Source organism: Leclercia sp. CFBP8987, assembly GCF_034044995.2.
Lineage (GTDB): Bacteria > Pseudomonadota > Gammaproteobacteria > Enterobacterales > Enterobacteriaceae > Enterobacter > Enterobacter tamurae.
On record NZ_CM188255.1, the window covers coordinates 3,670,974 to 3,725,560 of the forward strand.

A 54,587-nucleotide genomic window follows, 5' to 3' on the forward strand; every position below is an offset into this window, starting at 1 on the left:
TAACGGCAGCGACCGGCGGCACCGCATCGTTGTCGGCAGGCGTTACTATCAGGCGCGTCACGTTATAGTTGGCCGCCAGCTGATCGAGATCGCCGCTCATGGCATACGCCACCATGACCGCCTGCGCGGCTTCATTGACACGCTGCAGTAACAAAATCTCGCGGTAGGTGTTTTCCTGCAGCAGTTTGGTGACGGGTTCAGATTCCAGCTCAAGCGTGCGCCGCACCGCGTCCTGTTCATCTGCCGGATACAGGGCCACAAACGCGGCCTTACGTTCAGCCAGAAGCGATTCAAAGTCCGGCACCTCAACGATCTGCGGCGCAGGGAGCCGGGAAAGGTCAATTGCTGCCATTGTCTGCTCCTGTTGATACCGAAAGGGACACCGGCGCGCCGTTAGTGCGCTTCCCGGTTAGCTCAACCACCATTGAGCCGTCAAAGCTGCTGCTGATAGTGATGGAATCCAGCGTAATCCGTGGTTCCCATCGACTCAGGGCTACATAGACCGCAGACATGATCTGCAGGCGCAGCGCCGGGTTCTGCGGCTGGTCTATCAGGGCAGACAGCAGGGAGCCGTATTCGCGGCGGGCAATACGGCTCCCCTGCGGCGTCAGCAGAATATCCCGCACCGACTGGCGCAGATGGTCCGTGTCCGTTATTGCCCTGCCGCTACTCTGGTTCATGCCGATATAAAGCGTCATACCGGCCCCCCTGATTTATCGCCGCCGGACTTAACGCCGGTGTGACCGTGTTTATCCACCACGATCCCGTTAGAACTCATCGCGCCACCGCCCTGGGTGACGCTGCCGTTCATCACGACCTCGCTGTTAATACGGGTGCTGTCAGCCTCCACAACAAACTCACCGGTTTTCAGGGTGATATTGTCAGCCGCCTCGATCACCATGGATTTGATACCTTTGACGTGCCAGCGCCCGGTGGCGGGCTCGTACTCAAACCATCCCCCGTCCGGGTATTCCGTCACGCAACCGTCCACGGAATCCGACGGCGGCGCAAACTTATTGGAGTAAATGGCGGGCAGTGCAAAGGCGGTTTCAAGATTCCCGCCCATGCTCAGCACCACTACCTGCTCTTCCGGCGATGGGCACCACCAGGTGCGGCCTCCTCCGGCCCGCAGCGTAAGCCAGTTAATCCAGTTGGTTTCAAGCTCACCAATCTTTACCCGGCACAGCCAGTTTTCCCGGTCCACTTCGGTCACGGTGCCGGTGCGGATCAGGTTGGTGATAAGGCGCATGATTTCGGTCAGTTGTGCGTTCATAAAATGAGAATGAACTTGATTGCTAACCGAAGAAACCGCTATAAATTGTTTTAGCAACCGTACAATGACGGGTAATCAAACAAAGGTGTTTAAGTGGAAGAATCATGCATCGAAATTAAAAATATGGTCGAAGCACTGCCTATCAATGCTTTAAAAAAAGCCTTACATTTAAAGCTTAGTGAGGCTAGATTGGCAGCATCCAACTTTCAGGAGTCATCGCATCTTGCACCATTTTTACAGTCTTCAAAGGAAAAACAATTTTATGACCAATTGTGCTTTTTCATTGAACGCACCAAAAACATCAAAGCAAGCATCATTGACTGTAATAACACTATTAAAAAGACACGAGCAGAAATTTCACTCTTAAAACGTAAACAAGAGCTTGAGCACCATTTCTTCCATTCATTACAATGCGACTTTGCTAATAACTTAGAAATTATTACCAACTGTTTGACTGATGGAAATACTTTCTCAAACATATCAAATGAAGTAGCATATAAAATTCAGCAAAAAATAAAACAAGCTGAAAAAATTACAGAAAATGAAATAACAGATTTATTAAACAGTCTCGACTACTTACCAATAAGCCTCAAACATTTCATTCCCGGCATTTATATTAAAGAAGGTGAATATGAAAAATTCAGCCTCGCTAAGAACAAACTAATCACCTTAAACAAAACAGCTAAAAGCAAAAAAACCCAAAGCAGATTAAGCGAGCACGCCAACCTATTTAAAAAAATCAATGAAATGGAAAGAGCACCCGAAAAAATTGCTGAAACCATTTTCTTATGGCGTAAAGAACTCATGTATTGCTTCAGGATCAATTACAAAAAGGAAGATATTTCGCATACTCCCTCACTCTTGATTAAGGAGTCATATTAAAATTTAGAACGAATAAATAGTTAAAAAATACACTTACAGTAAATTTATTCATTAAGTTACTACCGTGTAAAAAAAAACTTATAGATCAAAGTTCCGATTTCGCGGTTATACCCTAGAAGTCGCCTTTCAGCATATCTTATTTGTATGCCATGACGGTTAACGCGATCACGTAAGCCATAATGATGCACCCGCGCAATGCGCTGCACCTCCTCCGTAAACTGCACGCTGGCTGAATCCGTGCTGGCTGCAGTTTTCAGGTACTTTGCTGTTCGCAGCTTTGCAAACATCTGACGCTTGATACGCCCCTTTTTAGTCCGGGCCGTGACCTTTCGCGGCTCGTACCCACTGCCGTCAGGGTTACGCTGTAGCCTGATGTTCTGCTGTTGATTCCGGCGCAACTCCTGCGCCAGCTGACGCATCATGCGGCTGCGCGCGGCAGGCTCCAGATTCGCCAGCAACGCCGCCAGCCAGTCATCTACCCTCTGCAGATCACCCATGCTTCACCGTCCACATTTCTTCCGGTACGTCCGGTTCTGGCACCGCCTCAACGCTCGACACGCCCCCATCGGCGCTGACCAGCACGCGCTCGGTCAGCTGCAGGTTCAGGCTGATATCGCACACATCATTGCGCAGAATATCCACCTCAAAAGTGAACAGCTTTTCGCGCAATTCAGGGTTGTTGATTGCATCCGGCTGATTGTCCGTGAGCCAAAGCAAAACGGGCGCCATCAGCAGATTCTGGTCCCCGCTGAAATCCTCGATCACCACGTTCAGGGTGTATCGGTACTCCCATGACATGGAGCTGGCCCCGGTTGCCACCAGTGAGCCGTTATCCACAAACAGGTGCAGTTTGTCCGGGTTACTGCGGACATACGGCACCGCCTTATTCAGGGCGCTGCGTAAAGACTGCGGCTTGTTCACTGTCTCGCTCCTGACACGCAATTATCGTGTCCACTTTGTCAGCACACGCCGCCCAGGCGGCCTCCGTTTCATCCAGCACCGCATTCAGATCGCCGTTACTGCGCGGCGCTGACCTTTCCAGGCGGCACTGCGTCACTCTGGGACAGCCACTCACGGTAAGCTGCACCTCCGGCGAGGGCCGGACGCTCCCGCAGCCGGATAATGTCAGCAGGCAAAGGAGTGTCAGCCCAGCGGCGCAAATACTCGTTTTCACGTTTCAGTTCCTCTATCCGGTGCTGGCGGTTGCGCAGAAGCGCGGTGGTCTGCTCCGCCGCCGCATAAAGCCGCGTCTGCTCCCGGCTGTTGGTTTCAGTCAGAATGGACAGGCCGATCAGCTGGCTGTTTTTCTTCGCCAGTTCCTGCGCTTTACTTTTCAGCGCCACGCCCTGCGTCTCGATGGTGTGGTTGGCATTGTTAAGTCGCCAGGACTGCCAGTCCAGCGCCGCAACAGTCAGCGCCAGCACTACAACTAATGCACGTGTCATACGCCAGCGCCTTTAAGGCACCAGGCCAGCTCCCGCGCGCGGCGGTTCTCCAGCCCTTTGTTTTTCTGACCATTAACGTAAATCCAGCGCGGCAGCTGATTGCACGCCTGCCACCACTGCTGGCGGTTGATGTAGGACACCATGGTGGATCGGCATATTGCGCCGGTACCCACGTTGAAACCGATGCTTACCAGCGCATCGTAAACATGCTGCGGGGGCCTGACCTTCAGGCAGGCATCCAGCCTTTTTTCCGTCAGCAACACGTTGCTGATTAACCCCTGCGCCGCCTGCCGTTCCGTAATAGTTTTGCCCGGCACCACGCCGGACGTATTGCCGATCCCGTCAGTCCAGACACCCGCGCTGCACTGATAAGGCTGCAGGCGGCACCCCTCGAAATCGGCTAACAGCTTCAGTCCCTCGACTGAGGTATTCAGCGACTGGAAACCGGGCAGCGTGGCGGCGATAGCCAGCACCACCCCGACAAGGCAGCGTTTAACGGTTGAAGGATTCATATTCCCCCCGCGTGATTTGCCCGTCGCGCAGCAGCTGGTAGGTTTTGTGCTTGTAATACCAGTTGATAGCCAGCATCAGCACACCAATCAGCACGCCGCCAACCGTTGAAGCATCCTTAAGCGACAGATCGCCCAGCCATGCCAGCAAAACAGCGATGCAGTACGTGATAAAGGCGCTGATTCGTTCAAGCGTCATAATTCAGTCCCATAGCTGGACGGTCTGCGCCGTGGTTGTCGCCGGAATGTCCGGCAACTCCACCTGCAGCCCGTGCGGTAAAAAAGGGCCATACTCAGCCAGCCCCGGATTTGCCTGCAGAACCTGCTCGGTGACACCCTGCGTGCGCCCGTAATGACGCCAGCAAAGCGCGTCCACCGTGTCATACTGGTGCGCACGCACTTTCATCAGATAAGCTCCACCGTGCAGTGCGGTGCATCCTGCACCCGGCTGATAGCCCAGCGGGCATCACGCCACAGATCGCCGCTGGCCTCCGCCAGTTCCTCCCCTCGCTTTACCCCGGACGCCGTGGCGTCATAATCCTGGTAACGCTCATTGAGCACGGCGCGCGCCCAGCAATACACGGCGTTAAGGTAGTGCTGAATGCGCTCGCTTTTGCCGTCCAGCATTTCCGCCGGTACGCCAGCCAGATCCCGGTAGCCCAGCATCTGCTGGCGGTTGCGGAAGTCGTACAGCTCAGCGTTAACTTCGGAAATGGCTGTCAGCGCAACCTGCCTCAGACGGGGCTGCGTCACCGTGCCGTCAGTGCGCATCACACTGCGAAATTCCGACAGGTCCACATCAGGCCAGAACGGCGTATTTTTAATAACGTCCGCCTGTTCCGGTGCCTGTTCTGGCGCAATAAACTGCATGCGGCTTTCTCCTGAAATAGTGGGCGGTGGACGGGGTTTTGATGTGGCAGTGCCTTTCGCAACCCCGTGCCGCCCGTGCGCGGGGCACGTTCGTTAGCGGCTGTCACTGCGCAATCTGCGCTCCAGCTGCTGCTTTTCTTTTTTCACGCCGCAGCGGGGATCGAGCTGCAGCGCATGGGTAAGGTGATTCAGGGCTGAAGCCGGGTTGCTTTCGGTGAGTACCGCGCCGATGGCTTTGTGCAGGCGCGCCCGGGACTGGTCCGGCATATCCTGATCGGTTGTCAGGTCCAGCGTCTGCAGGAGCAGATCGGCATCAAAACCGGTGGCGGCCAGCAGGGCGCTTTGTGCGGCGTCCGCCATTTCTTCCGCCAGAACGGTCTGCACGTTGCGGTTGCCCAGCGGCATCACCCAGCCATGGCGCAGTGCATGACGCCCGATCTCCAGCGCACCGGCATAATCACCGGCGTCGATACGCCACAGCATCACGTACATCAGCACGTCATCCTGCTGCGCACCTCCGGCAGCCAGTACGCCCTCCGCCCAGGCGGCATATTTCGGCAATAGTTCGACCTTGATTGCCGCCTTTTTCACGGTGGACTGAATACCCTTGAGGCGGCGGCGGTCTTCTGCCAGCTGGAGCAGCATCAGGTCATAGCCGGACGCATGGCGAACACTGCCGCCCTCCCGGGCGGCCTGTTCGGCCTGAATGCGCAGGCGGTGCTGCCGTGCGGGACTCAGGCTCATGCGTTACTCCCCACCTTCCGGCGCAGCTGGCGCGGTGAAATCACCGATTTCGATGTTTTCGACCAGGGCCGCGCAGCGATAATCTTCAATCACATACGCTTCGTTGACGGATTCGAAGTTTTCAATCCGGTCACGTTTCGGGTTGTCGATAACAGAACGGCGGCGGGTGTCCTCCTGCCAGTAAATGGACAGGTTATCCAGACGGGTGATCAGCAGGGCATTCGCCGGGAAGAACGGCGCGCGTACCGCCTGCAGACCGCCCATGCGTTTCTGACTGATAATCAGATCGGCGGCGATTTTCTCGCTGTTTTCCTGCTCTTTGTTGACCAGCGGGAAATACTTGTCAGACAGCAGTTCACGACCGCAGATAACAACCAGTTCGTCATCGTCCTGGTAAACTACGTCGATCAGTTCATTGACCGCATCCATCACCACGGCGTCCAGGTTGGCATAGTCGCCGCCCTTGCCCACCTTCACCGCGCCTGCAGTGGTGGAGCCGTCCTGGGTGGTGCTGCCCAGTACGTGGTCCGGTGCGTCTTCGCGGATTTTCTGCAGCCAGCCCTTATTCACGTCCTGCAGCAGTGGGTTTTCAGCGCGGTTAGAGGTTTTGGCGCGCTTCACACCGTTAAAGCCGATCATGATGCGGTCCAGCGCCTGGCGCTTGATGATTGCGTTACGGATACGCACCTGGAAGTCCTGGAATTTCGCCCACAGGTCCAGCTTTGCGTAGGTCAGCACCGTGTCAAAGTTGGTCTGTTCGCATTTATATTCCACGTCTTCCATCAGCATAGGATCGGTAGGTTCGCGATCTTTGGTCGTGGTGTCGGTGGTTCCGGCAATGGTGGAGCCAACACCCAGTCCAAGCAGCTGACCGGACTGCTCCGCAACCGGCGTGATGTTAATCAGCGTCAGAAAAGCGGCGGACTGCTGGATCTGGTCTTCCAGCGTCTGCTGCACGGACGGGTCCACGGTGAACTTGCTGGAAAGCTCTTCCACTTCCACGTTGTTCAGGCGCGCCAGCTGCTGCAGATAGGCGTTAAAGGCAAAGCGGGTATTCTTTTTCATCGGGTTTTATGCTCCATCAGCAATTGGTCAGGGTGCCTGCCGGTGCGTCACCGCCCGGCGCGCGCTGGCGGTAATCTTTACGGCTGTCTTCACGGCTCAGCTGCTGCTGAAGCTCGGCAAAGGCGGACTGCTGCTCCTGCAGCGAGGATTCAAGTTCAGAAATGCGCGCGTCCTGATCGGCCAGGGATTTATCGGTGCGCTCGCTCAGGTTCTGCTGCTCGGTGGCGACCAGCTCAACGGCTTTGTGCACGTCGGAAAAACGCGCATCATCGGTCTGCTCTTTTTTGGTGAACAGCGCGGTGACACGGGCAAAAAGGGACGGTTTTTCGTCCTGGGTTTCTTCCAGTTCGATCAGCGTTTCTTCAGCGGCGGTAAAGAGGTTTTCCGGATTCTGTTTGCGGTTAGCCAGCGGGTTTTGCGCGGCGCTGGCGCTGAAGGTCAGCATTTCGGTGCCCAGACTCGCCGGATCGTCAGTGGCGGCCAGGCCGACAAGGTAGGCTTTGCCGGTGTCGGCAAACTTCGGGCTGACTTCCATGGAGGTGAAAAGCTTCTGGCCTTTTTTGACCAGTTCAACCAGAGAGCTGGTCGGCTCCACGTCAGCATATAGAGCTATTTTGCCCTTCAGCGGGCCGTCCTGGATTTCTTCAGCAACCAGCCCCGTCACCCTGCCGTAGCGGTTAAAGGTGCTGTCCGGCAGATATGACTTGATATGCTCAAGGTTAATCAGCGCGGTGTAGACCGCCGGGTTGTAGCTGCCCGCCATCTGCTCCAGCCATTCGCGCTGGATTTCGCGCCCGTCGGTGGTGGCACCTTCCACCCCGATACGGAAACGCTTTGTCTTCACTGTCATGAGCCGTGCTCCGTTAGAAAAAACTTACTGGAGCCTTATGGTTGCGGTGATGGGGGGAGTGAAACAACGCGCGGCGCTTGTGCGGTCGGCCATACAAACCGCAGCCGGGGAAAGCCAACAGTCAAGGCCGTAGGCTTGTGCCATGAACACGACACTGACCCCCGCAGACCTCGATCCCCGTCGGCAGGCTATGCTGCTGTACTTTCAGGGATACCGCGTAGCCCGCATTGCTGAAATGTTGGGCGAGAAAGTTGCAACCGTTCACAGCTGGAAGAAGCGCGACAAGTGGGGCGACTATGGGCCGCTGGATCAGATGCAGCTCACTACCGCCGCGCGTTACTGCCAGCTCATCATGAAGGAGCAGAAAGAAGGGAAGGACTTCAAGGAAATTGACCTGCTGGCACGTCAGTCAGAGCGCCACGCACGTATCGGTAAATTCAACGATGGCGGGAACGAGGCTGACTTAAACCCGAAGGTAGCCAATCGCAACAAAGGTCCGCGCCGTCAGCCTGAAAAGAACGTTTTCACCGACGAACAGATCGAGAAGCTGCAGGAGGTTTTCCACGGCTCGATGTTCGCCTACCAGCGCCACTGGTACGAGGCAGGCAACCGCCACCGTATCCGCAACCTGCTTAAATCGCGCCAGATTGGGGCAACCTTCTTTTTTGCCCGGGAGGCACTGATTGACGCCATTACTACCGGCCGTAACCAGATTTTCCTCTCAGCCAGCAAGGCGCAGGCCCACGTTTTCAAGCAGTACATCATCGACTTTGCAAAAGAGGTTGATGTGGAGCTGAAAGGCGACCCGATGACGCTCAGCAACGGCGCGTGCCTGTACTTCCTCGGCACCAACGCCCGCACGGCGCAGAGCTACCACGGCAACCTGTACCTGGATGAATATTTCTGGATACCGAAATTCCAGGAGCTGCGCAAAGTGGCGTCCGGTATGGCCATCCACAAAAAATGGCGGCAGACCTACTTTTCCACACCGTCCAGTCTGACCCACAGCGCATATCCGTTCTGGTCCGGCGCACTGTTCAACCGGGGCCGCAACAAAGCGGACAAGGTGGATATTGACCTGACCCACAGCAATCTGGCCCCGGGCCTGCTCTGCCCGGACGGCCAGTACCGTCAAATCGTCACCGTGGAGGATGCGGTGCGCGGCGGCTGCAACCTGTTCGACCTCGACCAGCTGCGCATGGAGTACAGCCCGGACGAATACCAGAACCTTCTGATGTGCGAATTCATTGACGATCTGGCGTCAGTATTCCCACTGAGCGAGCTGCAGGCGTGCATGGTGGACAGCTGGGAAGTGTGGTCCGATTTTCAGGCGCTGGCGCTGCGCCCGTTTGGCTGGCGCGAAGTCTGGATCGGCTATGATCCGGCGAAAGGTACGCAGAACGGCGACAGCGCCGGGTGCGTGGTCATGGCACCGCCCACGGTGCCGGGCGGCAAGTTCCGCATTCTTGAGCGGCACCAGTGGCGTGGGATGGACTTCCGCGCCCAGGCTGATGCCATTAAAAAGCTGACGCAGCAGTACAACGTGACCTATATCGGCATTGACTCGACCGGCGTCGGCCACGGCGTCTATGAGAACGTGAAGGCGTTCTTCCCGGCGGTCCGGGAGTTTGTCTACAACCCCAACGTCAAAAACGCCCTGGTGCTCAAGGCATACGACATTATCAGCCACCGCCGCCTGGAGTTTGACGCCGGGCACACCGACATTGCGCAGTCATTCATGGCTATCCGCCGGGCCACCACCGCCAGCGGGAACCGCCCCACCTACGAAGCCAGCCGCAGCGAAGAAGCCAGCCATGCAGACCTGGCCTGGGCAACGATGCACGCACTGTTTAACGAACCGCTGCAGGGCGAAGCCGCTAACACCAGTAACATTGTGGAGATTTTTTGATGGGCAAGAGGAATAAAAACCGCGCTGCAGCTGAACAGAGAGTTCAACAGAGCAGCGGTGTATCTGCAGAAGCATTCAGCTTTGGCGACCCGATCCCGGTACTGGACCGCCGGGAATTGCTGGATTATGTGGAGTGCGTGCAGATGGACCGCTGGTATGAACCGCCGGTGAGTTTTGACGGGCTGGCGCGCACCTACCGCGCCGCCGTGCATCACAGCTCACCGATTGCAGTGAAACGCAACATTCTGACCAGCACCTTTATCCCGCACCCGCTGTTGAGCCAGCAGGCATTCAGCCGCTTTGTGCAGGACTATCTGGTATTTGGTAACGCCTACCTAGAGAAGCGCACCAACCGCCTTGGCGGTATTCTGTCGCTGGAGCCATCACTGGCAAAATATACCCGCCGCGGCGTGGATCTGGATACCTACTGGTTTGTGCAGTACGGCATGACTACGCAGCCGTATGAGTTCACCAGAGGCAGTATCTTTCACCTGATGGAACCGGACTTAAACCAGGAGATTTACGGCATACCGGAATACCTGTCCGCCATCCCCTCCGCACTGCTGAATGAGTCCGCTACGCTGTTCCGCCGCAAGTATTACATCAACGGCAGCCATGCGGGGTTCATCATGTACATGACCGACGCCGCGCAAAACCAGGAGGACGTGAACAACATCCGCCAGGCCATGAAAAACGCCAAAGGGCCGGGCAACTTCCGCAACCTATTCATGTACTCGCCCAACGGTAAAAAGGACGGGATTCAGATCATCCCGCTGTCAGAGGTAGCGGCAAAAGATGAGTTTCTGAATATCAAGAACGTGAGCCGGGATGACATGATGGCCGCGCACCGTGTTCCACCGCAGATGATGGGGATTATGCCGAGTAATGTTGGAGGATTTGGAGATGTGGAGAAGGCAAGCCTGGTTTTTGTCCGTAACGAACTACTCTATTTACAAGAGCGGCTAAAGGAAATCAATACATGGCTTAACGAGGAAGTTATTTCGTTTATAGATTACTCGCTGAAAAGCCTTTAACATGCAAGCCTTAAATACTGTTAATTTCAGTATTTAAGGCACCCTATCCCAGATAATTAGAAATGTAATTATCCATCTTAGCCTGCTTGAATATTCCACTATTTTTTATATATTCCACAACATCCCAATCAAAATAATTACAAATAATAACAATGATTGTCAGAAGCTTCTCATCAGTTAGATTAATTAATAACTCATACTGTTCCTCTTTTTTATCGTCTCCTATTTTATCATCAACGAGTTTCACTAAAAGATAAAATCTTCTAACCAACGAGAAAAAATGATCATCAACATCCAAACTCTCTAACCACGAAGCAATCCTTTCATTGTCGATTCCTCCTCTAACCAAAACACATAAATTGTCATCAACGTAAGTTACTGCGTTATTAGCTTTATACTCAACTAAGGTTGTGCCCTTTGGTTTAACGTCTGTGTTTTCATCATCATTATCCGCACCATTATCGATCACAATACGTAATTTACTATAGTTAGACTCTTGAGACTCTATAAGACAAAAAAATCTCATCTCAAACTTTTTATAATCTTCGAGTAACTCTTGCCGTTTAATCTCTTGAGTCAATGTAACATTAGACTGAACTTGTAAAGTCACAGATCGAATCAGTAGACAAATTGAGATAAAACTAAGAATGGGGTTAAGCACCCCACCCATAAAGTCGCCAAACTGTCCCCATACATCAGCACCTTGAGTGCTCAAAAATTCAATACCGAACTGAAGAGAATAAGCCCCCCAAACAATAACTATTAATGTTAGACAAATTAGCTTTAACATCTTACTGTACCGTATGCACTAAATATTTAATAGTCTCACCACTATTGATTCGTACCCTACTTACAGTCAAGTCAAGGTAAGTATAGCCAGCTGCGGGTGGTGGATTATTTACATGTAGATTAGCTGAAATCATTCTTTTTTGTGCTGGAATAATCACACGTAAAGGACTATAAAAACCGAAAGCAACAGTGTCATTCTCACCTTCAAGAACAAGCCTGCCATTACCAGTCCGCGCATTGAAGCGAGTAATGTAAGCTTTTATTACCTCTGTTTTTCTTGAAACTCGCGATTTAAATAAATGAGTTGCTGTAGACGTATCTAGTTCAACTACCTTTTTCTTGTCATGTCCTCGCTGCTTGAAATTCAGCTCTATATTGTAATTTTTTTTGAGATTAATTTCGTGCATTCTTTTTAATGGAGCACGAATACGGTCGATTAACTCATCTTCAATCTCCGATAAACCTTTGACCACTTCTTCAGCTTCATCCGAAAGCTCACGGCTCTCCAAGTACAATGATTGTGAGATAAAAAAGCTCATCACTTCATTGAAAACTGGTTTTGATATATTACGAAGCTCTGATATCAATTCAGGCTCGTTAATTACTAAGTCAAAGTTTTGTCCATAAGAACCAGTAAAACTTTTCTTGAGTACCGCCCTTGCAGGATTAACATGACTACGTCTTTTGATAATTACTTTTCTAAGTATAGCTTCCGCCAATAAACAAGTAACCTCTGCGGTTCCGGCAAGAGTGTCGAGGCCATATTCCATATCTACTTCATCATCGCCGCTTTTGATGATTACATCGTAATTGACACGCATTTTCTTTCCTTGAGAACAATGATTGCTTTAATTTTAGGATTAATCTCAAGTTACCATAGTTACCAGGGTTTTTGAACTACCGCTTTCAGTACTGATAGCGCGCGCTCGTATCCCCGCCACGCCTGCCCGCTTTGTGTAGTGGTTTTCATGCAGGTGCATGACATAAGCAAAAGCCCGCCAGAACTGGCGGGCCTGCATCAAAACGATCCTCAAACGATCATGCGTTCTCATGCAGCATAGTCATGCACGGATGAGAGAAATGAATGCGCGTATCCAAATGCCCGTTAGAAAAACGCAGATGAACTAAAAAAGCTTAAGGTCTACTATGAGCGAGAAACGGACATTTAATTTTCGAGTAGTGGAAATCGAAGCCAGTACCTGCCGGAGCCATAGTATCGAAACCACGAACAATAAAAAGCCTGGAAATATCCAGGCTGCGCAAGACTCATTTATAGAATGCTGCGGTAAGGATTACTCAACGGTCACAACTATTTTGCCGACCTGTCCATTGGACTCCATATAGCGCTGGGCGTCTGCAATCTCTTCGAACGGGAACGTCTTATCGATGACCGGCTTCAGTTTGCCGACTCGCAAGCCTTCTGTGATAAAGGATTTAGCGCGCGCCATTTTTTCAGAGTCCGTCGTGATTTCAAACAGCTCATATCCACGCAGGGTGAGATGCTTACCGAGAATATCAAATACAGGCACAAGCATGTCACGGCTATCGAGCGCGCCGTACTGGAAAAACATACCCTGTGGTGCCATCACCTGCGTCAGTTTTGCCACGTCCGGCCCACCGACGGGATCAAAAACAATATGGGCACCTGCGCCATCTGTTGCACGACTGATTTCAGCAACCATATCCTGCTCCGCAGTAGCAATGACGGCGGCTGCGCCAGCTTTAAGGAGCATTTCGCTTTTTTCAGAGGTCCGTGTGAGTGCAATTGGGTTTGCACCCAGCATGTTAGCAATCTGTATGGCAGCCAGACCCACGCTGCTTGATGCTGCGCGGATCACGACATTCTGACCAGCCTGAAGGTTGCCATACTCAACCAGCGCACCATAAGCGGTGACATACATCATCCAGCTTGCGGCGGCTTCCTCGAATGAAAGGTTTTCAGGATGCTTTACGACAGCATGAACCGGTGCGTTGACCACTTCACCATACATGCCGTATTCATTAAACATAAATGAAGGGATCACGCTTACCCGATCTCCAGTGGTAAACTCATCTACATTCTCACCTACTGCCTGTACAACGCCGGCCGCTTCATAACCAAGACGTGCCGGAAATTCCGGCTCAATAACATATTGGCCGTTGCGGTACATGATTTCTGCACGGTTGATACCTATCGCATGTACGCGGATCTGCACTTCACCCGCTGTCGGTGCAGGCACCTGCACATCAACAACTTCCAGCACTTCCGGGCCACCGGTGCGGTTAAAGGTAATAACTTTAGACATATTCAACTCTCTTCAGTTAAAGGCACACCTTCAGAATAATGCCGAAGGGATGCCCGAATCATTTGTGAACAATCTACGTTGTTACGAACACACCAGAAATAGCTGAGAGGGAACTTCAGTATTAATTATCCATTAACAATCCGCCTGCTTCAGCGGATCTGCGTGGCCAGAATATCACTGAACCAGTCGATAAAGACGCGCACTTTTGGAGAAAGGTAGCGCCTGTCGGGATACATCACTGACACGGGCTTTGACACCGATGGGTATTGCGGCAGAATCTCTTCAAGAGCGCCGGAAGCAATATGGGGAGCAACGGCATCATAGGTAGCCTGGATAATGCCCAGACCAGCCAGAGCACAAGAAAGCAGAATATCGGAATTATCAACCAGCAGGCTGCCCGCAGGACGTAGCGAAACAATGCTCCCGTCTTCGATAAACTTCCATTCCATGACGTCACGACTGTGGTCGCTAAAAAAGTTAATTGCCCGATGTTTATCCAGATCCGCAAGTGTTTCTGGCCGCTCATGCTGCTGCAGGTAAGACGGGGCTGCACAGGTAACCATCCGGATGTCACCAAGACGTCTGGATATAAAACTAGAATCTTGAAGCGCCCCCAGGCGGACAAGGCAATCTACGCCTTCCGTAATCAAATCAGTTTTTTTATCGGAAGAAACCAGCACAACTTCAATACCTGGATACAGTGCCTGAAAATGCCTGAGATTAGGGATCAATATGGAATGCGCCAGCGCCAGGGGCACATCAAGTCTCAGGCGTCCTCGCGGTGGAAGTGTCGGTGAAAAACTGGCCATCATGTCATTAACTTCGGCCAGAACATGCCTAGCATGATGATAGAACTCATCCCCTTCAGCAGTAACGCTCAGCTTTCGGGTTGTGCGATAAATGAGTTTTACACCCAGATCATGCTCTATCTGCTGTATCGCTTTGCTCACAGTGGGGCGATGAATCTGAAGTACATCAGCAGCTTTCGTGAAGCTACCCTGCTCAACAACCTGTATGAAAATATTTAGGTATTCAATCATGTTGGCATGCACGTGCTCACCTGTTTTGTAGGCTGTTCAAAACCGACATTGTAAAGTAAACCATCCCAACGACATTATTTCTTTTCGTTCAGATAAGGGCTTTCTGACTGTCACAATGTCCACTCTGGCACAAAGCGGACGACCATTTTCAAATGGCCGTCGCATCTAACACCTCGTTTCACTCATTGTTCAACCTTACCCCCATCAGAAGGAATTCTTTCGGGGGCAACGTTTCAGTGTAACCAGCTGTCGTCTTCCCAGACCTGCTGCAGAATTTCCATTACACGTTCCTTATCTTCAGCCTGTCTTACCCCGCTAAGTTCAATACCATTGGCGCTGCCCTTGCGGATTCGGATAGCTGTTTTTGGGTAGAGGGGGCGCAAATTTCGGTAAAGCTCGGATTCAAGTGCTTCTAAAAGCACCTGGCTAATTTTCTGCTCTTTATCGATCATTATTTCAATGCGCATAGATTTTCCCCTAACAGGTAACGTCCATTGTTCGGCTGTATTCATGGTTGCGGATTTTCGCCATCAGCTCGTCAGTCAGCTCGGAAACCCACTGGATGGCCAGCCGCTTTTCTTCGTCGCTGCACTCGCTCGCCGCTACCAGTTTTATGAAAAAATCGATGCGCTGAAGTTTCAATGATTCCAAAAGATAATCCTGCATTTTCCCTCCTATTACGGCCACTTACACAAGATAACTGTATGTATATACACTGTTTATATATACAGTATAGTACCGATTTCTAAATGTAAAACGCTTTTTTGGACTTCAATAAGAAAGCCCTGATATGAGTCAAAGACAGGAAATATTTTCGGTGTGTCAGTAATACTGCCGCCACTTGTCATCCTCACGCAGCCGCCCGTTCTGGTAAAAGATGCGCAGCCCTCCCCCTGACGGAAGGCTGCCGCCGCGTAAAAGTAAATTCACTTCATACTCACTGCCATCGAACCCTCTGGACCGCAACTCATACTCCAGCTGCAGGCGCTGCTGCTCAGAAATATTCTGCTTGTATGCCTTTTTCCGTTTCGGTTTTACCAGCCTGAGCCGGGCAACCAGCTCCCGCCGTTCCTTTTTGCCCATGCCGTGCAGATAGTCCTGCAGCGCCTTTTCATCCATGGACGTAATATCCGGTACTTCACCCCCTGTCTGGTTCAAATTTTCAACAGGGGGACAGTTATTGCCACGAGTCCAAGGGGCGCAAGCGCCCTGGTCGGCTGTCGCCTCCTGAAGGTCAACGGCTTTACGAACCATTTTCCACTTCACTGCATGAGTGCAGATCCGGCCCTCAATGATCGGGGACCAGACGCCATAAATACGGATACCATGATCGCCGTAGGTGCTCGGCTCGTCGTTCAGCTCATAAGCTGTTCTGACCAGGTGATGTTTACGGGGAACCAGGACGCCGCCCTGCGCCATGATGTAAGTGGCAAAGCAACCGGCATCAGCTGCGGCCAGCACAGCATCAAGACCCGGATTGCCGATAACAGGCCGCGCATTTGCAAGGGCCGCCAGAATCTCAGGCGTCAGTTCAGGCTTACCCGGAATGGGCTTCAATGGGAGAAGGTCGCGCTTAGCCTGACCGGCCAGCAGACGCAGCTCACGGTACGCCTGGCGGCCAGGAATACCAAAGAAGCGGAATTGCTGGACACGGTGCAGCGAAGCCCAGGCGTTTACGTTCTCAGCGTTATCGCGCAGTGATCTGCCCGTTTCTTTACTGATTTCCTGCGCCAGCCCGCGCCCGTCGATGTTTTTGCTGATGTATTTGGCGATATAACTGGTCGGCGTACCCTTGCGGGGGTTGATAAGCTCGGACTTGAAGCGCGGCCCGGTATTGGTGCCCAGCTCCTCCCGGTCCTCACGAATGGCGAATTTACGCAGCAGCGCCGTGATGGATTTGCGGTCTTTTTTGCGCATGAAGCACAGCAGGTGCCAGTGCACGGTGCCGTCATGGTGTGGTTCAGCAACGCGGACGCCATACCAGCGCAGCCCGGCTTTGTGCATCGCCTTACGGAAGGCGGCGAACATATTTACCAGGTAATCGCTGCTCTGGCGGACCGTGGCACTGGTCCATTTCGGGTTTGGCCTGCCGTTATTAAGCGTCGCGTGAAAGCGTGACGGGCAGGTGATGGTATAGAACACGGCGCATTCACCACGCATTTCTGCGATCAGCTCCAGCCCCTTAACGCAGGCCATCATTTCGTTGCGCCGGTGCGCCGGGTTGCTGCTGCTGGCGTTTACCACTTCTTCCATATCCAGCGTGTCACCTTCGGCGTTAACCAGCTCATGCGAGCGGAAAAACTCCAGTGATTTGCGGCGCTGTTCGCGTTTGTGGATCACGGCTTCATAGCTGACATACGGGGACGCTTTTTTGTTAACCAGGCAGACAGCGCGCAGCTGTTCTTCCCGCCATTCACACCGCATCTGCCACAGCTTGCGATACCACCAGTCCGCACAAAGCATACGGGCAAGCGAGCCCGGAATAAGCTCGTATGGGACTGGCTTACGGCGATGCTTTTTACGGCGCAGCTGCTCGAAAGCAGGCGGGATAACATCAAGGCGCATGGCCTCAGCGGCCACCCTTTCCCATGACCGGCGGATCTCTTCCGGCGTAACGTCTTCATCCGTAAACAGCTCACCGCAGGCAGCATCCAGACACATGCTCATGTGTGCCGCCACCAGGGTAGATAACCGCTTGACCTGCTCCTGGTTCATTTCAGGGAGGACCAGCAAGCCCTCCAGCCCATCGTGGCTCGCCATAAAACGGAATGACGCAGAAACCTGGCTGGTACGCACGCGCTCCAGGCGTTCAAGGCACGGCCTGATGGTTTCACGCAGATAGCGGGAATATGCCTTCGGCTTGCCCAGGCCCTCGAAATATTTAATCCGTTCAAGCAGCGGCTTACTGATATGCGCCGGTTGGGCGCCCACGTCAGCAACGATGACCAGATCGGGGTTGAATCGCTGCTGCTCGCGGGCCATTTTGGCGCGGCTTATCAGCTGATCCTGCTCCATTTCTCGCTGAACAGGATCACGGGATTCATTGTAGAAATAGCGTTCCCAGACCTCATTACTCAGGGCCTCGCGGCGCAGCTGCTCCTGCTCGTTATCCGCAGCATAGAGAGTAATCAGGTTTGAAAGCGCAGAAACCGGCGCTACTTCCGCCGGGTCCATGTAGGGGTTAATCGCCTTTTTAGGTACATTCCAGGCAAAAGCAGCGGCGGAATCTTCTGCGCCGCCGTGCTTTTCAACTTCGTGATGACTCACGCGCGCACCTCATGCATGACCGAGTAATCAGGGCCGCCGGCTGGATCAAAGCCAGCCCAAACTTTCGGTTTGAGTACAGCAATCAGTTCGTCTGCGGTTTTCCCTTCGCCTGCAGCAATACCAATGCTGCGTTTTACGTTAATGCGGTTATGAGTGAAATTGCGATACAGGGAACGAGTCAGGAAAGTGTCGCTGTTCGAAACGATGACCGGATGGCCTTCTGATGCACGGCGCTCAAGAATAGAGGCCAGCTGATACTGATCGTCCTCAGTAAAACCGGCAGTGTGATAGGCACTGAAAGTACCGTCATAAGGCGGATCGCAATAAATAACATCCCCAGGCACCAATAACGCCAATGTTTCGTCATAGCTGGCACAAATGAACGTTGCACGCTGGGCCTTTTCCGCAAAAGTGCGAATTTCTGCTTCGGGAAAATAGGGAGCTTTATAGTTGCCGTAAGGTACGTTGAAATGCCCTGCCCGGTTATAACGGCACAACCCACGGTAACAATGGCGATTTAGAAAAAGGAAATAAGCAGCCTTCCAGATTAAGTCTAAGGAATGCAAATGATTAAACTCTTCACGAATAACATAATACTGTTCAGAAAAGTTGTTGCAGGCAAAGAGAGCCTTTGAGATAGCAATGAAGTGTTCTACTTCATCTTTAATTACCTGATACATATTAATCAGGTCAGCATTAATATCCGCGACAAGATAATGGGGATAGTCTGTCGCCATCATCACAGCACAGGAACCCGCGAAAGGTTCAACCAGTCGTGGGCCACTAGGAAGGTGCTTAATCAGTTCCGGCATAATAGCGGTTTTATTTCCCGCCCATTTCAGGATGGTGCTCATACAGCGCCTCCGTTGTAGTGTTTACCTTTAAGCTCTGCGATTTCCTGACAGGTAACGCAGAGATCACAGCCCGGCATGGCGGCCCGGCGTTCTTCGGGAATGACTATTCCGCAGCTTTCACACTCCAGTGAAGAAGCCCCAACCTTTCGGATACGGGCATTGTGGATGTGGCGCTGCAGCTGTTCTTCCACCCGCTGCTGTACGAGATCCATAGAGTCAGCCATTAGTGCAGCTCCTGGGATTCGTTTTCGTAGCGGGTAGCTTCACGGCGCAGCAGTTCAGCCGCTTCAATACCGTTTAACCCTTTGTTGGCGATATGGGTTGCCAGCGCCTCAAGACGGATTGAAACTGCAAGCGCGCGTCCTTTGCGCTCCTCACGTTTGGCAATATCGATCACCGCCATAAGCTGGTCGGTTTCTGGTGCAAACATTTTTGGTAATTCGTTCTGCATTGTTCTTTCTCCTGAATTTGGGCAAAAGAATGCCCGGCGGGTTTACGCCATTAATTTCTGTTGTGGGTTAATTCGGCATGGTTAGCCGTTTGGGAAATAAGCTCACCACTGCACGAAAATGATTCATTGCTTTAACCAGTTCCCGCTTTTCGTCAGTAGTCAGATCACTAATATTGACGCCGTGACGTTCTGCCGGAATTTTTGCCATAAAGAATATGGCTGCCAGTGCCCGCTCATTTTGTTTATGGTTTATATCGCGGCGGTCGCGCATATCTTTAATAAACCTTTCAAGCTCTGGCTCAATATTCAGACCAAACACATTCGCCCTTAATTCCGCTATTCGGTTCAGCCCTTCCATACGTTGACCCGGGCTTAATGGAACAGTCGCCGCAGCGCCTTCAATAGCCATGGTTTCCCCCGTTTGGTAGTGGTCAGCCCTGCCAGCAGTTCATCCTGAGAGCGGGACGGGTGCCAGCGCTTGCCATCTTTCCCGATAATCCAGCCATGGCCGCAGTGCATAGCTGGACTTTGTTTTTTCAATAATGATGCAAAACTTGGTTCTTCCATAACCCCTCCAATATGTGCCGGGATGTTTAACCACGCCCGGCCCGTGGTATTCTGGTGTTTCCACACAGCCAGAAAGGAAAAGACATGAAAAATAACGAACAACAGAACGAAGCTCTTAAACAGTTAACTAACGTCCTTACTGAGGCAGGTAATCAAACCAGAGTCGATGTCCTCGCCCACTCAATCCTGCTGCAAGCTATTTTTTCTGTTCTTTCCGAAGAACAAAAAAATCAAATTATTAAAATCCTTCAGACCGCTACCGTTAATCAACATGCTGCGACCGCAGGCGTTGAAGCAGAAGTAAAAATGTCTCTCGCTCAGCTTTTAAGCGGTTTTTTAACGCCTCAGAAGCTGAATTAAGGACCTGATCACACTTTTCACATGCACATAGGCAGCAGGAGTTATTAGCGTGTTTGCTGCCTTTATTTTTCTCTTCCATGTTCACCTCAGATAATGCCGAACGAAGCGCCAAGGCCCGTTACGGTGTCCACCGCACTTGCCATTGCGGGGTTGGCCTGCAGGCGGGCCTGCATGGAAACGGCAGCCAGTGCCATCAGACGAGTTGCTGAATTGATACTGCTGATCACGTCACGGCGCCCGGCAGTGGTTTTCACATCGCCAGTAACGGCACCAGCGGCAACTCGCCCGATTTCAGCGGTGGCGCTCATGACGTAGTGCGGCAATTTCTCTTTTGCCACTTCGTTCATCGGCACACATGGCAGGCAGTGAATTTGTGCCAAGAAGCCGTCAACCAGGGTGGAGTCCTCAGTGAGATCGGTAAGCAGCCAGATTTCAGGCGGTGTGAGCTGATGTGGCTGGTCCGGGTTCAGCTTGTTGCGCAGCGTCTGGACATTCATTCCCGCGCGTTGTGCCAGCTTCGCCATGTTGTGACGCAGTGCGAAAGCCCGGCAGGCCTCTTCAAAGTGTGGATGTTTGGAAATCTTATAATCAAACATGCGAGCCCCTTAGAAAGTTCCCATAATTGAACTTACTGACCAACAACAACGCGGAAGTTGGAATGACCAAGGGACTCACGAACCTGATCGGTTTTGTACATCAAGTAACGTAGGCTTACACGACCCTTATTTTTTTCTTTCTTAACCATGTACTTAGCAAGCTGACCATGATGGATTTTTTGATAAACAGAGCCGCGAGAAATGCCTTCCCATTCCGCGAACTCTGCAGGCGTAGCCATCTCTTTTGGTACACGAATTGAAATATCAGTGCTCATAGTGCAGTATCTCTCAGTTAAGGTTTGGTTTATGTCGTTTTATCTTGTTTTATGTGATTCAACATTTGAACAACCGAGATACTACGATCCAATATTTGATACGTCAATAGGATTAAATAATGATACAGGTGAAGGCTGGCGAGAATACAGGGGGTAGAGAGGCTATCCATAGGTTGATGGCAGCCTATGATTTCAAGTCCAGACAGCAGCTATGCGATCACTTAGGTGCATCAAAAAGCACTATGGCAAACAGATACTTAAGGGACAGCTTCCCTGCAGAATGGGTGATCCAATGCGCTCTTGAAACAGGAGTTTCTTTACTCTGGCTAACCACAGGACAAGGCGAACCAGGAACAAAAATTGATAATAAAAAAAGTATCAATTTCGTGAACTCCAGCAAGGTAAAACCTCTTTCTGAGCTTGTATCGCCAGAGATCGACAAAGCTAGCCTTATAGGAGGTTCGTTGGTTGAGGCTGGGAAGGCCATCATTGATAGCAGCCTGCTTCCCCCTGACTCAAGCGAGCTGCTTCTCGTAAATACCAATGGCGATTCATATTTAGTTGACCGTAACCAGACACCACCAGTGAATGGGATGTGGTTGGTCGATATCGACGGGATAAAAAGCATTGTTAAGCTGACTCGCCTTCCGGGAAACAGATTAGTTGTGCATCAAGATGATTCTTCGTTTGAGTGCAGCCTGGATGATATCGAGGTTGTTGGCCGCGCATTGAAAATCATCAAGAGCCTTTGATATGACCATCAGAAAACAGCCGAACGGAAAATGGTTGTGCGAGTGTTACCCGAACGGGCGTGACGGCAAGCGTGTGCGCAAGCAATTTGCGACAAAGGGCGAGGCTGTAGCATTCGAAAACTTCACCATGGATGAAGTGAACAAAAAGCCGTGGCTGGGTGAAAAGGAAGATCGGCGGCGTTTGTCAGAATTGATTGAGCAGTGGCACTCCCTTTACGGCCAGACGCTCGCAGACCCGAAGCGCCTAATGGCGAAACTGAATATTATCTGCAATGGCCTGGGCGATCCCGTCGCCTCTGAGTTAACCGCCGGTGACTTTACAAAATATCGCGAAGCACGGTTAAAAGGTGAAGTACGCAACGAAGACGGCGCGCTGATGTCGCCAGTAAAACCCCGCACGGTAAACCTGGAACAGCGTAACTTATCATCCGTTTTTGGCACCCTGAAAAAGCTGGGCCACTGGTCAGCGCCTAACCCGCTCGCCGGGCTACCAACATTCAAAATCGCAGAGGGGGAACTGGCGTTCCTTGCCCAAGACGAAATTAAACGCCTGCTTGATGCCTGCGCTGATTCTCAAAGCCCCAGCCTGTTAATGATCGCAAAGGTATGCCTCGCCACCGGCGCGCGGTGGAGTGAAGCCGAAAACCTGCAGGGCCATCAGTTATCTAAATACCGGATCACCTATACCAAAACCAAAGGTAAGAAAAACCGAACCGTACCGATATCTCAGGATCTGTATGACGAGCTGCCCAAAAACAGAGGTAAGCTATTCACACCCTGCAGAAAAGCTTTTGAGCGCGCAGTAAAAAGAGCGGGTATCGACTTACCTGAAGGCCAGTGCACGCATGTGCTGCGCCATACATTCGCCAGCCACTTTATGATGAACGGCGGAAACATACTGGTACTGCGCGATATTCTGGGCCATGCCGATATTAAAATGACGATGGTTTACGCACACTTTGCGCCCGATCACCTGGAAGATGCCGTTACCAAAAACCCTCTTCACAATCTCAACTGGAACCGCTAATTTATGGCGGCACTTTGGCGGCAGAGCGTTAAAAAGGCATAAAACGGACAAACACCAAATAATACTAACACTCTGTTTTTAAACGTAAATAACTGTTTTTGTTACAGTAAAAATGGTATGTAGAAATTTCGGACGCGGGTTCAACTCCCGCCAGCTCCACCACATTATGATCCGGATACGTCCGGTGAAATCCTGAAAGCCCGCACGGCACAAGCCCTGCGGGCTTTTTTGTGTCTGTCGTCGTCCGAGAGCATCCGGCTAAATCCGGTGATTATTGGTATACGTTTAGGTATACGGTAAGATGTATACCTAAAAGCATATACCAATTCATGAAGGAACGGCCACAGTGGCACGGACAACACGGCCCTTAACTAACACCGAAGTTCTGCGCGCTAAAGCGTCAGAGAAAGACCTGACGTTGCATGATGGCAATGGGCTTTTCCTGATAGTGAAGACCAACGGGAAAAAGCTCTGGCGTTTCCGTTATCAACGTCCAGCGACAAAACAGCGGACAATGATGGGGCTGGGTGCTTTCCCCGCCCTTTCACTTGCCGACGCCCGAGGGTTAAGAGCGGATTACCTTGCCTTGTTAGCCAACGGAATTGACCCACAAATTCAGGCCGAAGTTGCAGAGGAACAGCAGCAAATCGCTCTGGACAGTATTTTTTCAACGGTCGCCGCTAACTGGTTCCAGCTCAAAAGCAAAAGCGTTACCCCTGATTACGCAAAAGACATTTGGCGTTCACTGGAGAAAGATGTATTCCCTGCCATCGGTGAGGTCCCCGTTCAGCAAATCAAAGCCCGAACTTTGGTTGAAGCCCTTGAGCCAATAAAAGCACGTGGGGCGCTTGAGACTGTACGCCGACTGGTGCAGCGCATTAACGAAATCATGATTTATGCCGTAAACACTGGTTTGATTGATGCCAATCCAGCATCCGGTGTAGGGATGGCCTTTGAGAAGCCCAAAAAGCAAAACATGCCGACGTTGCGGCCAGAAGAATTGCCGAAGCTGATGCGTTCTTTAGTCATGTCAAATCTGTCTGTTCCGACTCGCTGTCTTATTGAGTGGCAGCTCCTGACACTTGTGCGCCCTTCTGAGGCTTCTGGCGCTCGATGGGCTGAAATTGATCTCGGCACTAAACTTTGGACAATCCCAGCCAAACGCATGAAAGCAAAAAGAGAGCATTTTGTTCCATTATCTCCACAAGCGTTAGATATTTTGGATAGAATGAAAGCCATAAGTAATCACCGTGAACATGTCTTTCCAAGTAGAAACAATCCAATGGTGCCTATGAACAGCCAAACTGCAAATGCAGCTCTTAAGCGTATTGGTTATGGAGGGAAACTTGTTGCTCATGGGCTTCGTTCACTGGCAAGTACTATTTTAAACGAAGCCGAATTTAACCCAGACGTGATTGAAGCAGCTCTTGCACATAGTGATAGAAACGAAATTCGAAAAGCGTACAACCGAGCACAGTATCTCACTCAGCGAAGTGAACTACTAAATTGGTGGGGCAAAAAAGTAGAGACCAGTTGTTTTAACGAATTTTATAACAAGGAAGAAAAATGAAAAGAAACAATGAGTTAATAAGAGCCGCTATCGCTAAAAAGCGTTGGCAAAATGAGGTGTTGCGTAAGGACATAGAATATTGTCCTTATCGCCCTAAGAAAAAGAACAAGTCAAAAAAAGCAGTAGAATATATTAGATTCCCTGCTAATTTCAGTATTTATTCTGCTGATAAAAACAAACATTATAAAGACACCATGAATATCATATATGCTATTTCTCGTATAGCAGATATGAAAACTAAAAAGGTTCATCTTGATTTTTCCCAAACGGAATATATTAAAGCTGCCTCTATGTTAATTCTTTACGCTACTATTGAACAAGCTATAAAATCGGGAGTGAATTTTAAAATTATTGCGTTCCCGAAAGATTTTAAAGCCACTAGAATAATAAAGCGTTCAGGCTTAGAAGTATTATGCAAAGAAAACACACACCAACCTAATTTTGATGGGGATTTCATACCGGTTATAAGTGGAAGCGGTGGTGATTTTCGCGATGAAATCGTAGACTTTATTCAACATAAAATTTACAAAAACAAGATGACACCTGATACTGAAAGTAAATATGGCGGTGCAGTGCAGGAGGCTATTAACAATGTTGCATATCATGCATACCCAGAAATTCCTGAATCGGACCTGAAAAAATGGTGGGTGAAATGCGATCTTGCAGGCGATCAATTGTTTTTAGCAATATATGATAAAGGTGTAGGCATACCTAAAACCGTAATGAACAGAACATGGTTTGAAGAAATTCTTCAAAGCACCTACCCAGCTTTAGTATCCCAAATTAAGCGCGAATTAGAAAAAGAAGGGATTGCAAAAAAAGATTTACTTAGTTACAAATTTGGCATTATCAGCGATGCGATGAAAATAGCCATTTCTATGGTTGGCGATGTTACAGGTACTGAAGAGAGCAAGCATGGACAAGGAAGTAAAAGCATCAAAGCTTTAGTTACAGAAAATGACCAAGGAACTCTGTGGATTTACAGTAACAATGGATTATATAAGCTAAACTCTGGTATAGTTGAAACATATGATTTGCAAAAGCCAATGCCAGGCACCTTGCTACAGTGGAACATTAAGGTTGATCTAGATGAACTTGAAAAAAATTAGTATCGTCAATGACTTCAGCAAGAGCCCCTACGGCCGATATCCTTCTGATGGCAAGTGGAACGGTCAGGTTTTTCGTCAAGAAATCTTGGTACCAGCACTGAATAGCTATGATAAGGTCATAGTAGACTTGACGGGTTATAATAGATACGGTCGCTCATTTATCGATGAAGCCTTTGGCGGACTTATTCGTGAAGAAAACTTTACTAAATCTGATTTAGACAAAAAACTTGAGTATCACCACAATGATCTCAAGAGTTTTGAGTTATTAATTACGGAACGTATCGAGAAAGCCGCAAATGATACCAGAAAATACTAGCCACGCTTTAGATCCAAAATATATCGCCGTGATTATTTCTTCTATAATCGCGGTATTTGGATGGCTTATTTCATCTTATATCAACACTCGAACCTTTAAGCGAAACGAAACATCTAAGCTCAAAGATAAAATTTCCTCCATGGTTGAAAACTTCTTTGACTCCCTTGAGGAAAAAATAAAATCAAGGGGAGTCAAAGAAACTGAACTTGATGATTTGATTGCAGGTAAACTTACTTTAATTGAACTACATCTGAATCATTTAGACAGAAAGATAAACATCAAGCTGATTTCTGATGAGCATATAAACAAAATCAGAAGCGAACCATATGATTACTTAACATCATCTAGCGGTGATTATAGAAAAAAACTAAATGAGTTGAAGTTCAACACACTGGAACTTATAGAAGAAAACTATACGGAATGGTATTTCAGAAACTCAACTAAATACCATTGGATAAAACTCAAATCGTTAATCCTTCAAAAATAAAAGCTTATATCACCTCGTATTATTTTGCGAGGTGATTCTTTCATCAAACTTGCTAATACCTCAGTCGTATTTAAATTATAAAATTTCAGCCCACTCTTATCCTTTTAATCAAACTTCTTTACTACAAAGCCAATAACTGAGCGATAATCAGAACATGTCCGAAAGTTGATGTAATTAACTTTCTGCGCGCAGTACTCTCCCCGCCCCGCCTGCCCGCTTAACGGGTCGCTTTTAATGCAGGTGCATGACCGGCCCCGGGGCGCGCCAGTACCGGCACCTGAGGGGAAAGCATGGACATGAAAACGCATGCAAAACCATGCACCTTACTGATGCATGGCTTAATTCGTGAAAATAGCGGAATCTGCGGGGATTTTTTGACGGACTAGTGCACGTCCAGCTCTGTGCGTTTTCTTACGTAATTCTGGTTTTGTGCTGGGGTGAATGTCTCACGATTATCATCCCGCGAAGCCGCGTCGGGCCTGAATCCGATGGCCGTTAAAATGTCATTATCCTGTACTGAATAATTTATTTTTTCACCGATAGCCAGCCAGACCGACAATGCCTCACGCAGATACTCGACCGAATGCTGCATGACAAGGTGTCTGACGGCGGGATGCTGACTGTTATAGCCCATAAGCTCTGGCGCAAGCGCAGAGGCCAGCTCCGCGCCATGTTCCTGCATAAAATCATTCAGGCGGTTACGTATGCTGATACGCTGGACATCCTCATGCGACCGGATATAGCGCCCGGCGGCCTGATTAATCTCCCATTTTTTTACGTCGATAATATCGCGCAGCATATTCAGTGTACGGGTGCGGCCGTTGTCGCCGGTGATAAGCAGTTCACGGTATTCCTGTTCGACCTCTGCCAGTTCCTGCCTGCGGGTCATCCAGGTGGTTTTATTATTCTTGCAGGTTTCAAAGGCCTGCTGCAGCGTCACAGTGGTCATGATGTCCCTCCTGCTTAATGACGGAACGGCGAGCTGTAGCAGCCCTGGACTTTACGCGGTGGCGGCGTTACCGGCGTCGGGTCGGGCTGCTCTTTTTCCGCCGGCGGCCGGATAACCTCATCAATCGATTCGATGGTGCGGAAGGTCGCTGAACATTCGATATTGGTGCACTGATGATAGCGCTGCTTAACGTTTTCAGACAGATAACGGCTGGTGCGCGTATGCGCAGATTTTTTACAGAACGGACAGTGCATCATGCCAGTACCCCCCGTGCCTTAAGGTCAGCTTCACGCTCACGTAAATTTTCAAACCATACCTTCTTTTGGGCGCCTGTAGCGGCCACGCCGTAATTCATATGCGGTAGCGTCTCCGCTGACAGCCCGGCTTTATAAAGCACAGGCTCATCAGCCAGACGGATGTGGCAGTCTTTCACTGCACGCTCAAGCCATGCCCTGACCTCCTGTATAACCGCTTTATCCGGTTCGGTGTATCCCTGAGTCCCGATGTTATTCGCGAGCGGATTACCCTGCGCCAGTATTTTCAGTTTCATCGCCCGCACAAGTGCGCCGCAGGTGTCACGCAGCGCGTTATCCAGCTCCTTACCGGCGTACAGACTGAGCACGTTATGATGCGCCTGACGGTATGCTCTGGCCGTACTGTCGCAGTTACCTTTCAGCCGGTCACATTCAAAAGCCAGCACCTCAGCGAGCCGGTCACACTCCTGTGCCAGTTCACGGGAAGCCACACGCGCCAGATGCTGTTGTTTCAGCTCATCCGTCAGCACCGCTCCACCGGCACAAAATGCCGCGCGCCATTCACTCGCTTCACTCCCGTTCTCCTGCTCAATCTCGGTTTTTTGCTGTGCGGTACGGGCAATCGCGGTGGTGATGTCATCCATCAGGCGGGCGTTTTCAAGATGAGTGGCTCTGGCTGCGTCCAGTTGCCGGAATGCCGGGGCCAGATAGTCAGGAATGGTTATGGTGGTCATGTTATTACTCCTCAGTGATGTCAAGCTGAGAAGATTCTGCATCGCCCCGCACAACAACTCGACCTATTGCAGTTGTGGCAGTAATGGCACAAACGAGGGCTAAAAATGCGACTGGCCAGAGAAAGGTCGCAGGATAACCCTCTCATTGTTTGTTTTTTTATATATAACTATTCACTACTGTTCACTGTAAATAAAAATATAGTTAATACAGTAAGTTAATAGGTGAACAGTTGAGAGGGAAGTGTTCACCGGGTGTTCACTACTGTTCACTTTCAAGAGTTTTTGAATTTTCATTGTTTATGTTATTTCCTATTAATCCCCTCATTTTTATAGATATCAGTAATCAAGCAAATATTTAATTTCTCACTCAAACCCATTTAAAGCCATTTAAAGCCATTTGAAACTTTACTGCTTGATATTTAGGCAGCCCGTGTAATGCCTTATGCAAACTCCACTTGTTGCAACAGGTGAAAATATTCACAAAATAGAGAGCTACCCGACTCCGGACGGATACGTTCGGAGCACTGTGGATATTAATGAGGTAGCGTTATGCACACGGCTTTATCAGTACCAGTTTCCCGCTCTGGCGTACATTTAACGTCAGTTTCAGACCCGACTCAGGAGCGTTTTTTACGACTTCCTGAAGTTATGCATCAGTGCGGCCTATCCCGATCGACGCTCTACGATTTAATCGCCCGTAACGCCTTTCCGGCTCAGGTCTCCCTCGGGGGTAAAAACGTCGCATGGCTCCAGTCAGAAGTGACCGCGTGGATGGCGGAACGCATTGCTCACCGCAACAGGAAGTATGACGCATGAATCAGAGTCACTTTCAAAAAGCCCCTTTTTCTGGCTTGCATCTGTTGTGTGTTTCCTGGTACAGTTTTCCTGCTGTCGCAAAATCGGCAGCCGGGATTTGCAGCCCGTGTAATTCACAGGCGACACAACACGCGCCTTGCGTGTTTTTTTACGTCGTAGCTCAGGCACACCTATATTTCGGGCTGTGGTGTTTACACCGTGGTTCCAGTCAAATAATGGTGGCTCGAGTGGGGCAGTCCTCGGACTGGCCGGTATTCTGTGAAGCCGGTACTGCAAACCCTGTTCGGGTCACCACCAATGAGATTTGCAGCTCCGGTGGTGGCGTTAACCGCTATTCACAGGAGGTTGCTCTAATGGCTACGACCCTCACCCCGTCACATCCCCAATTTATCTTTGTGTTTGCCGCTGTTCGCCGTGCAGACCGCAAGCCCCGTATCTGTATGCTCCGCGCCGTAGCTGGTGACGAACAGACTGCCCGTCTCTCTCTCGTTAGTGACTACGTGCTTTTCTTTGCTGCCCGTCTGCCGGTTGCGGAGGTGCGCCATGCATAACAACGATCAGACCGTCTCAGCGTGTCATGATGACCTCAATAGCGTCCGTGAGCACCTGAGCCTTGAATCGTTTCATAAACTCAATCGCGCCTGTGAAACCCTGCATTACTTTGGCAGTGATTTACGGCGTCATGAAATAAACGGACTCAGCCAGCTTTATACCCCTCAAATCCTGAGTTACGTGCACGAAGACATCAATTATGTGCTGGAAGAACTCAAGGCCAAAGGTCTGTGTCGGGATTTCATTGCACCGGCCACTGTAAGCGGAGGTGAGCACCATGTTTGATTTCCCTCAGCCGGGTGAATCATACCGCTGTTCAGGCTTTCCTGACGTGGTGGTGTCGGGCATTCTGGCCGGCGGCATTCCGTGGGATATGCCGTACCGCTGTCCAGGGCAAGTCTGGAATCCCTACCGACGCACCTACACCATCCTCATTCGTATAATCGGTACTGGGGATATGGCAGAAATTCCGCTCGGTCGTTTTTTGCGGGACTTTACCTGCAAGCTTCCCGATGTATTTAAGCGTAATCCTGAAAACCGTCACGCCGTTCTACGCGAAATCGCTGCCGACCCGGTATTGCAGCAATGGCGGGATAAAAATCTCGATAATTACCCGGCTGACAGGCCCCGCGTTAAGTGGCCCGCAGCGGTACCGCGGGCGTGGCGGAATATTTCCCGGACGGAGCCGGAAATAAAACCGGATAACGATTACCACCAGTATCTGTAATTAAAAATCGACAACAAAAATCAAATGTGCGTATTCGCGCAGGGATACGCACGCTTTCAGGAGACAGATTATGCCTGTTCAGTTAACCCCTGCTTTACGTGTTGCGCTATATCGCCGTGCGATCGCCTGCGCCTGGCTGACCGTATGTGAACATCAGAACCGCTATCCGCTGCTTACCCTCGACACGCTGGAAAGTGCCATGACCGACGAGCTGGAGGGGTTTTATTTACGCCAGCACGGCGAGGAAAAGGGCCGCCAGATTGCCTGTGCGCTGCTGGAAGATTTAATGGAAGCCGGACCGCTTAAAGCCGCCCCGTCGCTGTCCTTTCTCGGGCTGGTCGTGATGGATGAACTGTGCGCCCGCCACATCACCGCGCCGGTACAGCACTGAGGAAAGAAACAACGATGAAAATGAACGTAACAGAAACCGTAAAACTGGCGTGCGGCCACTGGCCGCGCATTTTCCCGGCGCTGGGGGTGGCGGTGATTAAAAACCGGCATCAGGCCTGTCCGGTATGCGGCGGGTCTGACCGCTTTCGCTTTGACGATAAAGAAGGGCGCGGGACGTGGTTCTGTAACCAGTGTGGCGCGGGTGACGGCCTGAAACTGGTAGAGAAAGTGTTTGGTGTGTCTGCATCTGAGGCCGCCGGAAAGGTGAACGCCGTGACCGGAAACCTGCCGCCGGTGGCCCCGGAAGTGATTGCGGCCGCAGAAGCCGGAACGGAGGCTGACCGGAAAGCGGCGGCCGCGCTGGCCGTCAGGCTCATGGAAAAAAACCGACCGGCCACCGGCAACGCATACCTCACCCGCAAGGGATTCCCCGCTCTGGAATGTCTGACGCTCACTGCCATGCATAAAACCGGCGGCGTGACGTTCCGCGCCGGTGATGTGGTTGTCCCGCTGTATGACGATACCGGCGCACTGGTTAACCTTCAGCTTATCAATTCTGACGGTCTCAAACGCACCCTGAAAGGCGGTCAGGTCAAAGGGGCATGTCATATCATCGAAGGGCAGAAACAGGCCGGAAAACGCCTGTGGATTGCGGAGGGTTATGCGACCGCACTCACCGTGCATCACCTGACCGGGGAAACCGTCATGGTGGCGCTGTCGTCCGTGAACCTCCTTTCTCTGGCAAGCCTTGCCCGTCAGAAATACCCGGCCTGTCAGATTGCCCTCGCCGCCGACCGCGACCTTAACGGCAACGGCCAGACCAAAGCCGCAGCGGCCGCAGAAGCCTGCGAGGGTATTGTTGCCCTGCCGCCGGTGTTTGGTGACTGGAATGATGCATTTATGCACAAAGGTGAGGAGGCGACGCGGAAAGCGATTTTTGACGCCATCCGGCCACCGGCTTACAGTCCTTTCTCTACCATGAGTGAGGCGGAATTTACCGCCATGAGCACCAGTGAAAAGGCAATGCGGGTGCATGAGCACTATGGCGAAGCGCTGGCCGTGGACGCGAACGGCCAGCTCCTGTCTCGCTATGAGGCCGGGATATGGAAAATCATTCCGCCTTCGGACTTTGCCCGCGACGTGGCTGGGTTGTTCCAGCGTCTGCGCGCACCGTTCTCGTCGGGGAAAATTGCCTCAGTGGTGGAAACCCTGAAACTGATTATTCCGCAGCAGGACACCCCCGCACGACGTCTGATTGGCTTTCGCAACGGCGTACTCGATACCGCCACCGGCACATTCAGCCCGCACCATAAATCACACTGGCTGCGCACACTCTGTGATGTCGATTTTACCCCGCCGGTGGAGGGTGAAACGCTGGAAACCCATGCACCGGATTTCTGGCGCTGGCTCGACCGTGCCGCCGGTAGCCGACCGGAAAAGCGTGACGTGATTCTGGCCGCGCTGTTTATGGTGCTGGCGAACCGGTACGACTGGCAGCTCTTTCTCGAAGTGACCGGCCCCGGTGGCAGCGGGAAAAGTATTCTGGCCGAAATTGCAACCATGCTCGCCGGAGAAGATAACGCCACATCGGCCACCATCGAAACGCTGGAATCACCACGTGAACGTGCTGCGCTGATAGGCTTCTCGCTGATTCGTCTGCCAGACCAGGAAAAATGGAGCGGTGACGGGGCAGGACTCAAGGCCATCACCGGCGGGGATGCGGTCTCGGTAGACCCGAAATACAAGGATGCGTACTCCACTCATATTCCGGCGGTGATTCTGGCCGTGAACAATAACCCGATGCGATTTACCGACCGCAGCGGCGGTGTTTCCCGTCGCCGGGTGATACTGCATTTCCCGGAACAGATTGCCCCGGAGGAACGCGACCCGCAGCTCAAGAAAAAAATCGCCCATGAGCTGGCCGTGATTGTGCGCCAGCTAATGCAGAGGTTCAGCGATCCGATGACCGCGCGCGCACTGCTCCAGTCACAGCAGAACTCCGACGAGGCGCTCAGTATTAAACGCGATGCAGACCCGACCTTTGATTTTTGCGGTTATCTGGAAGCACTGCCGGAGCCTGAGGGCATGTATATTGGCAATGCCAACATCATTCCGCGTCAGCCGCGCCTGTATTTGTATCATGCCTATCTGGCGTATATGGAAGCCCACGGCTACAGGAATACTCTCAGCCTCACCATGTTCGGTAAGGGGCTGCCAGCCATGCTGAAAGAGTACGGGCTAAGTTATGAGAAGCGCCGAAAAAATCAGGGCATACAAACCAATCTCGCGTTAAGAGAGGAAAGCAACGCCGACTGGCTGCCGAAATGTGATGACCCTGTAGCGAAATAACCTATCTAAGACCGGCATCCGCCGGTCTTAGCTCATCACTAACACAGAGAAGCTTTACTAAATTGCCGGAAAAGCACATTATTGATGACTAATATTTTATAATGTTTACAGGCTAATAGGATTATATAATGGATGTTCTGCAAACTGGTGGATTTGTTGTAAATACACTTACCATGCTAGTAGCTATTGGCTCATCTGCAATCAGTTACCTTGTGTATAAAGATAGTACTTCGCCAGATGTTATTGTATATCTCGAACAGAACGAAAACTCAAAAACAATTTTAAACATAGTCATAAAAAACATTGGAAAGAGTGCTGCGGCGGATGTAAAGTTTAGTTTTGACAGGGCGTTGCCACGCCAGGCATTTGACGGTGATGCATCTAGTAATATGACAGATGGCGCGTTTATTCAGGCAATACCATTTTTCGCACCAGGAACCAGTCGCGTATTCATGTTTGGCAATTATGCTGGAATAAAAGATTTTATTGGCAATGAAAAAATAAAGGTTACAAGTACTTTTCGTAAAGCAAACAGTAGAAATCCATTCTCACGAGAAATGTCTAATGAGAGTTATATAGAGATACAATCAATGGCTTATGTTGACGCTTCAGATAATAGTAACTCTCGTAAAATAGCTGAAAGTTTATCCAAAATAGAAAAGGCATTGGTTAAACTTAAGCAGTAGCATCTGTATCTGTTTTATAGAGCTAATATTCCTCTTTACGTTTAGTCAACTATATAAGAAAAATGGCTTTAATACTAACAACGAAAACGATTCAGGCTAAACTTCTCCAGACCGGCAATGGCCGGTCTTTTTTTTACCTGCAAAACGGCAAAAGTGAACAGTGAAGTGTTCACTGCTCACCAACCATTCACCGCGTAATATATTGATTTTTATAAAAATAAATACACAGTGAACAGTGTGAACAGTTTTTCCAAAAAAAAGTTTTTTTCTTGATGTGATCTATTCAAAAACAGGTTCATTTAACCACAGGAAGCGCTGCAACAAATCGCCATTGGTATACTCTTAGGTATACCAATGAAAGTTGAATTGGCTAAAATTGCTTTACAACAGATGGTTACGTGAAGTATTCAGACTCCGCCAGCTCCACCAAAATTCTTTGTTAACGGTCACCAGAGCCTGATACGAAGTCCTGAAAGCCCGCACGGCGCAAGCCTGCGGGCTTTTTTGTACCCTTAACTCATCCAGCCAAATTCATTACCACCTGTCAAAACCCTTCCAGCACAATCTTCCCGACCGCACGCCCTGTTTCCAGTTGAGCGTGGGCTTTCTGCACATTCTCTGCCGTGATCGTCCCGTAGTGCTCGCCCAGCGTGGTAGTAATCACCTGGTCGTCAATCAGCCCTGCCACGCGGGTCAGAAGCTGATGCTGGGCGATCATATCCCGGGTTTCAAACATTGAGCGGGTGAACATAAACTCCCAGTGCAGGGAGATGCTCTTTGCCTTCAGCGGGCGGGCATCCAGCGTCTCGGGATCGTCAATCAGCGCCAGTTTGCCCTGCGGCGCCAGAGCCTTAATGATTTCAGCGTAATGCGCCTCGGTGTGGTTCAGGCTGGCGACGTGGGTCACCTCGTTGATGCCCTGTGCGGCCAGCGCTTCCGACAGCGGCTTGCTGTGGTCGATAACATAATGCGCCCCCGCCTCCCGCACCCACTGTTGGCTTTCCGGGCGCGAGGCCGTGCCGATAACGGTCATTTTCGTCAGCTTGCGCGCCAGCTGAACCAGGATTGACCCCACCCCGCCCGCGGCACCGACGATCAGCAGCGTATCGCCTTCGTTGCCCTGCTCCTGAACGCCCAGCCGATCGAACAGCATTTCCCAAGCGGTGATGGCCGTTAACGGCATCGCGGCAGCGGCGGCGTTATCCAGGGATTTTGGCTTCAGGGCCACAATGCGCTCGTCCACCAGCTGATACTCGCTGTTGCTGCCCGCCCGGCCCAGGGCTCCGGCATACCAGACTTCATCTCCCGGCGCGAAAAGGGTCACCGCCTCGCCCACTGCGGTAACAACGCCCACGGCATCCCAGCCGAGGACCCGCGGCGTATCTCCGCTAAACCCGGCGCGCACCTTGGTGTCTACCGGGTTAACGGAGATGGCTTTCACTTCAATCAGCAGATCGTGCCCTGTCGCCGTTGGCTTCGGCAGCTTAATCTCGTGCAGGGCGTCGATGTTGTGGGGTGCAGAACGGGTAATAGCAATGGCTTTCATAATCTCTCCGGCGTTTTATTAGCGGTGTCGCAATAATTTGATGGTAAAGCGAAGCTGTGACGGGAAAAATAGCCTCGCGGAGACAAGACTTATACTCGGGAGATGAAAATGGTGCGGCTTGAGGATCTGGTACTGTTCGTTCGCGTCGCTGCCCTGAGCAGCTTCAGCGATGCGGCACGAGAGGCGGGCGTCCAGCCGGCGCAGGTCAGCGCCGCCATCAAACGGCTGGAGTCGTCGCTGGCCATCCGGCTGTTTGCACGCTCCACCCGCAGCCTGCGCTTAACGCCGGAAGGCGAAGCCTGGCTCCCCTACGCGCGCCAGATGCTGGATGCGATGTATGCCGGAATGCAAAAAATCCAGACCCCGGAAGAGGAGATCTCCGGTACCCTGCAGATTGCCGTCCCGTCGGATTTAGGCCGCAATTTGCTCCTGCCGGTGTTTCAGGCCTTCGATGAGCGCTACCCGGCATTGCGGCTGCGCATCTTTTTCTCCGACCAGGTAGCCGATGTCTTTAAGGATCCGGTGGATATCGCCTTTCGCTACGGCCTGCCGGAAGATGCGTCCTATATCTCCCTTCCCGTCGCCCCCGACAATCGCCGCGTGCTGGTGGCCTCGCCCGAGTGGGTCGCCCGCCACGGTGACCTGCACCATCCCGATGAATTAAGCCAGGTCAACGCCCTGACCTTTGTCCTGCGCGGGCGTCTTCACGATCGCTGGACCTTCTTCCGCGACGGGGAGATGCACAGCGTGAACGTCAGCGGCTCCATGATGAGTGATGATGCCGAGGTAATCCGCCGTCTGGCAGTCTCCGGAGCGGGCGTGGCATACAAATCCTGGCTCGACGTGGCGGAAGATGTCCGTGCCGGTCGACTCCAGGTATTAATGAAAAGCTATCAGGGCGAGAGCGTGCCGCTGAACATGATCTGCCCGCACCGCAAGCAGCTCTCCGCGGGTGTCAGGTTACTGTTTGAGGCGGTCAAAGCCTGTTGTGAAGGCCAGGCAACACGTTAATCCTCTGGAAGACGATATTTGCCTGCTTTTTTGGTACGAAAAGCGGCAAAAATGCGCTATAAAAGCCGCATGAAAATCCCAAACAGACTCCAGCCCCTGGTCGATGACGGCCTGATAGATAACGTGCTTCAACGCCTGAAAAGCGGCAAAGAGGCAGACGTTTACACCGTGCTATGCGGGGACCAGATTCAGTGTGCCAAAGTGTACAAGGAAGCGTCACAGCGCAGCTTTAAGCAGGCCGTGCAGTATCAGGAAGGCCGCAAGGTGCGCAACTCGCGTGACGCCCGCGCCATGCAGAAAGGCTCTAAATTTGGCCGTAAGCAACAGGAAGAGGTCTGGCACACGGCAGAGGTCGATGCGTTATTCCGCCTGGCGAACGCCGGTGTACGCGTGCCTCAGCCCTATATGTGTCTGGACGGCGTGCTGCTGATGGAACTGGTCACCGACGGTGATGGTGCCGTTGCGCCACGCCTGAGCGATGTCTCTTTAACGGAAGAAGAGGCTGTAAAAGACTTCGACACCATGATCCGCAATATCGTGCGCATGCTGTGTGCCGGTATTGTTCACGGCGACCTGTCAGAGTTTAACGTGCTGCTTGATGACAAGGGCCCGGTGATTATCGATCTGCCCCAGGCGGTGGATGCCGCCGCGAACAACCATGCGCAGTCCATGTTTGAGCGCGATGTGAATAACATCACCGAGTATTACGGACAGTTCGCCCCGCAGCTGCTGAAAACGCGCTATGCGAAAGAGATCTGGATGCTCTATGAAGACGGAAAACTGACCCCGGAATCGCCGCTGACCGGGCTGTTCGTCGAAGAGGTCCATGATGTGGATATGGATTCCCTGCTGGATGAGATCATTTCGGCGGAAGATGAGTATTACGAACGTCAGCGTGCCGTTAAAGAACGCGAAGAGGACTAACGCCATGAAAGCCCGCATATGCGGGCTTTGTTTTTAGGTCTTAAGACAGCAGGCTGTGATGCACCTTAATCACCGCTTTTTTGATCGTGCCCGACCGGGTAAGAGTGCAGCCGGGTTTATGTGGCTCCCCGGGCATAAAGACGGCAAACATCCCCGGAGTTAACGTCAGAGACTGTTCATTCTCAATGCGCTGGCAGAGCTGATAATCCTCCTCCTCATGCCACGCATCGCACTCCCCCGCACTCCCCGCCAGGCCGTAATAAATCCGCTCTTCACCTTCCAGCAGGATCTGAATATCGATGTAGCGGCGGTGCAGTTCGGCGCGTTTCTCTTCCGCACCTTGCGTCGCAAACGCCATCACATTGACAAATACCGTCTCCCCCTGCAGCGGATAGCTTCCCGGTGCAAGGTCCGCGATCCCGGCGCTAAGCGCCTGGTCGATAGCCTGACAGAACGTCGCCGGCAGCCCGGCCGCCTGAAGCTGCTTGATATCACCCACAATCATTGCAAATGTCCTTGTGCCCATAATGCCGCGCCCAGCAGTCCTGCGTTGCTCTGATGGCGGGCGGAACAGAGTTCAGTCTGGTACGCAGAGGGTTCCTGCGCCAGGTAGTGTTGTACCTGCGGGAGATAACCGTCGGCCAGCCCGATGCTGCCGCCCATCACCACCCGCTGGCAGTCGGTCAGGGATTTCAGATCCGCAATCAACCGCGCCAGGGTTCTGGCGGAACGCGCAATCAGCGCCACCGCCTGGGCATTACCCCGGGCGGCGTGAGCGAATATAGCTTTCGCATCCAGCCCGGCCAGCTCCCCTTGTGCGGCCGCGGCGATCCCCCGCCCCGAGGCGATGGCCTCTACGCAGCCGGTTCGTCCGCAGCCGCAGCGCGGCCCGTTCGGGTCGGCAAGGGTGTGCCCGCAGTGGCCAGCCAGCCCGCCGGAGCCAGTCACCAGCCTGCCGTTCTGGATCACCCCTCCCCCGACCCCGGTCGAGACGGTGATGAATACCATGTCGCGGATGGCGGGCGGCATCTGCTGATACTCGGCCAGCGCCGCGGCCTGGGCATCGTTCAGGGCCACGCCCGGGAGCCCGGTCAGGGCGGATAAACAGTCCACCAGCGGGAAGTGTGAAAGCCCCCCGAGGTTGGACGGATTGATCGAGGTTAATACCCCGTTCTGAATAATCCCGGTCGAGGCGATAGCAAAGTGCTGCGCCCGCAAAGAGAGCGGCATCACCAGCTCGCGCAGCGCGGCCTCCAGCGCATCCGGGGTCTGGCTGGCGGGTGTTGGGATCTCCCGGCGGGCGATAATTTGCAGGGCGCTGTCCACCAGCGCCGCGGCGAGCTTGGTCCCGCCGATATCAATGGCGAGCGCGATCATCTTGACGCTCTCTGTAATGCATCTGACGCGATCAGGGCCCCGCTAAAGGGTTTGCCGTCGATGGCGTCGTGGGTACGCAGGGCTTCAGGATGCAGCCAGCGCTGCACGCGGGACGGCATATCAAAACCAATCAGCAGGATGACGACAAAGGTCAGGCCGAACGAGAGCGAACAGAGCGCGGTGCCAAGATCCAGCCGCTGGGCGATAAAGGCCCCCAGCACCGGGGCTAACGCGCCACCCAGCGCACCGACGTTATAGGTAAAGCCAAGCCCGGCCGCGCGCTGCTCGGTATCAAAATAGCCGCCAATCAGTTTGGGCAGGATGCCGGAGATCCCCTGTCCGAACAGCTGCTGGAAGAAGAGCAGCAGGCCCAGCACCCAGACGCTGCTCCCGCCGATGGCGAACACCGGAATGATCAGCAACTGCGAGGCCAGCAGGCTCCAGACATAGGCTTTCCGCGTGCCTAACCAGTCCCCGAGGAAGCCCCCGGCGCAGCAGCCCGCGGCGGAGCCAAAGCCGCTAAAGAACAGCACCTGCGCAACGGTGGCGGGATCGTACGCCAGATCGGTTTTCAGATAGGTAGGCAACAGGGCCTGAATGGGCCAGGAGTAGAGGAAGGCAAACAGCACTACCACCATCAGGGTGACGCCGGTCGGCCAGCGTTTACCGTTGCTCTGCACCATAAAGCTGACAAAGATCCCCGCGCACAGCAGGCCGAGCACGGCGACAATCGCAGCGCTCTCCAGCTGGCCTGCGAAGCAGAACCACAGGGAGACCGCCGCCACCAGCGTCATGGCGATATTGATGACCCGATGTTCACCGCGATAGAGAATGTCCACCATGGTTTTAACCGGGGTTTTGCTCTGCTGCTTCTCCTTCCAGTCTTCAGCTTCAGGAATATTTTTACGCAGCCACAGGGCAAAGATAATCGGCAGAATGCCGATGAAGAACAGCGCCCGCCAGCCCCACTCCGGCACCACCAGGCTGTAGACCTGAGCCGCCACCACCGCGCCGACAGAGAAGCCGGAGATCAGGAAACCGCTGGCTTTATTACGCAGGTGTTTCGGCCAGCTTTCGATCACATAGGTCGCGCTGGAGCCGTACTCCCCCGCCATCCCCATGCCGATCACCAGACGGGCGATAAACATGGTGGTGTACCCCTGGGCCAGGCCGCACGCCAGGGTGCCGACGGAGAAGAGCACAATACTGCTGACCATCGCCAGGCGGCGACCGTAGCGATCGCCCATCGCGCCCAGCATCAGGCCGCCAAACCAGCGGGAGATAAAGGCGGCGGAGATCAGGCTCGCGGCGTGCAGGGTGGTCAGGCCGAATTCGGTTTTTATATCGGTGAGCACGAGGGCGATCAGAACAAAATCAAAACCATCAAGAACGTAACCGACCCAGGCGGCAGAAAACGCACGCCACTGTTGACGGCTGAGGCAACGATACCACGGGACATTTTGTGTCATTGTATTCATGTCAGTCTCCGCAATGGGTAAACCCATACGCTGTTTTTGTAGGGTACAGCTTGAGTGATGCCGGACAGGCCCGGCATCAGACGTTGTCTTAACCTTGTTCTTTTTCGTGCTGGAGCTGTTGCGCTAAGGCCCGCAGCTCAGGCAAGTATTTTTCATCGACCGGCGCAAACGGCTTGCGGCACAGCGGCACCTCAATCACGTCCATGTAGTGCAGCACCGTTTTCAGGCCGCGGAACACGCCGACCTTGATCAGCAGGTCGATAACCTCATTACATTTTGTCTGCAGCGCCTGGGCGGTGGCGATATCCCCTTCTTTCAGGGCTTTAACGATCCCCTGATAACGCCAGCCCATGATGTTGTACGTGCTACCGATCCCGCCATCCGCCCCAGCCAGCAGGCCGGAGGCGAAGATCTCGTCGTAGCCGTTGTAGAGCACCAGATCCGGGTGCGCCCGGCGGATCTGCTCCATCTGGAAGAGATCGCCGGAGGTCTGTTTCAGGGCGCCCACGCCCGGCAGGGTCACCAGGGTGTTGATCTGATCCAGAGAGAGTTTCACTCCGCTGAGGGCCGGAATGTTGTACACCACCATCGGCAACCCTTGTGCAGAATCAATGATCCCCCGGTAGTGATCGCAGTGTTCCTCAAAGCTGAACGGGTAGTAGAACGGCGTCACGGCTGAGACGGCGTCATAGCCAAAACGGCTGGCGGCCCGGGCGAGCTGCTGGCTCTCGTGGGTGCTGACGGTGCCGACATGAGCAATCAGGGTAATTTTTCCTTTCGCCTCTTCGGCAACGATCTCAAGCACTTCCTGGCGCTCAGCGCTGCTTTGCACAAAGGCTTCGCCGGTAGAACCCCCGACGTACAGGCCGTCCATGCCCTGAGCAATGTTGAACCGCACCAGCTGGCGCAGGCTTTGGGTATCCAGCTGCTGCTGGTGATCAAACGGTGTAAGCAGAGCGGGCATAACCCCTTTCAGCGTAACTGACATAGTAACCTCGATAGGTGATGATGATGTTATGACTGTAGACCTTTATACCTGTTATACCAGCATGGCCGAAACAAACATCAACGAAATGCGCAGAACGCGATCCAGTTCACTAAACGATCGTGGGGCTACTTGCGGCGCTTTTTGCTCTGATCGAAGGCGTGCCAGGTGGCGAAAACGCTGGTGAGGTGCGCCTGTAAAGCCTGTTCAGCCGCATCGGGATCCTGACTGCGGATCGCCTTAAAGATGGCGATATGCTGTTGATAACTGGTGTTATTATGCTCACGCAGCGCCTGCTCAGGTACCGCAGGACGGGCGGCGATCAGCCAGTCGATCAGGGCCACGTGGATGGCCATAAAGATAGGGTTATCCGGGATCTCCGCCAGCACGCGATGAAACTCGACGTCAGAGCGGATAAAGAGCGCATTGTCATCCAGCGACTGGCTGTTCAGCTCCAGCGCTTTTTCCAGCAGGGCAATTTGCGCCTCGCTGGCATGCTGGGCGGCATGGCGTACCAGGCTGGATTCGAAAAACAGGCGCAGCTGTTCGAAGTGGGCAATCCCACCCGGATGGGCCAGGAAATCCTTCGCCATGCCGGAGAGCTCGCTGATGATGGTATCCGCAGACGGACGCGAAATGCGGGCGCGCTCGCCGTTCTGGATCTGTACCAGCCCTTTGCGTTTTAACGCCGCCAGCGCTTCACGCACCGAAGGCCGCCCGACGTTAAAAAAGGCCATCAGCTCTCGTTCAGAGGGCAGTTGCTCCCCTTCGGCAAACTCACGACGACGGATCATCTGCTCCAGCTCTTCTTCCACCATCTCTGACAATTTTTTGCGCGCCAGCGGACGACGGCGTAATGCACGCCCAATGGTTTCCGGGGAAGTTTCTGCCTGTTTTTCGCGGGACAAAGTCATAGACGTTACATCGTAAGAAGTTGAGTTAAAGAGTTCTTTATCATACCACAGGCATTACCGCCAGGTGAGAGGCGAACGGACCCACTACACGCTGAATAATTATCAATTACAAAAACGATTACATATTCTCTGATATTCACTGGCCATTATTAATTTTGACCAACCGTTCAACTATTCCTTCGCAGGGTAATATAATTGTTACCCCCGCAGGAATTTAAAAAATAAATTCGCCTGCTAAATAATTCTCACATTCAACAAAAACAGCCAGAAAAATAATTTCGAAAATATAGACAGCGCCCTTCAAATTGTACAACTCTGCAAAAATGGCGTAGAAAAAATAATAACCGCGCCTCTGAGTGCTCATAAGAAAGTATTATTGTGGGAAGATAAAGACACTCCATAGTTATCACAATAGCGAGACAGTAACATGTGATAACAATTTTAAACATTCGTTAAGCCCCGCTAAAACCTTGTCATGCCTGTGGCCCTGGCCCTTTGAATGCCTGTGCGCATTTAAAGCGTCGAGTCCGTCAGTGATTTTATTTATCGCTCCACAGGAGGGATAAATAAACTTACCCAAAATTCACCCCCGCAACCCCGGTAATAACGGGGAAAGGGCACTGTCATTAACGACTTAACACGGAGCGCATTAATGCAATCACCGACCCTGGATTAATCCCGTACGACCCGGCACCTCCTTTTCGCACAATTTTTAAACAGCGAAAAAGAATGATGATAGCGATTCAAGATTGAGGTAATTAATTATGGCCGAACAATATGATTTTACTGTCACGCTGCATGACCTCGAATTTATTCTCAAGCAGATCAAGATCTCGGAATCCGCCACGAATGCCGATGGCACCGTCAACGGCGACGCGCTGCGCGACGCGGTAGGTGACCCGCTGCTGCCGTACGGCATTCGTACCGTAGACGGCTCCTGGAACAACCTGTTACCGGGTCAGGAGATGTACGGTGCTGCCGATCAGACCATGCCCCGTCTGGTGCCGCTGGATCTGCAAGCCATTCAAAACAATCCAGAACTGGCAAAATATCTGAGTACCTCCGGCCCTAACGGCGTGGTGACCGATTCCGACCCGCGTACCATCAGTAATATTATTTCCGACCAGAGCAGCAATAACCCGGCGGCAGTGGATGCGGCGGAGGGACTAAAAGACGCCCCCGGCGGCGGCACCAGCGAGAATGGCAGCCTCTCCATCCCTAACCTCTCCCCGGATGTCGGCCTGTCGCCCGCCTTCAACGGCTGGATGACCTTCTTCGGCCAGTTCTTCGACCATGGTCTGGATCTGATCCCCAAAGAGGGTAACGGGATCGTCTTTATCCCGCTGATGCCTGACGATCCGCTGTACAAAGAGGGCTCCCCGACCAACTTCATGATCCTCACCCGGGCCAAAGTGGATGCCACCCACAATACGGTGAACACCACCACCCCGTGGATCGATCAGAACCAGACCTACACCTCTCATCCGTCGCATCAGATCTTCCTGCGCGAATACACCTTCATCGATGGCAAACCCGAGCCAACCGGCAATCTGCTGGATGGCGCGCACGGGATCGCCACCTGGGGTGAGGTCAAAGCCCATGCCCTGCAATTCCTCGGCATTCAGCTGACCGATGCGGATGTTTTCAACGTGCCGCTACTGGCGACCGACCGCTACGGCAACCTGATGTTAAGCGCGAACGGAAAAGTGCAGATTGTCACCCTTCACGGGCTGGTGGAGGCCAACGGCGGCTTGCTGCCGTCCGACACCCTGCGCACCGGCCATGCTTTCCTTGATGACATCGCCCACACGGCGGTACCGAAAGTTGACGCCAACGGCGTCCTGCTTGCCGATGCCAACGATGTGATTGGCGGGGCACCGGAAGCCGGCACCTACGATAACGAACTGCTCGATCGCCACTTCATCACCGGTGATGGCCGCGGCAACGAGAACGTCGGCTTAACCGCGGTGCACTCGGTGTTCCACGACGAACATAACCGTCTGGTAGAGCAGTACAAAGCCACCATTCTGGGGTCGGGTGATGTCAGCCTGATCAACCAGTGGCTGATGCCGAACCACCAGATCACCGAGATCCCGGCAGACACCAGCACCCTGGTGTGGAACGGCGAATACCTGTTCCAGGCCGGGCGTTTTACCACCGAGATGGAATACCAGCACCTGGTATTTGAAGAGTTCGCCCGCGCCGTGCAACCGGCGGTCGACCCGTTTGTCTTCTCGAATACCGCCGACATCAACCCGGCGATCTTCGCGGAGTTCGCCCACGTGGTCTACCGCTTCGGCCACTCGATGCTCACTGAGAGCGTCGATCGTATCGGCATGGATATGGCCAGTGACGACCTCGGACTCATTCAGGCCTTCCTTAACCCACTGGCCTTCGATAACGACGGCTCCATGGAAAGCCATGCCGCCATCGGCGCGATTGTGCGCGGGATGACCCGTCAGGTGGGGAACGAAATCGATGAGTTCCTGACCGGGGCACTGCGTAATAACCTGGTCGGTCTGCCGCTGGATTTAGGTGCGCTCAACATCGCCCGCGGTCGCGACACCTTTATGCCCACCCTCAATCAGGCCCGGGCGCAGTTCTTCGAACTGACGGGCAACAGCGAGTTGAAGCCCTATGAGAGCTGGGCTGACTTTGCGGTTTACCTGAAAAATACCGCCTCGATCCTCAACTTTATGGCCGCCTACGGGCAGCATCAGTTGATCCTTGACGCCACCACCATCGAAGGTAAACGCGCCGCGGTAGATTTCCTGCTGTTTGGTGATGCCAACGACGCGCGGCGTGCCGACGCGTTTGACTTCTTCAACAGCACGGGCGCATGGGCTAACAAAGAAACCGGCCTGAACATGGTCGACTTCTGGATTGGCGGCCTGGCAGAGCGGAAAAATGAGTTCGGCGGCATGCTCGGCTCCACCTTCAACTTCGTCTTTGAGACCCAGATGGAGATGCTGCAGGACGGGGACCGCTTCTACTACCTGAGCCGTACCCAGGGCCTGAACATGCTTACCCAACTGGAGGCCAACTCGTTTGCCGCCCTGGTCATGCGTAACAGCGACCTCGGCAATGAAGGCTCCTCTCACGTGCATGCGAAACTGTTCATGACCCCGGATCATATTCTGGAAGTGAACACCGGGGTACAGATTGGCGCTGACCCTAAATGGGGTAATGCGCTCAAAGACCTGCTCACCCCGCTGGTGGTCCGCAAAGCAGCCGGGGCGGACGTCGACGGCGATGGCAAGGCGGATGGCGCTTACCTGAAATACATCGGCGACGGGCACGTGGTGCTGGGCGGCTCTGCCGGTAACGATACCTTAATTGGCGGCAAAGGTATCGACAGCTTGTGGGGCGACGGCGGCGACGACCGTCTCGACGGTGGTGATGAAGCGGATACCGTGCACGGTGGCGACGGGGACGACATCATCACCGACACCGGGACCCCGGTAGGCGACGCCGACTTCCTGCACGGCGATGCCGGGAACGACGTCATCTTCTCCGGCAACGGTAACGACCTCAGCTTCGGCGGCAGCGGCCAGGACTTTATTGTCGTCGGCGAAGATGCCCAGGAGGTGTTTGGCGGCCTGGGCAATGACTTCATCATGGGCGGTTCCGGGGCCGACGCGCTACTGGGCAACGAAGGCGACGACTGGCTTGAGGGCGGCGACGGCTTTGACTCCCTGACGGGCGAGAACTCCGAACTGTTCTTCAACAGTACCATTGTCGGTCACGACGTGCTGAACGGTCAGGGGAACGACACTGACTACGACGGCGAAGCGGGCGACGACATCATGGTGCAGGGCGCGGGCATCCAGCGTAACAACGGGATGGCGGGCTTCGACTGGGCGATCCACAAGGGCGACGTTGTCGGTGCCAACTCTGACCTCGGGATCCCGATCTTCGTTAACCAGCAGGAGTTCATCCTGCGGGATCGCTTCGACCTGGTGGAGGGGCTGTCGGGCTGGAAATTTAATGATGTACTCACCGGGACCGATCAGCCGCTTGGCACCGCCCCGGTTCAGGGAACGCCACTCTCCAACAACCTCACCCTTGAAGGAGTAGCGCGCATCAACGGCCTCGATAAGGTGGTCGGCAGCAATCTCATCAATGGCGCCGTGGATGGTGTGGTGCTGAACCCGGACAACGGCGCGGACATTATTCTCGGCGGCGGCGGCAGCGACCGCATCATGGGTAAAGCGGGGAATGACATCATCGATGGCGATGCCTGGCTGAACGTGCGTATCGAAGTGCGCGACGCACAGGGTGGCGTCATCAAAAGTGTCGACAGCATGAAAGAACTCAATGCCGACATGCTGAACCGCGTGATCAACCCGGGCCAGCTGCACATCGTGCGTGAGATCCTTAATGACGGTAACAATGGCGAAACCGACATTGCGCTCTACCGCGACGTCAACGGTAACTACAACTTTACCCGCAACGCCGACGGCAGCCTGACGGTCAACCACGCCACCGTCTCCGCCAACCTGCCCGACGGTGACGGCACCGACCGCCTGCTGAATATCGAAAAACTGGAGTTTGGCGACAACACCCAGCTGTGGGTGACATCGCAAAAAGCCACCGGCAGCGTCGACATCAGCAACAAAGCCCCTGGCGTGGGCGATCTGCTCCGGGTCAGCACTGCTAACCTGGCGGATGGCAACGGCCTGGCGGACAACCTGCCGATCACCTACACCTGGCAGGCGCTGATTGGCGGCCAGTGGCGCGACCAGGCCACCGGCACCGAGTTCAGGGTAGGCAACAACCTCTTTGGCGCGCAGCTGCGGGTCACCGCCAGCTTCAACGACCGAATGGGCGATGCGGAATCCCTGGTGTCGGCGATCACCGGCACGGTAGGACCACGGGATCAACCGACTCGCGGCGCGCCGGTGGTCAGTGACCTGACGCCAACCCGCACCCTGGCCCTGACGGCTGACGTCTCGGGTATTACCGATGGCGATGGCCTGACCAACGGTAACAACTTCCGCTACCAGTGGCAGATGAGTTCGGGTCTGGGCTTCATCAACATTGCCGGGGCCACGGCGGCCACCTTTACCCCAACCCAGACGACGGTAGAGCGGCAGCTGCGGGTGGTGGTGACGGTGACCGACGATGAGGGCAACCCATCGGTCACCCTGACCTCAGCCCCGACCCAGCTGGTCGGTAATCTGCTGACCGGTAACAACGGGGCGAACACCCTGTTCGGCACATCCGGCAGCGACTACATCGACGGCGGCGCGGGGAACGATACCCTGCTCGGTCTGGCAGGTGACGACGTGCTGATCGGCGGGACGGGCAATGACGACCTGGACGGCGGTGTAGGTGCTGACCAGATGGCGGGCGGCGTCGGCAATGACACCTATCACGTGGATAACCTGGGCGATGTGATCACGGAAGGCGCCAACGCCGGGACCGATCTCGTTGAGGTCACCGCCGCCAGCTACGTGATGGCCGACAACCTTGAAAACCTGACCTATAGCGGAACCGGCAACTTCAACGGCACCGGTAACGCGCTGGCCAACACCATGACCGGCGGCAGAGGTAACGACACCCTCAACGGGATGGACGGCGACGATACCCTGTTCGGTCTGGCCGGGAACGACACCCTGCTTGGCGGAAACGGTAACGACGGTCTCGACGGCGGTCAGGGTGCCGACGCCATGAGCGGCGGTCTCGGGAATGACATCTATACCGTGGATAACGCGGGGGATACGGTGGTGGAAGGCGTCAACGGCGGGACCGATACCGTCCGGGTGAGCCTCAACACGTATACGTTGACCCAGGATGTCGAGGTCCTGACCTTTACCGGCAACGGCGGCTTCACCGGGACCGGTAACGCCCTGGGGAACACCCTCACCGGCGGCTCCGGTATTGACCGGCTGAACGGCTGCGGCGGGAATGACACCCTCACCGGCGCGGGCGGCAACGATGTCTTCATCTTCGGTGCCTCTTTCGGGCAGGACGTCATTACCGATTTCGACAGCAATGCGGCCGGGGGTCAGGACGTTATTAACCTGGCGGGAAGAGGTCTGACGGCGGGCAACTACCTCAGCACCATCTCGGTCACGGCCAATGGTTCGTCGACCGTCCTGAACTTCGCCAGTGGTGAACGAATCACCTTAACCAATACGGCGGTGAGCGCAATAACGGCAACTGATTTCCAGTTCAGTTAACTCACGACGTCAATAAATAGTACCCAGACCTCATTGATGTAATAAGGAGCACCCTATGCCGCGCCAGTATAAGTCAACAGAACTGAAAAAAGCCCTCAAGGGGACCAGGCCTGCCTTTATTACCCTGCTGTTTTTTGGCAGCGTGATAAATATGCTTATGCTGGCGCCGGCAATTTATATGCTACAGGTGTACGACCGGGTTCTGGCCAGCCAGAACACCACCACCCTGCTGATGCTAACGCTGCTGATCGTTGGGTTATATATCGTTATCGGGATGATTGAGTTCGCACGCTCCAGCGTGATGATCCGGCTGGGCAACCGCCTGGACGTGAAGTTAAATCAGCTGGTCTTTAATGCCGCCTTTAAGCGCAAAATTGCGACGGGGGATAATAACCCGGCGCAGGCGCTGAACGAGCTGGCGCAGATCCGCCAGATCCTCTCCGGCAACAGTCTGTTTGCGCTGCTCGATATTCCCTGGACGCCCTTCTATTTATTAGTGGCGTTCCTCGTCCATCCCCTGCTGGGTTATCTGTCGCTCGGCGGGATCATGATTTTACTCTGCCTGACGCTGCTCACGGAGCTCTCCACCAAAACGCCGATTCAGCAGGCGCAGATGCTGAGCGTCAGCAACTCGATCATTCTCAACAAGCAGCTGCAGAACTCCGACACCATCGAAGCCATGGGGATGCTTACCACCCTGAAAAAGCACTGGCTGGAAGGCCATACCAAAGTGATGGTGCTCCAGACCCACATTGCCGATAAATCGGCGGTCTACAGCAGTCTGAGCCGGTTTGTCCGCGTCCTGCTGCAGTCCGTGTCGCTGGGGGCCGGTGCCCTGCTGGTGATCGCCGGTGAAATCACCCCCGGGCTGATGATTGCCGCCTCGATTATCCTCGGCCGCGTGCTGAGCCCGGTGGAGCAGATCATCAGCAGCTGGAAGCAGTTCGTGCAGTTCCGCAGCGGCTGGAAACAGCTCACCCACCTGCTGGAGGAGTACCCGGCCTCTAAAGCGATCCTCACCCTGCCGACCCCGAAAGGCGTCATCAGCGTCGAAGGGGTGTTTGCCGCTCCTCCGGGGCAGAAAGCTGCCACCCTGCGCAACATTTCGTTCCAGCTCGAACAGGGCGAAGTGCTGGGGATCATCGGCCCTTCCGCCTCTGGAAAAAGCTCGCTGGCGAAGCTGCTGGTGGGCGTATGGCAGCCGTTGGCCGGAAAAGTGCGGCTGGATGGGGCTGACATCTGCCAGTGGGATAAAACCCTGCTCGGCCCGTCGATGGGCTATCTGCCCCAGGACGTGGAGCTGTTTGACGGCAGCATCGCCCAGAACATCGCCCGCTTTGGCGAGGCCAACAGCGAGCTGATTGTGGCCGCAGCGCAGCTGGCCGGGGTTCACGAGATGATTTTACGCCTGCCGCAGGGCTACGACACCCGGCTTGGCGCCAGTGGCCATCAGCTCTCCGGCGGCCAGCGCCAGCGCATCGGCCTGGCCCGGGCGGTTTACAACAACCCGGCCTTTATCGTCCTCGATGAACCCAACGCCAACCTCGACGACGCCGGGGAGATGGCGTTGCTCAAGGCCATCAACGCCCTGCGCGCCCAGGGGCAAACGGTGGTGCTGATCTCCCATCGTCCGACCCTGCTGGGGGTAGTGAATAAAGTGCTGCTGATTAACGAAGGTGCGGTTCAGGCCTTCGGCCCGCGCGAGCAGGTGTTTGCCAACCTGCGCCAGGCCAACATGCTGAAATCGGTTCCCGTCGCACCCGCCGCCGTTAGCGAGCCGCCTGTTGAAACCCATCAAACCCCACGTGAGGCATTATCATGAACAACAACAATAAAGGTCCCGAGATGCCAGACGCCGACCTTGTCGATACCAATATCTGGCCGCCGTTGATTCGTGGCCTGGCGGTGATCCTGATCGCGGTCGGCGGGTTTTTACTCTGGGCGGTGAAAGCGCCGCTGGATGCCGGCGTGGTGGCCGACGGGACGGTGACGGTCTCCAGCAACCGCAAAACCATCCAGCACTTAAGCGGTGGCCGGGTGACCGACATCTTTATGAAGGAAGGGGAAGCGGTGAAGAAGAACCAGGTGTTAATGCGCCTGGATACCCTGCAGCTGGATATGCGCTACAGCGCGTTAAGCGCCCAGTATATCTCCGCCAAAACCAGCGAAGACCGGCTGCTGGCGGAACGCAACGGCGCGGCGAGCATCACCTTCAGCGAAACCCTGCTCAAAAACTTCGCCAACAATAAACGCCTGGCGGAGAGCCAGCAGCTGCAGGCCAAACTGTTCGAGACCCGCCGCAAAAATATTCAGGATGAGCTGTCGATGATCGGCGAGTCTCTTGACGGACTGGTGGGGCAGATCGAGAACCTGAATAAGATTAAAGGCTACCGGGAGCATCAGTTCACGCTGATCAACCGGGAGCTGGGGGCTATCCGGGCGCTGAGCGAGAAGAACTACTACCCCAAAGCCCAGCTGATGGTGCTGGAGCGCGAGGCGGCGGAGATCTCCAGTACCGTCTCGGAGGATATTCTCAATATCGCCAAACTGAAGTCGCAGCAAAACGAACTGCGGATCAAAGCCTACCAGGTGCAGCACCAGTACCAGCGGGAGGTGGAGTCTGAATTAACGGATAAGCAAAAAGAGGTGGCGATGCTGGAGGACGAACTGCAGTCGACCCGCCACGAGCTGGATAACACCGTGATCCGCTCGCCTATCGACGGCATCGTGCTGGATGTCAAAGTCAGCACCGTGGGTGGGGTGATCCAGCCCGGCGAACACCTGATGGATATTGTCGCCGCCGGACAGCCGCTGCAAATCGACGCCAAAATCCCGGTGCAGGCGATCGATAAAATGGCCCCGGGGCTGACCGTCGACGTGATGTTCCCGGCCCTCAACCACGCCCTGCTGCCGACGGTGCCGGCCCGGGTGCTGACCGTCTCGGCCGACCGCCTGACCGACAAAGTGACCCAGCAGCCCTACTACCTGGCCGAAGTGCAGGTCTCCCCGGAGGGGGTGCGCCTGCTGCGCGATCACAAGATAAAAGCCGGGATGCCCGCCAGTGTGACGATTAAAACCGGGGAGCGCACCTTCCTGAGCTACCTGTTTAAACCGCTGATGGCCCGCCTGGAGCTGGCGTTTAAGGAGATTTGATGGGGTCATATGCGGTGTTGTCACTTCGGTGCGGCCTTTCTGCCCGGCGGCGCTTCGCTTGCCGGGCCTACTGTTCGTAGGCCGGGTAAGGCGTAGCCGCCACCCGGCGTTGCACTGCGGCACAAATCACATCACCTCAACCACCACAAACTCCTCGGCCACCAGCTCCATATCATCCGCATACACACCTTCCCGGGTGAAAAAGGCCTTATGCTCCTCGCGCCAGTAGTCCAGGCTCAAGTCCCCTTCCCCCTCTTTGCGGGCAAAGGCCTCTGTCACCTCTGAGAAACGCACCAGACGCAGAGACACGATTCTGATGACGCATACCGGCGCGCCCTGCCCATTAAGAATAATATGGTAACTCCCGGGCCCCGGGGTGGCGTCATCGGCATTAAAGGAGGCCAGCGAGCAGCAGGAGGCGGTCTTTACTCCTTTGACGACCAGGGCTGCCAGTGCGTTTGCCATCTCAGGACTATCCCCGAAGGCCCATGCCTGAGCGCCCGGATATTTCTTGTTTAAGCCATCGATCAAATCCATCGTATACCCTTGTCAGCTCACATTTTAATGCCTCACTGTAGCACGCCTCCTTGCCGATGCGTTTTCGCCTTTCTACGCTTATCTCACTCTATGAAAGGAAGATCATATGCTGCGCCTTGTTCTCCTGCTGCTGATCACGCTCATTTGCCCGTCGTTACAGGCGGCGGCGATCGCCCATACCATCGACACGGAGCGGACCACCATCAAGCTGTCGTGGCGCGCCTTTGGCGGCATTCCGTCGTGGGCACATCTGAAGGGGGTGACGGGTCAGGTCACGCTGAACCCGGACAATGAATTTGACGACCGCATCAATGTCACCATCCCGGTCGCCACGCTGCAGGCCTCCAACAACCTGCTTACCTGGCAGCTGAAAAGCGACATGTTTTTTGATGCCGCCCGCTACCCGACCATCACCTTTTCCAGCACCCGGGTGGTGGCGCTCGGCCCGGATCGCTACCGCGCTTTTGGCACCCTTACCGTCCGGGATCTCAGCCGTCCGGTGATCCTCGATGCCCGGCTCGATCGCCAGTCGGGAGAGACGATCGCGCTCCATGCCACCACCGCCATCTCCCGGTCAGCCTATAAAATGGATCGCTTTGCGCTGGTGGTGGACGATCGGATCGCCATTGCCATCGATATCCAGACGAAACCCTCCTCCGCCGGATAATACGCCCTGCAAAAAATAGTACTTATGTCGTAGCGCTATTTACGGATCATCAATTTACACAGCTAAAAAATCATACCTTTGTATTATTCTCATTAAAAAAATTCAGGCTAATAAACCCCACAACAAAAAATACAATCCCGAAAATAATAAATATCCGGATTTCATAACATCCAGTTAATAAACATCACCCGGCAGCACATTTATCGCGATAAATTGTGACAGACCTCAATTTCCATAACCTTTACCCAGCCATAACAAACAGGCCCAGCAGGTCGCCATCCCGCATAGCATAAGGCCCTGACTCAAACCCCCTCCTGCCAGGCACTTTTAATCAGACTACAAGCGCGTTATTTCTCGCTTATAATTCATTTCACCGCTTCGTCATTTGCGCTTATAGTGCTTTCTGGCTATATCATTTTTAAGCATTAATGAGACGATCGTAATATTAATAACAGGGATGGCAAACATCACGCCTGGCATGAGCCGCTTTAAAAACATTTCAGCAGGTCACTATTTCTGACAAATAGTGCCTCTTTCGGGGCGCTTAAAATCTGCTGATAACAAATGAATTTAAACACACAGCATTTCTTTCACTCTGTTGGGAGTAATACACATGAGTAAATTCACTGTCATCTCCAGACTGACGCATAAGGAAACGGTAGCCGAAGGAAACCAGATCATATTGGGTGAAGATTCCGTCGTGAAGCTTCAGGCCGGCCGGGGTGATATCGCCAGCTATTCCCGCAGCAGCGACGATCTGCTGGTCAGGATGACCAACGGCGAAACCGTGACGCTGAAACACTACTTCGTCAACGACCACCAGCTGGTGCTGGATGAAAACGGCGCCCTGTGGTGGATCGACGAACCGCTCGCGGTGGAACGTTATCAGTCGATCCCCTCCACCGATGCCCTGATTGCGGGCAACGTCAGTCATTCATCCGGGGATACCCCAATCTGGCCGTGGGTGCTGGGTGGCGTGGCGGCGGCAGGCGGCATTGCCCTGGCGGCGGGCGGTGGCGGCGGCGGTGGCGGCGGGGGTAGCGACCGTATCGATCCCGGCCCGGTACCGCTCGATACCACGCCACCAGCCGCCCCAACCAATCTGCGCTTCTCTTCAGACAGTACTCAGCTGCTCGGCAATGCCGAGGCCAACAGCACCGTCACCATCACCGATGCCGACGGCAACGTGGTGGGCAAGGCGAAAACCAACGGCAATGGCGACTTTACCGTTGAGCTGGGCATCCCCTATACCAACGGCGAGACCCTGACGGCTGTCGCTAACGACAGCTCCGGCAACGTCAGCCCGTCGAACAGCATTACCGCCGCGGATACCACCGCGCCGGAAACGCCGATGATTATTCTCGCGGACGATGCTGTCGGCAGCCTGACCGGCGCGCTCAACAGCGACCAGACCACCGACGATCCCCGCCCGGTCTTCAGCGGCAGCGGCGAGGCCGGGACCACCGTCACCCTTTACGACAACGGTAAGGCCATCGGCACCACGGTGGTGAACAGCGACGGCAGCTGGACCTTCACCCCCAGCGCAAATCTCGCTGACGGCTTACACCAGTTCACCGCCACCTCCACCGATGCCGCGGGCAACGTCAGCCCGGACTCGGAAGAGTTTAACCTCACCATTGACACCCTCGCCCCAAATGCACCGGTGCTGGAAGTGACGGACGACGTGGGCACTATTCAGGATCTGCTCACTAACGGTGGCTTTACCGATGATAACCAGCCTGAGCTTGGCGGCTTGGGCGATCCGGGCAGCACCATCGCCATCTATGACAACGGCCTGCTGGTGACGGAAGTGGTCGTCGACGACAACGGCACCTGGAGCTACACCCCGCCAGTGGCCCTGACGGATGGGCTGCACAGCATCACCCTGACGGAGACCGATCTGGCGGGTAACCTGAGCGCCGTCTCCGCGCCGTTTGAATTTACCATCGACCGTACGCCACCGCCTGCCCCGACCGGCCTGGTGCTCAATACCGAAGGGACAATCCTCACCGGCACGGCGGAAGCCA

62 protein-coding genes and 1 pseudogene (2 of these 63 cut by a window edge) are annotated in these 54,587 nt (G+C 53.6%); 24 read left to right on the forward strand and 39 right to left on the reverse strand.

Annotation, left to right across the window (positions count from 1 at the left end):
- The 3 genes in view from SOM40_RS17650 to SOM40_RS17660 are tightly spaced (each overlapping or abutting the next) and all read right to left on the reverse strand, a layout consistent with a single transcriptional unit that may run on beyond the window.
- Positions 1-352, reverse strand: the 5' portion of a protein-coding gene (locus SOM40_RS17650) for a baseplate assembly protein (protein ID WP_320530440.1). 557 nt of this gene lie to the left of the window's left edge; 352 of the gene's 909 nt are visible here — the first part of the coding sequence; it begins with the start codon at positions 350-352; its stop codon lies off the left edge, out of view.
- Entirely contained in the window at positions 339-698 is a 360-nt protein-coding gene (locus SOM40_RS17655) for a GPW/gp25 family protein (protein ID WP_320530441.1), read from the reverse strand. Before SOM40_RS17655 ends, SOM40_RS17650 begins: the two co-directional genes overlap by 14 nt.
- Positions 695-1,273 carry a phage baseplate assembly protein V gene (locus SOM40_RS17660; RefSeq protein WP_320530442.1) on the reverse strand — a complete coding sequence of 193 codons (579 nt, stop codon included), beginning with the start codon at positions 1,271-1,273 and terminating at the stop codon, positions 695-697. The genes SOM40_RS17655 and SOM40_RS17660 overlap by 4 nt, the downstream gene beginning before the upstream one ends.
- A 93-nt stretch (positions 1,274-1,366) precedes the next feature.
- Here SOM40_RS17660 and SOM40_RS17665 point away from each other — a divergent pair, with 93 nt between their 5' ends.
- On the forward strand, positions 1,367-2,155 hold the full coding sequence (locus tag SOM40_RS17665; RefSeq protein ID WP_320530443.1) for a hypothetical protein: 789 nt from the start codon (positions 1,367-1,369) through the stop codon (positions 2,153-2,155).
- Between the two features lie 59 nt (positions 2,156-2,214).
- Here SOM40_RS17665 and SOM40_RS17670 read toward each other — a convergent pair whose 3' ends face one another.
- From SOM40_RS17670 to SOM40_RS17720, 11 genes are all read right to left on the reverse strand, one after another.
- Positions 2,215-2,652: a phage virion morphogenesis protein gene (locus SOM40_RS17670; protein ID WP_320530444.1), complete on the reverse strand. Its 438-nt coding sequence runs from the start codon at positions 2,650-2,652 to the stop codon at positions 2,215-2,217.
- The gene (locus SOM40_RS17675) at positions 2,645-3,076 is read right to left on the reverse strand and encodes a phage tail protein (protein ID WP_320530445.1); all 432 of its coding nucleotides are present in this window, start codon (positions 3,074-3,076) and stop codon (positions 2,645-2,647) included. The genes SOM40_RS17670 and SOM40_RS17675 overlap by 8 nt, the downstream gene beginning before the upstream one ends.
- Positions 3,039-3,287 carry an Rz1-like lysis system protein LysC gene (lysC, locus tag SOM40_RS17680; protein ID WP_231736662.1) on the reverse strand — a complete coding sequence of 83 codons (249 nt, stop codon included), beginning with the start codon at positions 3,285-3,287 and terminating at the stop codon, positions 3,039-3,041. The genes SOM40_RS17675 and lysC overlap by 38 nt, the downstream gene beginning before the upstream one ends.
- A complete protein-coding gene (lysB, locus tag SOM40_RS17685) occupies positions 3,172-3,600 on the reverse strand; it encodes an Rz-like lysis system protein LysB (RefSeq protein WP_320530446.1) in 429 nt (142 codons plus the stop codon). The genes lysC and lysB overlap by 116 nt, the downstream gene beginning before the upstream one ends.
- The gene (locus SOM40_RS17690) at positions 3,597-4,112 is read right to left on the reverse strand and encodes a lysozyme (RefSeq protein WP_320530447.1); all 516 of its coding nucleotides are present in this window, start codon (positions 4,110-4,112) and stop codon (positions 3,597-3,599) included. Before SOM40_RS17690 ends, lysB begins: the two co-directional genes overlap by 4 nt.
- Complete coding sequence (locus SOM40_RS17695; RefSeq protein ID WP_039029573.1) at positions 4,093-4,308, reverse strand: HP1 family phage holin; 216 nt, start codon at positions 4,306-4,308, stop codon at positions 4,093-4,095. Before SOM40_RS17695 ends, SOM40_RS17690 begins: the two co-directional genes overlap by 20 nt.
- A 3-nt stretch (positions 4,309-4,311) precedes the next feature.
- Complete coding sequence (locus SOM40_RS17700; protein ID WP_039029574.1) at positions 4,312-4,515, reverse strand: tail protein X; 204 nt, start codon at positions 4,513-4,515, stop codon at positions 4,312-4,314.
- Positions 4,515-4,979: a head completion/stabilization protein gene (locus SOM40_RS17705; RefSeq protein WP_320530448.1), complete on the reverse strand. Its 465-nt coding sequence runs from the start codon at positions 4,977-4,979 to the stop codon at positions 4,515-4,517. The genes SOM40_RS17700 and SOM40_RS17705 overlap by 1 nt, the downstream gene beginning before the upstream one ends.
- Positions 4,980-5,072: 93 nt before the next feature.
- Positions 5,073-5,723, reverse strand: coding sequence for a phage terminase small subunit (locus SOM40_RS17710; protein WP_320530449.1), 651 nt, complete (start codon positions 5,721-5,723; stop codon positions 5,073-5,075).
- Positions 5,724-5,726: 3 nt separating this feature from the next.
- Positions 5,727-6,788 carry a phage major capsid protein, P2 family gene (locus tag SOM40_RS17715; RefSeq protein ID WP_320530450.1) on the reverse strand — a complete coding sequence of 354 codons (1,062 nt, stop codon included), beginning with the start codon at positions 6,786-6,788 and terminating at the stop codon, positions 5,727-5,729.
- Positions 6,789-6,804: 16 nt separating this feature from the next.
- The gene (locus tag SOM40_RS17720) at positions 6,805-7,638 is read right to left on the reverse strand and encodes a GPO family capsid scaffolding protein (protein WP_320530451.1); all 834 of its coding nucleotides are present in this window, start codon (positions 7,636-7,638) and stop codon (positions 6,805-6,807) included.
- 142 nt (positions 7,639-7,780) lie between these two features.
- Between SOM40_RS17720 and SOM40_RS17725 the strand changes: the two genes are divergently transcribed.
- Together SOM40_RS17725 and SOM40_RS17730 are read left to right on the forward strand one after the other, a co-directional pair.
- The gene (locus SOM40_RS17725; protein ID WP_320530452.1) at positions 7,781-9,547 is read left to right on the forward strand and encodes a terminase ATPase subunit family protein; all 1,767 of its coding nucleotides are present in this window, start codon (positions 7,781-7,783) and stop codon (positions 9,545-9,547) included.
- A complete protein-coding gene (locus SOM40_RS17730) occupies positions 9,547-10,581 on the forward strand; it encodes a phage portal protein (protein ID WP_320530453.1) in 1,035 nt (344 codons plus the stop codon). The genes SOM40_RS17725 and SOM40_RS17730 overlap by 1 nt, the downstream gene beginning before the upstream one ends.
- Positions 10,582-10,624: 43 nt before the next feature.
- On the opposite strand, the gene SOM40_RS17735 is transcribed toward SOM40_RS17730, so the two are convergent.
- From SOM40_RS17735 to SOM40_RS17795, 13 genes are all read right to left on the reverse strand, one after another.
- Positions 10,625-11,371 (reverse strand): hypothetical protein, encoded by a 747-nt coding sequence (locus SOM40_RS17735; protein WP_320530454.1) that lies wholly within the window; start codon positions 11,369-11,371, stop codon positions 10,625-10,627.
- 1 nt (position 11,372) lies between these two features.
- Positions 11,373-12,191, reverse strand: a complete 819-nt coding sequence (locus SOM40_RS17740) for a hypothetical protein (RefSeq protein ID WP_320530455.1) — start codon at positions 12,189-12,191, stop codon at positions 11,373-11,375.
- Between the two features lie 45 nt (positions 12,192-12,236).
- Complete coding sequence (locus tag SOM40_RS17745; RefSeq protein ID WP_320530456.1) at positions 12,237-12,422, reverse strand: hypothetical protein; 186 nt, start codon at positions 12,420-12,422, stop codon at positions 12,237-12,239.
- Between the two features lie 240 nt (positions 12,423-12,662).
- Positions 12,663-13,655 carry a zinc-dependent alcohol dehydrogenase family protein gene (locus SOM40_RS17750; RefSeq protein WP_023568298.1) on the reverse strand — a complete coding sequence of 331 codons (993 nt, stop codon included), beginning with the start codon at positions 13,653-13,655 and terminating at the stop codon, positions 12,663-12,665.
- A gap of 149 nt (positions 13,656-13,804) precedes the next feature.
- Positions 13,805-14,695 carry a LysR family transcriptional regulator gene (locus SOM40_RS17755; protein ID WP_023568299.1) on the reverse strand — a complete coding sequence of 297 codons (891 nt, stop codon included), beginning with the start codon at positions 14,693-14,695 and terminating at the stop codon, positions 13,805-13,807.
- A gap of 233 nt (positions 14,696-14,928) precedes the next feature.
- A complete protein-coding gene (locus tag SOM40_RS17760) occupies positions 14,929-15,162 on the reverse strand; it encodes a DinI-like family protein (protein ID WP_089579079.1) in 234 nt (77 codons plus the stop codon).
- Positions 15,163-15,172: 10 nt separating this feature from the next.
- Positions 15,173-15,361 (reverse strand): hypothetical protein, encoded by a 189-nt coding sequence (locus SOM40_RS17765; protein ID WP_023568301.1) that lies wholly within the window; start codon positions 15,359-15,361, stop codon positions 15,173-15,175.
- A gap of 156 nt (positions 15,362-15,517) precedes the next feature.
- The gene (locus SOM40_RS17770; RefSeq protein WP_320530457.1) at positions 15,518-17,962 is read right to left on the reverse strand and encodes a replication endonuclease; all 2,445 of its coding nucleotides are present in this window, start codon (positions 17,960-17,962) and stop codon (positions 15,518-15,520) included.
- Positions 17,959-18,816, reverse strand: coding sequence for a DNA adenine methylase (locus SOM40_RS17775; RefSeq protein WP_320530458.1), 858 nt, complete (start codon positions 18,814-18,816; stop codon positions 17,959-17,961). The genes SOM40_RS17770 and SOM40_RS17775 overlap by 4 nt, the downstream gene beginning before the upstream one ends.
- Entirely contained in the window at positions 18,813-19,040 is a 228-nt protein-coding gene (locus tag SOM40_RS17780; protein WP_000785514.1) for a TraR/DksA family transcriptional regulator, read from the reverse strand. Before SOM40_RS17780 ends, SOM40_RS17775 begins: the two co-directional genes overlap by 4 nt.
- Positions 19,040-19,246 (reverse strand): DUF2732 family protein, encoded by a 207-nt coding sequence (locus tag SOM40_RS17785; protein WP_080067539.1) that lies wholly within the window; start codon positions 19,244-19,246, stop codon positions 19,040-19,042. The genes SOM40_RS17780 and SOM40_RS17785 overlap by 1 nt, the downstream gene beginning before the upstream one ends.
- Positions 19,247-19,334: 88 nt before the next feature.
- Positions 19,335-19,676 carry a DUF5347 family protein gene (locus SOM40_RS17790; RefSeq protein WP_000963476.1) on the reverse strand — a complete coding sequence of 114 codons (342 nt, stop codon included), beginning with the start codon at positions 19,674-19,676 and terminating at the stop codon, positions 19,335-19,337.
- Positions 19,640-19,834, reverse strand: coding sequence for a phage filamentation protein Fil family protein (locus SOM40_RS17795; protein WP_001528723.1), 195 nt, complete (start codon positions 19,832-19,834; stop codon positions 19,640-19,642). Before SOM40_RS17795 ends, SOM40_RS17790 begins: the two co-directional genes overlap by 37 nt.
- Before the next feature lie 84 nt (positions 19,835-19,918).
- Here SOM40_RS17795 and SOM40_RS17800 point away from each other — a divergent pair, with 84 nt between their 5' ends.
- Positions 19,919-20,194, forward strand: coding sequence for a hypothetical protein (locus tag SOM40_RS17800; RefSeq protein WP_000794278.1), 276 nt, complete (start codon positions 19,919-19,921; stop codon positions 20,192-20,194).
- An 86-nt stretch (positions 20,195-20,280) separates the two neighbouring features.
- Here the strand turns inward: SOM40_RS17800 and SOM40_RS17805 are convergent, their stop codons facing one another.
- Positions 20,281-20,790 carry a phage regulatory CII family protein gene (locus tag SOM40_RS17805; protein WP_320530459.1) on the reverse strand — a complete coding sequence of 170 codons (510 nt, stop codon included), beginning with the start codon at positions 20,788-20,790 and terminating at the stop codon, positions 20,281-20,283.
- A gap of 32 nt (positions 20,791-20,822) precedes the next feature.
- Positions 20,823-21,065: a Rha family transcriptional regulator gene (locus SOM40_RS17810; RefSeq protein WP_032636666.1), complete on the reverse strand. Its 243-nt coding sequence runs from the start codon at positions 21,063-21,065 to the stop codon at positions 20,823-20,825.
- A 119-nt stretch (positions 21,066-21,184) separates the two neighbouring features.
- Between SOM40_RS17810 and SOM40_RS17815 the strand changes: the two genes are divergently transcribed.
- The 6 genes from SOM40_RS17815 (at position 21,185) to SOM40_RS17840 (ending at position 26,326) form a co-directional block, all read left to right on the forward strand.
- Complete coding sequence (locus tag SOM40_RS17815; protein WP_320530460.1) at positions 21,185-21,817, forward strand: phage repressor protein CI; 633 nt, start codon at positions 21,185-21,187, stop codon at positions 21,815-21,817.
- A gap of 1 nt (position 21,818) precedes the next feature.
- Positions 21,819-22,844: a site-specific integrase gene (locus tag SOM40_RS17820; RefSeq protein WP_025711927.1), complete on the forward strand. Its 1,026-nt coding sequence runs from the start codon at positions 21,819-21,821 to the stop codon at positions 22,842-22,844.
- Between the two features lie 346 nt (positions 22,845-23,190).
- Positions 23,191-24,414, forward strand: a complete 1,224-nt coding sequence (locus tag SOM40_RS17825; protein ID WP_320530461.1) for an integrase domain-containing protein — start codon at positions 23,191-23,193, stop codon at positions 24,412-24,414.
- Positions 24,411-25,523 (forward strand): ATP-binding protein, encoded by a 1,113-nt coding sequence (locus tag SOM40_RS17830; RefSeq protein WP_320530462.1) that lies wholly within the window; start codon positions 24,411-24,413, stop codon positions 25,521-25,523. Before SOM40_RS17825 ends, SOM40_RS17830 begins: the two co-directional genes overlap by 4 nt.
- Positions 25,504-25,839 (forward strand): STAS-like domain-containing protein, encoded by a 336-nt coding sequence (locus SOM40_RS17835; RefSeq protein WP_101701365.1) that lies wholly within the window; start codon positions 25,504-25,506, stop codon positions 25,837-25,839. Before SOM40_RS17830 ends, SOM40_RS17835 begins: the two co-directional genes overlap by 20 nt.
- On the forward strand, positions 25,820-26,326 hold the full coding sequence (locus SOM40_RS17840) for a hypothetical protein (RefSeq protein ID WP_320530463.1): 507 nt from the start codon (positions 25,820-25,822) through the stop codon (positions 26,324-26,326). Before SOM40_RS17835 ends, SOM40_RS17840 begins: the two co-directional genes overlap by 20 nt.
- Before the next feature lie 382 nt (positions 26,327-26,708).
- Here the strand turns inward: SOM40_RS17840 and SOM40_RS17845 are convergent, their stop codons facing one another.
- Genes SOM40_RS17845 through sid form a run of 3 tightly spaced genes read right to left on the reverse strand, consistent with a single transcriptional unit; the run spans position 26,709 to position 28,263 of the window.
- The gene (locus tag SOM40_RS17845; protein WP_320530464.1) at positions 26,709-27,275 is read right to left on the reverse strand and encodes a phage polarity suppression protein; all 567 of its coding nucleotides are present in this window, start codon (positions 27,273-27,275) and stop codon (positions 26,709-26,711) included.
- A 14-nt stretch (positions 27,276-27,289) separates the two neighbouring features.
- Positions 27,290-27,532, reverse strand: a complete 243-nt coding sequence (locus tag SOM40_RS17850) for an ogr/Delta-like zinc finger family protein (protein ID WP_320530465.1) — start codon at positions 27,530-27,532, stop codon at positions 27,290-27,292.
- Positions 27,529-28,263 (reverse strand): capsid size-determining scaffold Sid, encoded by a 735-nt coding sequence (sid, locus tag SOM40_RS17855; protein WP_320530466.1) that lies wholly within the window; start codon positions 28,261-28,263, stop codon positions 27,529-27,531. Before sid ends, SOM40_RS17850 begins: the two co-directional genes overlap by 4 nt.
- A gap of 549 nt (positions 28,264-28,812) precedes the next feature.
- Between sid and SOM40_RS17860 the strand changes: the two genes are divergently transcribed.
- The 7 genes from SOM40_RS17860 (at position 28,813) to SOM40_RS17890 (ending at position 33,783) form a co-directional block, all read left to right on the forward strand.
- Entirely contained in the window at positions 28,813-29,079 is a 267-nt protein-coding gene (locus tag SOM40_RS17860) for a helix-turn-helix transcriptional regulator (RefSeq protein WP_320530467.1), read from the forward strand.
- Positions 29,076-29,630, forward strand: a complete 555-nt coding sequence (locus tag SOM40_RS17865; RefSeq protein WP_320530468.1) for a host cell division inhibitor Icd-like protein — start codon at positions 29,076-29,078, stop codon at positions 29,628-29,630. The genes SOM40_RS17860 and SOM40_RS17865 overlap by 4 nt, the downstream gene beginning before the upstream one ends.
- Positions 29,623-29,916, forward strand: coding sequence for a derepression protein (locus SOM40_RS17870; protein WP_320530469.1), 294 nt, complete (start codon positions 29,623-29,625; stop codon positions 29,914-29,916). Before SOM40_RS17865 ends, SOM40_RS17870 begins: the two co-directional genes overlap by 8 nt.
- Positions 29,909-30,358 (forward strand): hypothetical protein, encoded by a 450-nt coding sequence (locus SOM40_RS17875; RefSeq protein WP_320530470.1) that lies wholly within the window; start codon positions 29,909-29,911, stop codon positions 30,356-30,358. Before SOM40_RS17870 ends, SOM40_RS17875 begins: the two co-directional genes overlap by 8 nt.
- Before the next feature lie 70 nt (positions 30,359-30,428).
- A complete protein-coding gene (locus tag SOM40_RS17880; RefSeq protein ID WP_320530471.1) occupies positions 30,429-30,749 on the forward strand; it encodes a DUF5375 domain-containing protein in 321 nt (106 codons plus the stop codon).
- Between the two features lie 14 nt (positions 30,750-30,763).
- Positions 30,764-33,097, forward strand: a complete 2,334-nt coding sequence (locus SOM40_RS17885) for a primase-helicase zinc-binding domain-containing protein (RefSeq protein ID WP_320530472.1) — start codon at positions 30,764-30,766, stop codon at positions 33,095-33,097.
- Positions 33,098-33,225: 128 nt separating this feature from the next.
- Positions 33,226-33,783 carry a DUF8453 domain-containing protein gene (locus SOM40_RS17890; protein ID WP_320530473.1) on the forward strand — a complete coding sequence of 186 codons (558 nt, stop codon included), beginning with the start codon at positions 33,226-33,228 and terminating at the stop codon, positions 33,781-33,783.
- 544 nt (positions 33,784-34,327) lie between these two features.
- On the opposite strand, the gene SOM40_RS17895 is transcribed toward SOM40_RS17890, so the two are convergent.
- Entirely contained in the window at positions 34,328-35,329 is a 1,002-nt protein-coding gene (locus tag SOM40_RS17895) for a zinc-binding alcohol dehydrogenase family protein (RefSeq protein ID WP_320530474.1), read from the reverse strand.
- A 108-nt stretch (positions 35,330-35,437) separates the two neighbouring features.
- On the opposite strand from SOM40_RS17895, the gene SOM40_RS17900 reads away from it, so the two are divergent.
- Together SOM40_RS17900 and SOM40_RS17905 are read left to right on the forward strand one after the other, a co-directional pair.
- Positions 35,438-36,340: a LysR family transcriptional regulator gene (locus SOM40_RS17900; RefSeq protein WP_106994986.1), complete on the forward strand. Its 903-nt coding sequence runs from the start codon at positions 35,438-35,440 to the stop codon at positions 36,338-36,340.
- A 69-nt stretch (positions 36,341-36,409) separates the two neighbouring features.
- Positions 36,410-37,264, forward strand: coding sequence for a PA4780 family RIO1-like protein kinase (locus tag SOM40_RS17905; RefSeq protein WP_106995046.1), 855 nt, complete (start codon positions 36,410-36,412; stop codon positions 37,262-37,264).
- Between the two features lie 40 nt (positions 37,265-37,304).
- Here SOM40_RS17905 and nanQ read toward each other — a convergent pair whose 3' ends face one another.
- The 5 genes from nanQ to nanR form a co-directional block, all read right to left on the reverse strand.
- On the reverse strand, positions 37,305-37,769 hold the full coding sequence (nanQ, locus tag SOM40_RS17910; RefSeq protein WP_320530475.1) for an N-acetylneuraminate anomerase: 465 nt from the start codon (positions 37,767-37,769) through the stop codon (positions 37,305-37,307).
- Positions 37,766-38,641 (reverse strand): N-acetylmannosamine kinase, encoded by an 876-nt coding sequence (gene nanK, locus SOM40_RS17915; protein ID WP_320530476.1) that lies wholly within the window; start codon positions 38,639-38,641, stop codon positions 37,766-37,768. Before nanK ends, nanQ begins: the two co-directional genes overlap by 4 nt.
- Entirely contained in the window at positions 38,638-40,119 is a 1,482-nt protein-coding gene (locus tag SOM40_RS17920; RefSeq protein ID WP_106994983.1) for an MFS transporter, read from the reverse strand. Before SOM40_RS17920 ends, nanK begins: the two co-directional genes overlap by 4 nt.
- A gap of 88 nt (positions 40,120-40,207) precedes the next feature.
- Positions 40,208-41,107, reverse strand: a complete 900-nt coding sequence (nanA, locus tag SOM40_RS17925) for an N-acetylneuraminate lyase (protein ID WP_320530477.1) — start codon at positions 41,105-41,107, stop codon at positions 40,208-40,210.
- A 125-nt stretch (positions 41,108-41,232) separates the two neighbouring features.
- Positions 41,233-42,018 carry a transcriptional regulator NanR gene (gene nanR, locus SOM40_RS17930; RefSeq protein WP_261645152.1) on the reverse strand — a complete coding sequence of 262 codons (786 nt, stop codon included), beginning with the start codon at positions 42,016-42,018 and terminating at the stop codon, positions 41,233-41,235.
- Positions 42,019-42,782: 764 nt separating this feature from the next.
- Here nanR and SOM40_RS17935 point away from each other — a divergent pair.
- From SOM40_RS17935 to SOM40_RS17945, 3 genes are read left to right on the forward strand one after another with little or no spacing between them, the layout of a single operon-like run.
- Positions 42,783-48,203: a peroxidase family protein gene (locus SOM40_RS17935; protein WP_320530478.1), complete on the forward strand. Its 5,421-nt coding sequence runs from the start codon at positions 42,783-42,785 to the stop codon at positions 48,201-48,203.
- Positions 48,204-48,258: 55 nt separating this feature from the next.
- Positions 48,259-50,025 carry a type I secretion system permease/ATPase gene (locus SOM40_RS17940; RefSeq protein WP_320530479.1) on the forward strand — a complete coding sequence of 589 codons (1,767 nt, stop codon included), beginning with the start codon at positions 48,259-48,261 and terminating at the stop codon, positions 50,023-50,025.
- A complete protein-coding gene (locus tag SOM40_RS17945) occupies positions 50,022-51,356 on the forward strand; it encodes an HlyD family type I secretion periplasmic adaptor subunit (RefSeq protein WP_106994978.1) in 1,335 nt (444 codons plus the stop codon). Before SOM40_RS17940 ends, SOM40_RS17945 begins: the two co-directional genes overlap by 4 nt.
- Before the next feature lie 126 nt (positions 51,357-51,482).
- On the opposite strand, the gene SOM40_RS17950 is transcribed toward SOM40_RS17945, so the two are convergent.
- Positions 51,483-51,893 (reverse strand): ASCH domain-containing protein, encoded by a 411-nt coding sequence (locus tag SOM40_RS17950; RefSeq protein ID WP_262672564.1) that lies wholly within the window; start codon positions 51,891-51,893, stop codon positions 51,483-51,485.
- A gap of 106 nt (positions 51,894-51,999) precedes the next feature.
- Between SOM40_RS17950 and SOM40_RS17955 the strand changes: the two genes are divergently transcribed.
- Positions 52,000-52,560, forward strand: coding sequence for a YceI family protein (locus SOM40_RS17955; RefSeq protein ID WP_320530480.1), 561 nt, complete (start codon positions 52,000-52,002; stop codon positions 52,558-52,560).
- A gap of 613 nt (positions 52,561-53,173) precedes the next feature.
- Positions 53,174-54,587: pseudogene (locus tag SOM40_RS17960) on the forward strand (Ig-like domain-containing protein) (its annotated part continues 938 nt past the right edge of the window); the annotation flags it as partial.

What these genes read in the sequence shown, in the direction of transcription:
- SOM40_RS17655 (WP_320530441.1), bottom strand. Translation starts at nt 698, where the DNA reads ATGACGCTTTATATCGGCATGAACCAGAGTAGCGGCAGGGCAATAACG.
- SOM40_RS17660 (WP_320530442.1), bottom strand. Translation starts at nt 1,273, where the DNA reads ATGAACGCACAACTGACCGAAATCATGCGCCTTATCACCAACCTGATC.
- SOM40_RS17670 (WP_320530444.1), bottom strand. Translation starts at nt 2,652, where the DNA reads ATGGGTGATCTGCAGAGGGTAGATGACTGGCTGGCGGCGTTGCTGGCG.
- lysB (WP_320530446.1), bottom strand. Translation starts at nt 3,600, where the DNA reads ATGACACGTGCATTAGTTGTAGTGCTGGCGCTGACTGTTGCGGCGCTG.
- SOM40_RS17690 (WP_320530447.1), bottom strand. Translation starts at nt 4,112, where the DNA reads ATGAATCCTTCAACCGTTAAACGCTGCCTTGTCGGGGTGGTGCTGGCT.
- SOM40_RS17695 (WP_039029573.1), bottom strand. Translation starts at nt 4,308, where the DNA reads ATGACGCTTGAACGAATCAGCGCCTTTATCACGTACTGCATCGCTGTT.
- SOM40_RS17700 (WP_039029574.1), bottom strand. Translation starts at nt 4,515, where the DNA reads ATGAAAGTGCGTGCGCACCAGTATGACACGGTGGACGCGCTTTGCTGG.
- SOM40_RS17705 (WP_320530448.1), bottom strand. Translation starts at nt 4,979, where the DNA reads ATGCAGTTTATTGCGCCAGAACAGGCACCGGAACAGGCGGACGTTATT.
- SOM40_RS17710 (WP_320530449.1), bottom strand. Translation starts at nt 5,723, where the DNA reads ATGAGCCTGAGTCCCGCACGGCAGCACCGCCTGCGCATTCAGGCCGAA.
- SOM40_RS17715 (WP_320530450.1), bottom strand. Translation starts at nt 6,788, where the DNA reads ATGAAAAAGAATACCCGCTTTGCCTTTAACGCCTATCTGCAGCAGCTG.
- SOM40_RS17720 (WP_320530451.1), bottom strand. Translation starts at nt 7,638, where the DNA reads ATGACAGTGAAGACAAAGCGTTTCCGTATCGGGGTGGAAGGTGCCACC.
- SOM40_RS17725 (WP_320530452.1), top strand. Translation starts at nt 7,781, where the DNA reads ATGAACACGACACTGACCCCCGCAGACCTCGATCCCCGTCGGCAGGCT.
- SOM40_RS17730 (WP_320530453.1), top strand. Translation starts at nt 9,547, where the DNA reads ATGGGCAAGAGGAATAAAAACCGCGCTGCAGCTGAACAGAGAGTTCAA.
- SOM40_RS17735 (WP_320530454.1), bottom strand. Translation starts at nt 11,371, where the DNA reads ATGTTAAAGCTAATTTGTCTAACATTAATAGTTATTGTTTGGGGGGCT.
- SOM40_RS17740 (WP_320530455.1), bottom strand. Translation starts at nt 12,191, where the DNA reads ATGCGTGTCAATTACGATGTAATCATCAAAAGCGGCGATGATGAAGTA.
- SOM40_RS17745 (WP_320530456.1), bottom strand. Translation starts at nt 12,422, where the DNA reads ATGAGAACGCATGATCGTTTGAGGATCGTTTTGATGCAGGCCCGCCAG.
- SOM40_RS17750 (WP_023568298.1), bottom strand. Translation starts at nt 13,655, where the DNA reads ATGTCTAAAGTTATTACCTTTAACCGCACCGGTGGCCCGGAAGTGCTG.
- SOM40_RS17755 (WP_023568299.1), bottom strand. Translation starts at nt 14,695, where the DNA reads ATGATTGAATACCTAAATATTTTCATACAGGTTGTTGAGCAGGGTAGC.
- SOM40_RS17760 (WP_089579079.1), bottom strand. Translation starts at nt 15,162, where the DNA reads ATGCGCATTGAAATAATGATCGATAAAGAGCAGAAAATTAGCCAGGTG.
- SOM40_RS17765 (WP_023568301.1), bottom strand. Translation starts at nt 15,361, where the DNA reads ATGCAGGATTATCTTTTGGAATCATTGAAACTTCAGCGCATCGATTTT.
- SOM40_RS17775 (WP_320530458.1), bottom strand. Translation starts at nt 18,816, where the DNA reads ATGAGCACCATCCTGAAATGGGCGGGAAATAAAACCGCTATTATGCCG.
- SOM40_RS17780 (WP_000785514.1), bottom strand. Translation starts at nt 19,040, where the DNA reads ATGGCTGACTCTATGGATCTCGTACAGCAGCGGGTGGAAGAACAGCTG.
- SOM40_RS17785 (WP_080067539.1), bottom strand. Translation starts at nt 19,246, where the DNA reads ATGTTTGCACCAGAAACCGACCAGCTTATGGCGGTGATCGATATTGCC.
- SOM40_RS17790 (WP_000963476.1), bottom strand. Translation starts at nt 19,676, where the DNA reads ATGGCTATTGAAGGCGCTGCGGCGACTGTTCCATTAAGCCCGGGTCAA.
- SOM40_RS17795 (WP_001528723.1), bottom strand. Translation starts at nt 19,834, where the DNA reads ATGGAAGAACCAAGTTTTGCATCATTATTGAAAAAACAAAGTCCAGCT.
- SOM40_RS17800 (WP_000794278.1), top strand. Translation starts at nt 19,919, where the DNA reads ATGAAAAATAACGAACAACAGAACGAAGCTCTTAAACAGTTAACTAAC.
- SOM40_RS17805 (WP_320530459.1), bottom strand. Translation starts at nt 20,790, where the DNA reads ATGTTTGATTATAAGATTTCCAAACATCCACACTTTGAAGAGGCCTGC.
- SOM40_RS17810 (WP_032636666.1), bottom strand. Translation starts at nt 21,065, where the DNA reads ATGAGCACTGATATTTCAATTCGTGTACCAAAAGAGATGGCTACGCCT.
- SOM40_RS17815 (WP_320530460.1), top strand. Translation starts at nt 21,185, where the DNA reads ATGATACAGGTGAAGGCTGGCGAGAATACAGGGGGTAGAGAGGCTATC.
- SOM40_RS17820 (WP_025711927.1), top strand. Translation starts at nt 21,819, where the DNA reads ATGACCATCAGAAAACAGCCGAACGGAAAATGGTTGTGCGAGTGTTAC.
- SOM40_RS17830 (WP_320530462.1), top strand. Translation starts at nt 24,411, where the DNA reads ATGAAAAGAAACAATGAGTTAATAAGAGCCGCTATCGCTAAAAAGCGT.
- SOM40_RS17835 (WP_101701365.1), top strand. Translation starts at nt 25,504, where the DNA reads ATGAACTTGAAAAAAATTAGTATCGTCAATGACTTCAGCAAGAGCCCC.
- SOM40_RS17840 (WP_320530463.1), top strand. Translation starts at nt 25,820, where the DNA reads ATGATACCAGAAAATACTAGCCACGCTTTAGATCCAAAATATATCGCC.
- SOM40_RS17845 (WP_320530464.1), bottom strand. Translation starts at nt 27,275, where the DNA reads ATGACCACTGTGACGCTGCAGCAGGCCTTTGAAACCTGCAAGAATAAT.
- SOM40_RS17850 (WP_320530465.1), bottom strand. Translation starts at nt 27,532, where the DNA reads ATGATGCACTGTCCGTTCTGTAAAAAATCTGCGCATACGCGCACCAGC.
- sid (WP_320530466.1), bottom strand. Translation starts at nt 28,263, where the DNA reads ATGACCACCATAACCATTCCTGACTATCTGGCCCCGGCATTCCGGCAA.
- SOM40_RS17860 (WP_320530467.1), top strand. Translation starts at nt 28,813, where the DNA reads ATGCACACGGCTTTATCAGTACCAGTTTCCCGCTCTGGCGTACATTTA.
- SOM40_RS17865 (WP_320530468.1), top strand. Translation starts at nt 29,076, where the DNA reads ATGAATCAGAGTCACTTTCAAAAAGCCCCTTTTTCTGGCTTGCATCTG.
- SOM40_RS17870 (WP_320530469.1), top strand. Translation starts at nt 29,623, where the DNA reads ATGCATAACAACGATCAGACCGTCTCAGCGTGTCATGATGACCTCAAT.
- SOM40_RS17875 (WP_320530470.1), top strand. Translation starts at nt 29,909, where the DNA reads ATGTTTGATTTCCCTCAGCCGGGTGAATCATACCGCTGTTCAGGCTTT.
- SOM40_RS17880 (WP_320530471.1), top strand. Translation starts at nt 30,429, where the DNA reads ATGCCTGTTCAGTTAACCCCTGCTTTACGTGTTGCGCTATATCGCCGT.
- SOM40_RS17885 (WP_320530472.1), top strand. Translation starts at nt 30,764, where the DNA reads ATGAAAATGAACGTAACAGAAACCGTAAAACTGGCGTGCGGCCACTGG.
- SOM40_RS17890 (WP_320530473.1), top strand. Translation starts at nt 33,226, where the DNA reads ATGGATGTTCTGCAAACTGGTGGATTTGTTGTAAATACACTTACCATG.
- SOM40_RS17895 (WP_320530474.1), bottom strand. Translation starts at nt 35,329, where the DNA reads ATGAAAGCCATTGCTATTACCCGTTCTGCACCCCACAACATCGACGCC.
- SOM40_RS17900 (WP_106994986.1), top strand. Translation starts at nt 35,438, where the DNA reads ATGGTGCGGCTTGAGGATCTGGTACTGTTCGTTCGCGTCGCTGCCCTG.
- SOM40_RS17905 (WP_106995046.1), top strand. Translation starts at nt 36,410, where the DNA reads ATGAAAATCCCAAACAGACTCCAGCCCCTGGTCGATGACGGCCTGATA.
- nanQ (WP_320530475.1), bottom strand. Translation starts at nt 37,769, where the DNA reads ATGATTGTGGGTGATATCAAGCAGCTTCAGGCGGCCGGGCTGCCGGCG.
- nanK (WP_320530476.1), bottom strand. Translation starts at nt 38,641, where the DNA reads ATGATCGCGCTCGCCATTGATATCGGCGGGACCAAGCTCGCCGCGGCG.
- SOM40_RS17920 (WP_106994983.1), bottom strand. Translation starts at nt 40,119, where the DNA reads ATGAATACAATGACACAAAATGTCCCGTGGTATCGTTGCCTCAGCCGT.
- nanA (WP_320530477.1), bottom strand. Translation starts at nt 41,107, where the DNA reads ATGTCAGTTACGCTGAAAGGGGTTATGCCCGCTCTGCTTACACCGTTT.
- nanR (WP_261645152.1), bottom strand. Translation starts at nt 42,018, where the DNA reads ATGACTTTGTCCCGCGAAAAACAGGCAGAAACTTCCCCGGAAACCATT.
- SOM40_RS17935 (WP_320530478.1), top strand. Translation starts at nt 42,783, where the DNA reads ATGGCCGAACAATATGATTTTACTGTCACGCTGCATGACCTCGAATTT.
- SOM40_RS17940 (WP_320530479.1), top strand. Translation starts at nt 48,259, where the DNA reads ATGCCGCGCCAGTATAAGTCAACAGAACTGAAAAAAGCCCTCAAGGGG.
- SOM40_RS17945 (WP_106994978.1), top strand. Translation starts at nt 50,022, where the DNA reads ATGAACAACAACAATAAAGGTCCCGAGATGCCAGACGCCGACCTTGTC.
- SOM40_RS17950 (WP_262672564.1), bottom strand. Translation starts at nt 51,893, where the DNA reads ATGGATTTGATCGATGGCTTAAACAAGAAATATCCGGGCGCTCAGGCA.
- SOM40_RS17955 (WP_320530480.1), top strand. Translation starts at nt 52,000, where the DNA reads ATGCTGCGCCTTGTTCTCCTGCTGCTGATCACGCTCATTTGCCCGTCG.